At 72.8% G+C, this 57,079-nt stretch carries 47 protein-coding genes and 6 riboswitches (1 of these 53 cut by a window edge); of the genes, 22 read left to right on the top strand and 25 right to left on the bottom strand.

The window, feature by feature from the left end:
* From AB0873_RS17400 to AB0873_RS17360, 9 genes are all read right to left on the bottom strand, one after another.
* Positions 1-545: the 5' portion of a LysE family translocator gene (locus tag AB0873_RS17400; protein ID WP_366600732.1), read on the bottom strand. Its footprint begins 79 nt before the window's first position; 545 of the gene's 624 nt are visible here — the first part of the coding sequence; its start codon is at positions 543-545; its stop codon lies off the left edge, out of view.
* A 3-nt stretch (positions 546-548) separates the two neighbouring features.
* Positions 549-1,061 carry an acyl-CoA thioesterase gene (locus AB0873_RS17395; RefSeq protein WP_366600731.1) on the bottom strand — a complete coding sequence of 171 codons (513 nt, stop codon included), beginning with the start codon at positions 1,059-1,061 and terminating at the stop codon, positions 549-551.
* Positions 1,062-1,198: 137 nt separating this feature from the next.
* A riboswitch (cobalamin riboswitch) is annotated at positions 1,199-1,346 on the bottom strand.
* A gap of 61 nt (positions 1,347-1,407) precedes the next feature.
* A complete protein-coding gene (locus tag AB0873_RS17390) occupies positions 1,408-2,373 on the bottom strand; it encodes an ECF transporter S component (RefSeq protein ID WP_366600730.1) in 966 nt (321 codons plus the stop codon).
* Positions 2,370-4,001, bottom strand: coding sequence for an ATP-binding cassette domain-containing protein (locus AB0873_RS17385; RefSeq protein WP_366600729.1), 1,632 nt, complete (start codon positions 3,999-4,001; stop codon positions 2,370-2,372). Before AB0873_RS17385 ends, AB0873_RS17390 begins: the two co-directional genes overlap by 4 nt.
* Positions 3,998-5,236, bottom strand: a complete 1,239-nt coding sequence (locus AB0873_RS17380) for a CbiQ family ECF transporter T component (RefSeq protein ID WP_366600728.1) — start codon at positions 5,234-5,236, stop codon at positions 3,998-4,000. Before AB0873_RS17380 ends, AB0873_RS17385 begins: the two co-directional genes overlap by 4 nt.
* Complete coding sequence (locus AB0873_RS17375; RefSeq protein ID WP_366600727.1) at positions 5,229-6,140, bottom strand: hypothetical protein; 912 nt, start codon at positions 6,138-6,140, stop codon at positions 5,229-5,231. The genes AB0873_RS17380 and AB0873_RS17375 overlap by 8 nt, the downstream gene beginning before the upstream one ends.
* A complete protein-coding gene (locus tag AB0873_RS17370) occupies positions 6,137-7,591 on the bottom strand; it encodes a cell wall anchor protein (RefSeq protein ID WP_366600726.1) in 1,455 nt (484 codons plus the stop codon). Before AB0873_RS17370 ends, AB0873_RS17375 begins: the two co-directional genes overlap by 4 nt.
* A 137-nt stretch (positions 7,592-7,728) precedes the next feature.
* Positions 7,729-7,867, bottom strand: a riboswitch (cobalamin riboswitch).
* Positions 7,868-7,954: 87 nt separating this feature from the next.
* Complete coding sequence (locus AB0873_RS17365) at positions 7,955-8,440, bottom strand: hypothetical protein (protein WP_366600725.1); 486 nt, start codon at positions 8,438-8,440, stop codon at positions 7,955-7,957.
* A gap of 35 nt (positions 8,441-8,475) precedes the next feature.
* Positions 8,476-9,519 carry a peptidase gene (locus tag AB0873_RS17360; RefSeq protein ID WP_366600724.1) on the bottom strand — a complete coding sequence of 348 codons (1,044 nt, stop codon included), beginning with the start codon at positions 9,517-9,519 and terminating at the stop codon, positions 8,476-8,478.
* Between the two features lie 95 nt (positions 9,520-9,614).
* Positions 9,615-9,753, bottom strand: a riboswitch (cobalamin riboswitch).
* A 122-nt stretch (positions 9,754-9,875) separates the two neighbouring features.
* Between AB0873_RS17360 and AB0873_RS17355 the strand changes: the two genes are divergently transcribed.
* The 3 genes from AB0873_RS17355 to meaB are packed head-to-tail and all read left to right on the top strand — an operon-like array spanning position 9,876 to position 15,012.
* Positions 9,876-11,732 carry a methylmalonyl-CoA mutase family protein gene (locus AB0873_RS17355; protein WP_366600723.1) on the top strand — a complete coding sequence of 619 codons (1,857 nt, stop codon included), beginning with the start codon at positions 9,876-9,878 and terminating at the stop codon, positions 11,730-11,732.
* The gene (gene scpA / locus AB0873_RS17350; RefSeq protein ID WP_366600722.1) at positions 11,732-13,951 is read left to right on the top strand and encodes a methylmalonyl-CoA mutase; all 2,220 of its coding nucleotides are present in this window, start codon (positions 11,732-11,734) and stop codon (positions 13,949-13,951) included. The genes AB0873_RS17355 and scpA overlap by 1 nt, the downstream gene beginning before the upstream one ends.
* A 2-nt stretch (positions 13,952-13,953) precedes the next feature.
* Positions 13,954-15,012: a methylmalonyl Co-A mutase-associated GTPase MeaB gene (gene meaB / locus AB0873_RS17345; RefSeq protein ID WP_366600810.1), complete on the top strand. Its 1,059-nt coding sequence runs from the start codon at positions 13,954-13,956 to the stop codon at positions 15,010-15,012.
* Here the strand turns inward: meaB and AB0873_RS17340 are convergent.
* The 3 genes from AB0873_RS17340 to aceA form a co-directional block, all read right to left on the bottom strand.
* Positions 14,939-15,685, bottom strand: a complete 747-nt coding sequence (locus AB0873_RS17340; RefSeq protein ID WP_366600721.1) for a hypothetical protein — start codon at positions 15,683-15,685, stop codon at positions 14,939-14,941. The two genes, meaB and AB0873_RS17340, sit on opposite strands and share 74 nt — an antisense overlap.
* A 149-nt stretch (positions 15,686-15,834) precedes the next feature.
* Positions 15,835-15,983, bottom strand: a riboswitch (cobalamin riboswitch).
* A gap of 221 nt (positions 15,984-16,204) precedes the next feature.
* Complete coding sequence (gene aceB, locus AB0873_RS17335) at positions 16,205-17,827, bottom strand: malate synthase A (RefSeq protein WP_366600720.1); 1,623 nt, start codon at positions 17,825-17,827, stop codon at positions 16,205-16,207.
* Positions 17,824-19,095: an isocitrate lyase gene (gene aceA / locus AB0873_RS17330; RefSeq protein WP_155333076.1), complete on the bottom strand. Its 1,272-nt coding sequence runs from the start codon at positions 19,093-19,095 to the stop codon at positions 17,824-17,826. The genes aceB and aceA overlap by 4 nt, the downstream gene beginning before the upstream one ends.
* 240 nt (positions 19,096-19,335) lie before the next feature.
* Between aceA and AB0873_RS17325 the strand changes: the two genes are divergently transcribed.
* Positions 19,336-20,721, top strand: a complete 1,386-nt coding sequence (locus AB0873_RS17325) for a short-chain fatty acyl-CoA regulator family protein (RefSeq protein WP_366600719.1) — start codon at positions 19,336-19,338, stop codon at positions 20,719-20,721.
* A 58-nt stretch (positions 20,722-20,779) separates the two neighbouring features.
* Here the strand turns inward: AB0873_RS17325 and metE are convergent, their stop codons facing one another.
* Positions 20,780-23,029, bottom strand: a complete 2,250-nt coding sequence (metE, locus tag AB0873_RS17320; RefSeq protein ID WP_366600718.1) for a 5-methyltetrahydropteroyltriglutamate--homocysteine S-methyltransferase — start codon at positions 23,027-23,029, stop codon at positions 20,780-20,782.
* A gap of 115 nt (positions 23,030-23,144) precedes the next feature.
* A riboswitch (cobalamin riboswitch) is annotated at positions 23,145-23,358 on the bottom strand.
* 95 nt (positions 23,359-23,453) lie between these two features.
* Here metE and AB0873_RS17315 point away from each other — a divergent pair.
* The 5 genes from AB0873_RS17315 (at position 23,454) to AB0873_RS17295 (ending at position 27,611) form a co-directional block, all read left to right on the top strand.
* Positions 23,454-23,750 carry a hypothetical protein gene (locus AB0873_RS17315; protein ID WP_155333073.1) on the top strand — a complete coding sequence of 99 codons (297 nt, stop codon included), beginning with the start codon at positions 23,454-23,456 and terminating at the stop codon, positions 23,748-23,750.
* Between the two features lie 134 nt (positions 23,751-23,884).
* A riboswitch (cobalamin riboswitch) is annotated at positions 23,885-24,068 on the top strand.
* Between the two features lie 28 nt (positions 24,069-24,096).
* Positions 24,097-25,104 carry an ABC transporter substrate-binding protein gene (locus AB0873_RS17310; protein WP_366600717.1) on the top strand — a complete coding sequence of 336 codons (1,008 nt, stop codon included), beginning with the start codon at positions 24,097-24,099 and terminating at the stop codon, positions 25,102-25,104.
* A gap of 5 nt (positions 25,105-25,109) precedes the next feature.
* Positions 25,110-26,210 carry an iron chelate uptake ABC transporter family permease subunit gene (locus AB0873_RS17305; protein WP_366600716.1) on the top strand — a complete coding sequence of 367 codons (1,101 nt, stop codon included), beginning with the start codon at positions 25,110-25,112 and terminating at the stop codon, positions 26,208-26,210.
* The gene (locus AB0873_RS17300; protein WP_155333070.1) at positions 26,210-26,977 is read left to right on the top strand and encodes an ABC transporter ATP-binding protein; all 768 of its coding nucleotides are present in this window, start codon (positions 26,210-26,212) and stop codon (positions 26,975-26,977) included. The genes AB0873_RS17305 and AB0873_RS17300 overlap by 1 nt, the downstream gene beginning before the upstream one ends.
* Positions 26,978-27,260: 283 nt before the next feature.
* Entirely contained in the window at positions 27,261-27,611 is a 351-nt protein-coding gene (locus tag AB0873_RS17295) for a hypothetical protein (RefSeq protein ID WP_366600809.1), read from the top strand.
* A 21-nt stretch (positions 27,612-27,632) separates the two neighbouring features.
* Here the strand turns inward: AB0873_RS17295 and AB0873_RS17290 are convergent, their stop codons facing one another.
* Positions 27,633-28,124 carry a MarR family transcriptional regulator gene (locus tag AB0873_RS17290; protein WP_366600715.1) on the bottom strand — a complete coding sequence of 164 codons (492 nt, stop codon included), beginning with the start codon at positions 28,122-28,124 and terminating at the stop codon, positions 27,633-27,635.
* A 115-nt stretch (positions 28,125-28,239) separates the two neighbouring features.
* On the opposite strand from AB0873_RS17290, the gene AB0873_RS17285 reads away from it, so the two are divergent.
* From AB0873_RS17285 to AB0873_RS17275, 3 genes are read left to right on the top strand one after another with little or no spacing between them, the layout of a single operon-like run.
* Positions 28,240-29,289: an LLM class flavin-dependent oxidoreductase gene (locus AB0873_RS17285; protein WP_366600714.1), complete on the top strand. Its 1,050-nt coding sequence runs from the start codon at positions 28,240-28,242 to the stop codon at positions 29,287-29,289.
* Positions 29,282-30,313, top strand: a complete 1,032-nt coding sequence (locus AB0873_RS17280) for an LLM class flavin-dependent oxidoreductase (protein WP_366600713.1) — start codon at positions 29,282-29,284, stop codon at positions 30,311-30,313. The genes AB0873_RS17285 and AB0873_RS17280 overlap by 8 nt, the downstream gene beginning before the upstream one ends.
* A gap of 40 nt (positions 30,314-30,353) precedes the next feature.
* Complete coding sequence (locus AB0873_RS17275; protein ID WP_366600712.1) at positions 30,354-31,067, top strand: NAD(P)-binding domain-containing protein; 714 nt, start codon at positions 30,354-30,356, stop codon at positions 31,065-31,067.
* A 245-nt stretch (positions 31,068-31,312) separates the two neighbouring features.
* Here the strand turns inward: AB0873_RS17275 and AB0873_RS17270 are convergent, their stop codons facing one another.
* The 3 genes from AB0873_RS17270 to AB0873_RS17260 form a co-directional block, all read right to left on the bottom strand.
* Positions 31,313-31,708, bottom strand: a complete 396-nt coding sequence (locus AB0873_RS17270; protein WP_366600711.1) for a VOC family protein — start codon at positions 31,706-31,708, stop codon at positions 31,313-31,315.
* A gap of 71 nt (positions 31,709-31,779) precedes the next feature.
* The gene (locus tag AB0873_RS17265) at positions 31,780-32,229 is read right to left on the bottom strand and encodes a MerR family transcriptional regulator (RefSeq protein WP_366600710.1); all 450 of its coding nucleotides are present in this window, start codon (positions 32,227-32,229) and stop codon (positions 31,780-31,782) included.
* Entirely contained in the window at positions 32,229-33,728 is a 1,500-nt protein-coding gene (locus AB0873_RS17260; RefSeq protein WP_366600709.1) for a SulP family inorganic anion transporter, read from the bottom strand. The genes AB0873_RS17265 and AB0873_RS17260 overlap by 1 nt, the downstream gene beginning before the upstream one ends.
* Before the next feature lie 273 nt (positions 33,729-34,001).
* Between AB0873_RS17260 and AB0873_RS17255 the strand changes: the two genes are divergently transcribed.
* The 3 genes from AB0873_RS17255 (at position 34,002) to AB0873_RS17245 (ending at position 37,437) form a co-directional block, all read left to right on the top strand.
* A complete protein-coding gene (locus tag AB0873_RS17255) occupies positions 34,002-35,099 on the top strand; it encodes a CapA family protein (protein WP_366600708.1) in 1,098 nt (365 codons plus the stop codon).
* A gap of 52 nt (positions 35,100-35,151) precedes the next feature.
* Positions 35,152-36,240, top strand: a complete 1,089-nt coding sequence (locus AB0873_RS17250; protein WP_366600707.1) for a winged helix DNA-binding domain-containing protein — start codon at positions 35,152-35,154, stop codon at positions 36,238-36,240.
* A 270-nt stretch (positions 36,241-36,510) separates the two neighbouring features.
* The gene (locus AB0873_RS17245) at positions 36,511-37,437 is read left to right on the top strand and encodes an NADP-dependent oxidoreductase (RefSeq protein ID WP_366600706.1); all 927 of its coding nucleotides are present in this window, start codon (positions 36,511-36,513) and stop codon (positions 37,435-37,437) included.
* Here the strand turns inward: AB0873_RS17245 and AB0873_RS17240 are convergent.
* On the bottom strand, positions 37,434-37,940 hold the full coding sequence (locus AB0873_RS17240) for a nitroreductase/quinone reductase family protein (RefSeq protein ID WP_366600705.1): 507 nt from the start codon (positions 37,938-37,940) through the stop codon (positions 37,434-37,436). The two genes, AB0873_RS17245 and AB0873_RS17240, sit on opposite strands and share 4 nt — an antisense overlap.
* Before the next feature lie 131 nt (positions 37,941-38,071).
* Positions 38,072-39,286, bottom strand: a complete 1,215-nt coding sequence (locus AB0873_RS17235) for an epoxide hydrolase (protein WP_366600704.1) — start codon at positions 39,284-39,286, stop codon at positions 38,072-38,074.
* 412 nt (positions 39,287-39,698) lie between these two features.
* Here AB0873_RS17235 and AB0873_RS17230 point away from each other — a divergent pair, with 412 nt between their 5' ends.
* On the top strand, positions 39,699-42,476 hold the full coding sequence (locus tag AB0873_RS17230; RefSeq protein ID WP_366600703.1) for an AAA family ATPase: 2,778 nt from the start codon (positions 39,699-39,701) through the stop codon (positions 42,474-42,476).
* 244 nt (positions 42,477-42,720) lie between these two features.
* On the top strand, positions 42,721-43,704 hold the full coding sequence (locus AB0873_RS17225; RefSeq protein WP_366600702.1) for an IniB N-terminal domain-containing protein: 984 nt from the start codon (positions 42,721-42,723) through the stop codon (positions 43,702-43,704).
* Between the two features lie 136 nt (positions 43,705-43,840).
* Here the strand turns inward: AB0873_RS17225 and AB0873_RS17220 are convergent, their stop codons facing one another.
* Both AB0873_RS17220 and AB0873_RS17215 read right to left on the bottom strand, forming a co-directional pair.
* On the bottom strand, positions 43,841-45,712 hold the full coding sequence (locus tag AB0873_RS17220; protein WP_366600808.1) for a transketolase: 1,872 nt from the start codon (positions 45,710-45,712) through the stop codon (positions 43,841-43,843).
* A gap of 96 nt (positions 45,713-45,808) precedes the next feature.
* Positions 45,809-47,188 carry a low temperature requirement protein A gene (locus AB0873_RS17215; RefSeq protein ID WP_366600701.1) on the bottom strand — a complete coding sequence of 460 codons (1,380 nt, stop codon included), beginning with the start codon at positions 47,186-47,188 and terminating at the stop codon, positions 45,809-45,811.
* Positions 47,189-47,402: 214 nt separating this feature from the next.
* Between AB0873_RS17215 and AB0873_RS17210 the strand changes: the two genes are divergently transcribed.
* Positions 47,403-48,434, top strand: coding sequence for an NBR1-Ig-like domain-containing protein (locus AB0873_RS17210; protein ID WP_366600700.1), 1,032 nt, complete (start codon positions 47,403-47,405; stop codon positions 48,432-48,434).
* Positions 48,435-48,556: 122 nt separating this feature from the next.
* On the opposite strand, the gene AB0873_RS17205 is transcribed toward AB0873_RS17210, so the two are convergent.
* The 3 genes from AB0873_RS17205 to AB0873_RS17195 all read right to left on the bottom strand — a co-directional run bounded on the left by AB0873_RS17205 (position 48,557) and on the right by AB0873_RS17195 (position 49,979).
* Entirely contained in the window at positions 48,557-48,970 is a 414-nt protein-coding gene (locus tag AB0873_RS17205; RefSeq protein ID WP_366600699.1) for a spore-associated protein A, read from the bottom strand.
* 41 nt (positions 48,971-49,011) lie between these two features.
* A complete protein-coding gene (locus AB0873_RS17200; protein WP_230688799.1) occupies positions 49,012-49,422 on the bottom strand; it encodes a hypothetical protein in 411 nt (136 codons plus the stop codon).
* Positions 49,423-49,592: 170 nt separating this feature from the next.
* Complete coding sequence (locus AB0873_RS17195; RefSeq protein WP_366600698.1) at positions 49,593-49,979, bottom strand: hypothetical protein; 387 nt, start codon at positions 49,977-49,979, stop codon at positions 49,593-49,595.
* Positions 49,980-50,125: 146 nt separating this feature from the next.
* On the opposite strand from AB0873_RS17195, the gene AB0873_RS17190 reads away from it, so the two are divergent.
* Positions 50,126-51,781: a family 10 glycosylhydrolase gene (locus AB0873_RS17190; protein ID WP_366600697.1), complete on the top strand. Its 1,656-nt coding sequence runs from the start codon at positions 50,126-50,128 to the stop codon at positions 51,779-51,781.
* Here AB0873_RS17190 and AB0873_RS17185 read toward each other — a convergent pair whose 3' ends face one another.
* Positions 51,782-52,291 carry a helix-turn-helix domain-containing protein gene (locus tag AB0873_RS17185; protein WP_366600696.1) on the bottom strand — a complete coding sequence of 170 codons (510 nt, stop codon included), beginning with the start codon at positions 52,289-52,291 and terminating at the stop codon, positions 51,782-51,784.
* Between the two features lie 113 nt (positions 52,292-52,404).
* Here AB0873_RS17185 and AB0873_RS17180 point away from each other — a divergent pair, with 113 nt between their 5' ends.
* The 3 genes from AB0873_RS17180 (at position 52,405) to AB0873_RS17170 (ending at position 56,876) form a co-directional block, all read left to right on the top strand.
* Positions 52,405-53,103 carry an SDR family oxidoreductase gene (locus tag AB0873_RS17180; protein WP_155333046.1) on the top strand — a complete coding sequence of 233 codons (699 nt, stop codon included), beginning with the start codon at positions 52,405-52,407 and terminating at the stop codon, positions 53,101-53,103.
* Between the two features lie 94 nt (positions 53,104-53,197).
* Positions 53,198-54,757, top strand: a complete 1,560-nt coding sequence (locus AB0873_RS17175; protein ID WP_366600695.1) for an MFS transporter — start codon at positions 53,198-53,200, stop codon at positions 54,755-54,757.
* A 196-nt stretch (positions 54,758-54,953) separates the two neighbouring features.
* Positions 54,954-56,876 (top strand): Na+/H+ antiporter NhaA, encoded by a 1,923-nt coding sequence (locus AB0873_RS17170; protein ID WP_366600694.1) that lies wholly within the window; start codon positions 54,954-54,956, stop codon positions 56,874-56,876.
* Positions 56,877-57,079: the final 203 nt, after the last annotated feature.

Below are 57,079 nucleotides of genomic sequence, written 5' to 3'. Positions count from 1 at the left end.
TCGGTCACCCGGCCGGCGAGCCGTCCGGCACCCGCGCCGAGGGCGATGTCGACGGTGAGCTGCACGGCCACGAAGAGCGCGCCGAGCAGCACCAGCTGGGCGGTGGCACTACCCGCTGACGGGTCGACGAACTGGGGCAGGAACGCCACGCTGAACAGGATCATCTTCGGGTTGAGCAGGTTGGTCACCAGCCCACGCAGGAAGGCCCGCCCGGTCCGGTCTCCCGGCTCCGTATCGGCGGTGACCGCCCCGCCGGCGCTGCGCAGCGCCCGCACCCCGAGGACGACCAGGTAGACCGCACCGATCCAACGGATCGCGGTGAACAACACCGGTGAGGCGGAGACGAGAGCGGCGAGTCCGCCGACGACCGCCGCGACGTGTACCGCCTCGCCCGCCGCCACGCCGAGCGCGGCGACCACCCCGGCTCGGGTGCCGTAGCGGGCGGCGTTGGCCAGGACGAACATCATGTCCGGGCCGGGGGTGACCATGAGCACGACGATCGCGGCGAGGTAGCCGGCGAGGGTCGCTGCGGACAGTCCGAGCACGCGTCAGCCCTCCCCGGTCCCGTCGAGCAGGGCCCGCCGCAGGGCCAGCCGGTGCTCGCGGCGGATCTCCGCCTCGCGGTAGCGGCGCCGGTCGCCGTCGGTCTGCGGCAGCAGTTGCGGCACGGCACGGGGCTGGCCGTCGTCGTCGACGGCGACCATGACCAGGTGGGCGGTGGCGACGTCGGTGGGTGGCACCGCCCGGTCCCACCGGTCGGCGGTCACCTTGACGGCGACCTCCATCGAGCTGCGTCCGGCCCAGGTGATCCGGGCGTCGACGTGGACCACGTCGCCCACCCGTACCGCTCGGAGGAACGCGGTCTCGTCGATGGCCGCGGTGACGGCCGGCCCGTCGGAGTGCCGGGCGGCGACCACTCCGGCGACGGAGTCGATGAGGTTGAGGATCCGGCCGCCGTGGACCGTGCCCATCAGGTTGGTGTGGTGCTGGTCCATGATCTGCGACAGGGCCAGGTGCGACGCCGACGGGGGTCGGCCGGCGAGTGTGGTGGTGTCGTGCACAGGGTCGTCCGTCCTCGGGAAGCACGCCGCTGAACCCGTCGGCGCGCACGTCGAGGAACACGCTGTTGGCGTGTCACCCGCCCGACCCGCCCGCGAGGTCGACGGCAGCGCACACACCTCGTGTGCGCAGCGCGGGCAGGTCTTCGGACTCGCGGGCGCGACCGGGCTCGGCCGGTCTCCTACTGGCCGTCGCTTCCCGGACCTCGTGGTCCAGTGCGTGATGACGGCGGTCGTTCCCACTCACCGCTGCGGGGCAGTCCCGGATTTACACCGGGTTCCCTCTTACGACGCCCGACCGGGCACGGCCGGGCGAACCAGCGCCACCGGTTACCCTACCTGGTCACCGTCACCCGGTCGGCCGTCCCAGCGCCGGCTGTGAGCCACCTCCCTGGCTGCTGGCACCAGCCGTCCCAGCCGCCCCGCCGGGTGACGGTCGAGCGGGGCCGGTCGAATGGACCGACGTGCCTGCCGGGGGCCCCGCCGGCCCTGCTTCCGGCCTGATCGAGGGCCGCTGATCGGGTGCGGCGAACGTTACGGGGGCGTCAAAGGCGGCCCGGCGAGCGGCGCGGCGCAGCGCGGCGAGCACCGCTGGGCCGGCGAGGACGATCGCCACGGCGGTGGTGATCGCCCGTCCGGTGTCCCAGCCGAAGGTTGAGGTCACGGCGGTGAAAACGGCGAAGCGGTGCAGGTTCTCCAGTACCGGGGCGCCAGCCACGTAGGACAGCTGGGTGTCCGCGCCGGTGCTGAACGGCCAGAACCACAGGTTCATCAGCAGCCCGTAGCCGTAGGCGGCGAGCGCGCCGTACCCGGCCAGCACGGCGGTCTCGGCGCGACCCCGCAGCCGGGCCGGGAGCAGGCCGGCGCCGAGGCCGACCCAGGATGCGGCGAGCATCTGAAACGGCAGCCACGGTCCGACCCCGGCGGTGAGCAGGGCGGACGCGAACAGCGACGTCGAGCCGAGCAGAAACCCGAACCCGGGTCCGAAGACCCGGCCGGCGAGAACGAGGAGGAAGAACACGGTCTCGATACCGGCGGTGCCGGCGCCGAGCGGGCGCAGCGCGGCATTGACGGCCGCGAGCACCCCGAGCATCGCCAGGGCCTTGCTGTCGATGCCGCCGGAGGTGAGTTCGGCCAGGACGAGCGCCACGAGCACCGGAAGCATGACGACGAAGACCAGCGGCGCCTCACCGGCGCGGGCGGTGGCCTCCGGATGCGCCGGAATGAACAACGGCCAGGTGAAGGTGGCCAGCGCCGCGGCCGACGCGAGCGCCAGCACCACGGCGGTACGCGGAGCGACCCGGAGTACGCTCATGCCGGCTCCCGTGCCGGTGCCACCGCGGCGGCGACCTGCTCCACCGTCAGCCACGGCGCCGGGGCGAGCACCTTGGCCACCTGCGGGGCGAATGCCGGTGAGGCGAGCATGACCTCCGCCGTGGTTCCGTCGGCCACGATCTCGCCTTCGGCCATCACGATCACCCGGTCGGCCAGCGCCGCGACGAGCTCGACGTCGTGCGTCGCAACCACCACGCTGCGCCCGGCGGCAGCCAACCCTCGCACGATGGCGGTGAACTGCCGCTTGGCGAGATAGTCCAGACCGCGGGTCGGCTCGTCGAGCAGAACCACCGGCGGAGCCGCGGTCAGCTGCACGGCGAGCGCGAGCGCCAACCGCTGCCCCTCGGACAGATCTCGCGGGTGCCGGTCGCCGGGCAGGCCGGGGGTGAGCTGGTCCAGCAGGGCGCGGCAGGTGCCGGCCGGCACCCCGGTCTCCCGGTCGGCCTGGTGGCACTCGGCGTCCACCGTCTCCAGGTAGAGCAGGTCTCCCGGGGTCTGCGGGACCAGTCCGACGTGGCGGCGGGCCCGGTTCGCCGGCAGGGTCTTCGGGTCGACGCTGCCCTGGGGGCTGGGCACGGCGACCGTGCCGCCGTGCCGGGGGCCGCTGCCCTGCACCGCCCACAGCAGGCTCGACTTTCCGGAACCGTTGCGGCCCATCAACGCGGCGACCCGGCCGACGTGCAGGTCGAGGTCGACGCCGGCCACGGCGACCGTGCCCGGATACCGTACGACAATCTTGCGCGCGCTCAGCGCCGCTGCGCTGTCGGGGGCCGGCGCCGGCTCCGCCGGCCCCACCTCGGCGAGCCGCTGGCGCAGTTCGGCCGCCCGGCGACGGGCGTCGCGCACCGACAGCGGCAGCGGCGTCCAGCCGGCCAGCCGGCCCAGCTCGACCAGCGGCGGGGCGAGGTCGACGTCGGCCAGCACCGTCGCCGGTGGACCGTCGACGACTCGGCCGTCGCCGGGCAGGTACAGCAGGCGATCGGCGTACTGTACGACCCGTTCCAGCCGGTGCTCGGCCAGTATCACGGTGACGCCGAGGTCGTGCACCAGCCGGGTGACCGCGGCGAGGACGTCCTCGGCGGCGGTGGGATCCAGGGCGGAGGTGGGTTCGTCGAGCACCAGGACCCGTGGGTGGCTGGTGAGCACGGCACCGATGGCGACCCTCTGCTGCTGCCCGCCGGACAGCGTCCGCAGTGGCCGGTTGCGCAGCTCGGCGATGCCGAGCAGGTCCAGTGTCTCCTCCACCCGCTTGCGCATCACCGTTGGCGGCAGGGCGAGCTGCTCCATGCCGTACGCCAGCTCCTCCTCGACGGTGTCGGTGACGAAACCGGCCAGCGGGTCCTGGCCGACCACGCCGACGACCTCGGCGAGGTCGCGGGGCGGGTGCCGGCGGGTGTCCCGGCCGTCCACGGTGACGGTGCCGTGCAGCGTGCCGCCGGTGAAGTGCGGCACCAGCCCGTTGATCGCCCGCAGCAGCGTCGACTTGCCCGCTCCGGTGCGGCCGGCCACCAGGCACAGCTCGCCCTCCTCGACGCGTATCGTCACGTCGCTCAGCGGCGGCGGGCCGCCGTCGGTGTAGCGGACGGTCACCCGGTCGAACGTGATCATGCGTTGCCTCCCGTCGCAGGTGCCCGGGAATCGGTAAGGCGGGCCGCTTCCGTCCCGGCGGGAACCGGTGGACCGGCCGCCGGCGGGCGGGCGGCGCGGGCCAGCGGTGGTGCGGGTGCCAGCCAGGCCGGGAACGCTGCGACGGCGACGGCGAGCAGCATCAACGGGGTCAGTTCGGGCCAGGTGAGCGGGCTGACCGGAGGGTAGAGCAGCTCCGGGTCGGCCTCGCCGGCGAGCACGGTCAGGATGGCCGTGGCCATCCCGCAGCCGGCCACGAGCAGCTCGGCGGGACGCCAGTGGTCCGGTCGGTAGCGGCTGCGGCGGACCCGGCGGCCGGCCAGCAGCATGCCGGCCACGGCCGCGGTCAGGCCGGTGAGGAGCATCGGCAGGCCCAGATAGCCAGGTCCGGTGGTGTCGAGCAGCCCGTAGGTGCCGGCGCAGACGCCGACCAGTCCGCCGAGCACCAGCGTCCCGGTGGCAGTCCGCTGCCCGGCCGGCACCGCCTCGGTACGGCCGTAGCCGCGCGAGTCCATCGCCGCCGCGAGGGCCAGGGACCGGTCCAACGCATCGGCCAGCACCGGAAGAGCGATCCCCCGCAGCGCCCGCATGCCCCGCCCGGACGCGCCGCGCAGCCGTCGCGCCCGGCGGACCCGCAGCACGCTCTCCACCAGTTGCGGGGCGACCGACAGCGCGACCACCACCGCCGTGCCCACCGCGTACAACGCCCCGGGTACGGCCTTGAGCAGCCGCTTCGGGTTGGCCAGCGCGTTCGCGGCCCCGAGACAGATGAGCATCGTCGCCAGCCGTAGCCCGTCGTAGAGCCCACCGAGGACCTGCTCGGCGGCGACCGGCCCGAACAGGCGGATGCCCGCCGCCCACGCCGGCAGCGGGATCTCCGGCAACCGGACCAGGACGTGCTCGCCCTGCCCGCCGCCGAACACGATCCGGAACACCACCCGCATCGCCACGATCACCACACCGAGCCACACGTACATGCGGAACGCCAGCGCCCACGGGGCGTCGCCGCGCCGGCGGACGACCACCAGCGCGGCGACCGCGACGAGCAGGGCCAGCGGCAGCGGGTTGGTGGTGTGGCTGGCCGCTGTGGCGAGGCCGAGCGACCACAGCCACCATGCGCCCGGGTGCAGCCCCCGAGGCAGCCGTGCCGCCGGCCACCTGGCCGGCTGCCGACCAGCGTCGACAGCCGGCGAACGCTCGACCGGGGCGTCAGGCATCCGGGTCGGCGGCGCGCCGTCGCCGAGCGGCGACCAGGCCACCGGCGGCGAGCACGGCCAGCAGCAGCACCCCGGCCACCGTGCCCAGCGGCAGACCACCGCCGTCGCGGGGCGCGGCGACCTCCGTCACCACGGACTCGTCGGGTGAGCCCGTCGGCGCCGAGCCGGTGGCAGCACTCGGCGTCGCGTCCGGTGCCGCCATGCCCGGCGTGCTGGCGGCCGGTGACGTGTCGGCGGGAGTCGGGGGGCCGGAGGTGTGGTTCGGCTGGCCGGGCTCATCGGGTCGGCCGCCGCCGGCCGGCGGCGGTGCCACGGCCCCTCCTGCCGGTGGTGGCGCCACCGGCCCGCCACCTACGGGTGGTGGTGGAGGGGGCGGGGCCGGTGGCGACGCGGGTGGTGGCGGTGGAGGTGCGGGCCGCTTCGGCGCGATCCCCGGACGCGGCGCGTTGTTGGCGTTGCGGTTGAGGGAGAACGACCAGCCCTCGAAGCTGCCGGCCGGTGGCTTGCGGTTGAGCACCCCTTTGTCGCTGTACGTCCAGCTTCCGCCGTTCGGAGCGTGCCAGTACGACCAGTAGGCGCTGGCCGGCGGTGTGTCGACGCACTTCTCCGACTCGGCCGACGGCTTGCCCTCGATCCGGCAGATGAACCCCTCGCCCCAGCGCAGCGTGCCGGTGATCTGAAAGCCCGCGTTCTTGAGCGCCGCGAGACCGGTCGCCTGGGCGCCCCGCGCGCAGCGCACCACCGTCCCGCCGCCGAGTTCGTTGAAGTCGACCACGACGGTCACCCCGGAGGCGTCCGGGCAGAAGCCCGCGGACCCGGCGGCCGACGCCGGCGTGCCCGGGGCGACCACGGCGCCGGCGGCGACCAGGGCGACGATCAGCCCACGGGCGGCCCGGACATTCATGTCGCCCGCCGCCGGCCGAGCACGAGCAGCACCACACCACCACCGACCAGCAGCAGTGCGATCAGCACGTAGCTGGTGATCGCCGCGCCGGTGGTCGGCAGCCCGCCCAGCCCGGGGGCGGCCGGCGTCGTGCTCGGAGCGGCGGTGGTCGGCGCTGCGGTGGTGGGGGAGGGCGTCTGCGACGGGCTGGTCACGGTGGCGCTCGGCGTCGGGCTGGTGGTGGCAGTGCCGGTCGGCGTCGGCGATCCGGTGGGCGTGGGGGACGCGGTGGCGGTGGGCGAGGCCGTGCCGGTCGGGGTGGGCTCCGGGGACGTGGGCGGCGGGTCGAGGCCGATCCGGCCCAGTGGCACCTGGGCGAGCCCGAGCAGGGCCTGGGCGGTGGCCCGGCGCCACTGGTCCCGGTCGGTGTCGGCGATCCCGGTCGCGACGGCGGTCGTGAGCCCGTCGGTGTTGTAGGCGATGGCGCCCGCGTCGGTGGCGGCTGAGCCGCCGCTCGCCGCGGTCAGTTGCAGCGCGGTCAGCGCCCCTGCGGCCCGGGCGGCCTCGGCGTCGCGTCCGGCGGCGGCGAGGGCCTGCCCGGCCAGGCCGGTGCTGTTCGAGTTCGCGCCGGTCGTCGGTCCCGAGCCACCGAACGACCCGTCGGTGTGCTGCTGGGCCACCAGCCAGTCCGCGCCCTTGCGCGCCGCGTCGGCCGCGCCGGTGGCGCCGTCCTCGGCGGCGGCCAGCAGCGCCTGCACGGCCATCGCGGTCGAGTCGACGTCGAGGGTGGCGTCCGGCTGCTCGTCGCAGGACGGCGAGGGTCCCTCCGCAGTGTCCGGGTAGAGCCGGAAACCGCCCGCCGCGCACTGCTGCCGGATGAGGAAGTCCACGGTGTCCGGTGACACGTCGCCGCTGCGGGCCAGGCCCAGCACGGCGAAGGACTGGTCGAACGTGTTGCTGGCGTCCGGGCCGCTGTCGGCGGTGGTGCGGCTGGTGATCCGTCCCCGCTGGTGTCCGGCGTCCGCTCCGGCGATCAGCGACAGGGTCTCCGCCCGCAGGTCGAATCCGCCGAAATCCGTGGGATCGGCTCCGGCGGCGGAGGCGGCGTAGAGCAGCTTCGCGGTCGCCCCGCCGTCGGTGAAGCCCTCGATGCCCCAGTCGTCGTAGCTGTTGTAGGACCGCACGTGCTTCGCGACCTGCGCGGTCGCCGCCTGCCGGGTCGGCGTGGCCACGCCGGTGGCGGACATCGCGAGGATGCCGTCGATGGTCAGGCCCCAGTCCTGGCCGCCGAACGGGCCGGGCAGCGACCCGTCGGTGAACTCGTCGGCCAGCCAGGACGCGGCGTCGCGGGCGGCGGCTGCGTGGGCCGGGGCGGGTGCCGCCACCACGGTCAGCGGGGCGGCGGCGATCACGGCGAGAGTCGTCGCCGCGGCCGCGCCGAGGCCGGTGGCGAGACGCCGGGACAGGGGCATGAGGGGTGCCTTTCGCAGAGCGGTCGGTGAAGGCTCCGGAAAGCACCCCGAGGAATGACACCCCGCTCCGCGTTGCTGCGGTGAGCGGGGGTGGACGGACCTCGGCGGCCCGGACTTCACCCTGTAGACCTCGACAGTGGAAGCCGCTCGTCCCGGGCGGGGCATTCCGGCTCGCGAAGAGGTTGTTCGCTCACGGTTGCGGGTCAGCGCCGGCTTCTACCGGCTTCCCCCCGCACGGGACGTATGCAGTTGTGTGCCCGGCGTGCACCGGGGTGCCGACACCGTACCGCCCGAGCGCGCGACGACGCCAGAGCGGCGGCCGGCACCCGGTGCGCCGCTGGTCACACCACTGGTGCCGGCGCCTCAGGGAGCGGCGATGCTCGGCGGGGCCCCCGCGCCGAACGACCAGCCCTCGACGCTGCCCGGCGCCGGGTTGTAGCTGGTCGCGCCGGAGGTGCTGTAGGACCAGGCGCCGCCGCTCGGGGCGTGCCAGTACGACCAGTACGCGGTGGCCGGCGGCGTGTTGACGCACGGCTCGGTCGCGGCGGTGGGCTTGCCGTTGATCCGGCAGATGAAGGCCAACCCCCACCGCTTCGTGCCGGTGACGGTGAAGCCGGCGCCCTGCAGGGCGGCCAGGCCGGTGGCCGGGTCCCCCGGGGCGCAGGCGACCTGGACGCCGCCGCCGAGCGCGGCGAAGTCGACGACCACGGTGACCCCTGAGGTGCCGACGCAGGCCGCGGCGTGTGCCGCCCGGGGCGCCGGCTCGACGGCGGTCAGGGCGACGGCGGCGACGGCGGCGGCCAGCAGGCCGGCGAGCCGCGTGCGGACGGTGGATCGGTGACGGAACACGGGTCCTCCTGGAATCGGGTGAGCGGCCGGACGGGTCACGGGCAGGCGGGGACGGGGGCGCCGGGAGCGTCACCGGCGGCGGACAACCGGGCGTAGCCGGTGCCGGTCAGACCGAGGACGGCCTGGGCGGTGGCGCGGGCGGCGGTGTCCGGGTCGAAGGCGCCACCGTCGAAGTCGACCGCGCCCCGGTCGGCCGGCGCGCCGGGGCAGCCGACCTGGAGCCCGGCCAGGAACGCGCGAGCCCGCGCCCAGGCCAGCGGCCGGTGGCCGTCGCGCAGCGCCTGCGCGGCGAGCCCGGTGCTGTTGGCGTTCGGGGTGCCGGCCGCGTTGGCGAAGCTTCCATCGGCGCCCTGCACGGACACCAGCCAGCGCAGCCCGGCGGCGGCGTCGGCCGGCCGATCGGCGGCGCGCAGCGCCTGCGCCGCCATCGCGGTGGCGTCCACGTCGGACGTGCAGACCGGCTGAGCAGGGAGCACCGGGTAACCGCCGTCGGGGCACCGGGTACCGGCCAGCCAGGCGGCCGCCGCCGCGGGCACACCCTGCGCGGTGCGGTGCAGGGCGAGGATCGCGAAGGACTGGCTGAACGCGTTGCTGTAGTCACCGAAGGCGGACCGGTCGGTGAACCGTCCACTGGGCGACTGCAGCGAGCGCAGCCGGGCGATCAGGTCAAGTCCGCCGACGTCGGTCGGGTCACCGCCGCGCACGTCGACGGCGAGGGCGAGCTTGGCGGTCGCCCCGGCGTACGCCTCGGTGGTGCCGTCGCCGAGGTAGCCGTCGCGGATGTACGGCCGGGTGACCCAGGCGAGGGCGCGCGCGCCGGAGTCGTCGGCGACGCCGGCGGCGGCGAAGGCGAACACGGCGTCGAGGGTCAGCCCCTGGTCGGGGTAGGCGACGCCGTCGAAGACCACCTCGAAGCGTTCCCCGTCGACGAGCTGCCGGGCGAGCCAGCCGGCGGCGGCCTCGGGGCGGCTGACCCCGGCCCGCTCGGGTGCGGCGGAGGCCGGTGTGGCGAGGGTGAGAGCGGCGAGCACGCCGCAGAGCAGGGCGAGCAGGCGGTGCCGGCTCAGGCGTACGACCATCGGAAGCGCCTTTCCGGCCCGGTGGTCGTCAGAACCCGGACGACCGCCGTAGCGCGGTCGGCCGGGACTCCGACCCGTGGGCCACGACGGGTGGGAAGCGGATTCGCGCGTACGCCGGGTATTCGGGCTTGCCGCCGGGTGTCTGCACCTCGACGGCCTACCGTTGCGGGCCAGCGCCGGACTTCGACCGGACTTCCCCCGCACACACACGCGTTCGTTGAGTTGTCGCGCCAGTCTGGTCCGACGCGAACGACGATGTCAATCAGCCATCAGGCGGACACGCGACGTGACGGCAGGCGGAGTTGACGTTGTCACATCCCGACGACGTCCCGCCCGTCCGCCCTTACCATCCCGGCATGACGGTGCCGTCAGAGACGCTTCGCCTCGCCGCCGACTTCCCGGCCGCCCCGCACGAGCAGTGGCAGCGGCTGACCCTCGGGGTGCTGCGCAAGGCCGGCCTCGCCGGCGAGGACACCCCGCCCGAGGCGGTCGAGGAGCTGCTGGCTCGCCGGGGGTACGACGACCTGGCACTCGCGCCGCTGTACACGGCCGACGATCCGACTCCGTTCCCGGGCCCACCGGGGCTGTTCCCGTACACCCGGGGCGGGCGGGCGACCGGCGCCGTGGTGGCGGGGTGGGACGTCCGGCAGCGGCACGCCGACCCGGACCCGAAGGCGACCGGCGAGGCGGTCCGCGCCGACCTGGAGAACGGTGCCACGTCGCTGTGGCTGGTGCTCGGCGAGGGCGGCGTGCCGGTGGCCGGGCTGCCGGCGGCGCTGGAAGGTGTCTACCTGGATCTGGCCGGGGTGGTGTTGGACGCCGGTGCCGCCACGGTCGAGGCGGTGCCGGAATGGTTCGCACTGCTGGCGGAGCTTGGCGTGCCGGCCGCGGAGGTGCGGGGCAACCTGGGCGTGGACCCGCTCGGGTGGCGGGCGCGGACCGGGCAGCGATGGGACGGCCCGGCCGGCGAGTGGGCCCGCCGGTGCGCGACCGGATTTCCTGGCCTGCGGGCGATGACGGTCGACGCGACCGGCTACCACGACGCGGGCGGCTCCGACGCGCAGGAACTCGGCTGCGGGCTGGCCACCGGCGTGGCGTACCTGCGCGAGCTGACCGACGCCGGGCTGGCCGTGCCGGCCGCGCTCGGGCAGCTGGAGTTCCGGTACGCGGCCACCGCCGACCAGTTCGCCACCATCGCGAAGCTGCGTGCCGCCCGCCGGCTGTGGGCCCGGGTGGCGCAGGTGTGCGGGGCGCCGGAGGCGGGCGCGCAGCGCCAGCACGCGGTGACCTCCACGGCGATGATGACCGCCCGCGACCCGTGGGTGAACATGCTGCGCACCACCCTGGCCTGCTTCGCCGCCGGGGTCGGTGGCGCTGACGCGGTGACCGTGCAGCCGTTCGACGCCTGCCTCGGCCTGCCGGACGGCTTCGCCCGGCGGATCGCCCGCAACACGCAGTCGCTGCTGCTGGAGGAGGCGAACGTCGGCCGGGTGGTCGACCCGGCCGGCGGCTCGTGGTACGTCGAGCGGTACACCGAGGAACTGGCCCGGGCGGCCTGGGCGTGGTTCACCGAGATCGAGCGGGCCGGCGGGATGGGCGCCGCGCTGGACAACGGCCTGGTCGCCGACCGGCTCGCCGCGACGTGGCAGCGACGGACGGAGAACCTGGCGCACCGCCGGGATCCGCTCACCGGTGTCAGCGAGTTCCCGAACCTGGAGGAGCGGCTGCCGGTCCGCCCGCCCGCGCCAACCGGGCCGGGTGGCGGGCTGCCCCGGCACCGGTACGCGGAGGCGTACGAGACGCTGCGGGACCGGGCCGACGCACAGGCGGCGGCGACCGGCGGCCGGCCCACGGTGTTCCTGGCCACCCTCGGCCCGCCGGCGGTGCACAACGCGCGGGCCGGTTTCGCCGCGAACCTCTTCGCGGCCGGTGGGATCGCCACCGTCCGCCCGCCGGCCGGCGACGACGACCCGGCCCGGCTCGCCGCCGAGTTCGCCGCCAGCGGTGCGACGGTCGCCTGCCTCTGCTCCTCGGACCGCTCGTATGCGGAGTCCGCGGAGCCGGTGGCGCGTGCCCTGGCTGAGGCGGGCGCGGTCCGGGTGTGGTTGGCCGGCCGGCCCGGCGGCCATCCGGGTGTGGACGACTACCTGCACGCGGGCTGCGACGCCGTGGCGGTGCTGGAGACGACGCTGCGTGACCTGGGGGTGGCGTGATGGACGCTCGGATTCCCGACTTCTCCGGCATCGAGCTCGGCGATCCGCTCGCCGGCGCCGACCTCGGTCGGTGGCGTGCCGCCGTGCGCGCCGAGACCGGCGGCGAGCCGGACGCGCTGAGCTGGCAGACGCCGGAGGGCATCGGCGTAGCGCCGCTGTACACCGCGGACGACCGGGCCGGGCTGGACTTCCTCGGCACGTACCCGGGTGTCGCCCCGTACCTGCGCGGCCCCTACCCGACCATGTACACCACCCAGCCATGGACGATCCGCCAGTACGCGGGCTTCTCGACCGCCGAGGAGTCGAACGCCTTCTACCGGCGCAACCTCGCCGCCGGTCAGAAGGGACTGTCGGTCGCCTTCGACCTGCCGACGCACCGGGGCTACGACTCCGACCACCCGCGGGTCGCCGGGGACGTGGGCATGGCCGGGGTGGCGATCGACTCGATCTACGACATGCGGCAGCTCTTCGACGGCATCCCGTTGGACCGGATGAGCGTTTCGATGACGATGAACGGCGCGGTGCTGCCGGTGCTGGCGCTCTACATCGTCGCGGCCGAGGAGCAGGGGGTGGCACCGGAGCAGCTCTCCGGCACCATCCAGAACGACATCCTCAAGGAGTTCATGGTCCGCAACACGTACATCTACCCGCCGCAGCCGTCGATGCGGATCATCTCCGACATCTTCGCCTACACCTCGGCGCGGATGCCGCGGTTCAACTCCATCTCCATCTCCGGCTACCACATCCAGGAGGCCGGCGCGACCGCCGACCTGGAGCTGGCGTACACCCTCGCTGACGGGGTGGAGTACCTGCGCGCGGGACGCGACGCCGGGCTGGACGTGGACGCGTTCGCGCCGAGGCTGTCGTTCTTCTGGGCGATCGGCATGAACTTCTTCATGGAGGTGGCGAAGCTGCGCGCCGCCCGGCTGCTCTGGGCCCGGCTGGTCCGCGACTTCGAACCGAAGAACCCCAAGTCGCTCAGCCTGCGCGCGCACTGCCAGACCTCCGGTTGGTCGCTGACCGCCCAGGACGTGTTCAACAACGTGGTCCGTACCTGTGTGGAGGCGATGGCCGCCACCCAGGGGCACACCCAGTCGCTGCACACCAACGCCCTCGACGAGGCGCTGGCCCTGCCGACCGACTTCTCGGCCCGGATCGCCCGCAACACCCAGCTGGTGCTCCAGCAGGAGTCCGGCACGACCCGGGTGATCGACCCGTGGGGCGGCAGCGCGTACGTCGAGCGGCTCACCCACGACCTGGCCGCCCGCGCCTGGCAGCACATCACCGAGGTGGAGGCGGCCGGCGGGATGGCCCGGGCCATCGACGAGGGCATCCCGAAGCTGCGGGTCGAGGAGGCGGCGGCGCGCACCCAGGCGCGGATCGACTCCGGCCGGCAGCCGGTGATCGGCGTCAACAAGTACCGCCCCGACGCCGACGAGCCGATCGACGTGCTCAAGGTCGACAACCGCGCGGTCCGCGCGCAGCAGGTGGAGAAGCTGCGCCGGCTGCGCGCGGACCGGGACGAGGCGGGGTGTACGGCGGCGCTGGACGCCCTCACCCGGGCGGCCGGGGCCGCGCTCGACGGCACCCGGGGCCCGGGGCTCGACGGCAACCTGCTGGCCCTGGCGGTCGACGCCGCGCGGGCCAAGGCCACCGTCGGGGAGATCTCCGACGCGCTGGAGAAGGTGTACGGCCGGCACGCCGCGCAGATCCGTACCATCTCCGGGGTGTACCGGGACGAGGCGGGTGCGGTGTCGGCCATCGAGCGGGTCCGCGCCGTCACCGCGGAGTTCGCCGCCGCCGAGGGGCGCCAGCCCCGCATCCTGGTGGCCAAGATGGGCCAGGACGGCCACGACCGCGGCCAGAAGGTGATCGCCACCGCCTTCGCCGACCTCGGCTTCGATGTCGACGTGGGCCCGCTGTTCCAGACGCCGGCCGAGGTGGCCCGGCAGGCGGTCGAGGCCGACGTGCACATCGTCGGCGTCTCCAGCCTGGCCGCCGGGCATCTGACCCTGGTGCCGGCGCTGCGCGACGAACTGGCCGCCCTGGACCGCGACGACATCATGATCATCGTGGGGGGTGTGATCCCGCCGCAGGACTTCGACGCGCTGCGCGAGGCGGGCGCGGCGGCGATCTTCCCGCCGGGCACGGTCATCGCCGAGGCCGCGCTGGACCTGCTCGATCAGCTGTCCCGACGGCTCGGCCACCCGGCCGCGTGAGCATGCGCGCTCCCGCCGTCGAGGCGTACGTCGAAGGGGTGCGCGCCGGCTCGCGGGCCTGGATCGCCCGGGCCATCACGCTGGTCGAGTCGACCCGCCCCGACCATCGGGCGGCGGCGCAGCGGCTGCTGGTGGAGCTCACGCCGCACACGGGGGGCGCCCGCCGGGTCGGCATCACCGGGGTACCCGGAGTGGGCAAGTCGACCTTCATCGACGCTCTCGGCAGTCGCCTGACCGCCGACGGGCACCGGGTGGCGGTGCTCGCCGTCGACCCGTCGTCCACCCGAACCGGCGGCAGCATCCTCGGCGACAAGACCCGGATGGCCCGGCTCGCCACCGACCCGGCGGCGTTCGTCCGGCCCTCGCCGACCGCCGGTACCCTCGGCGGCGTCGCCAAGGCCACCCGGGAGGCCATCGTGGTGGTCGAGGCCGCCGGCTACGACGTGGTCCTGGTGGAGACCGTCGGCGTCGGCCAGTCCGAGACCACCGTGGCGGAGATGGTCGACTCGTTCCTGCTGCTGACCCTCGCCCGCACCGGCGACCAACTCCAGGGCATCAAGAAGGGCGTGCTGGAACTCGCCGACGTGATCGCCGTCAACAAGGCCGACGGGCCGCACGCGACCGACGCCCGCCGCGCGGCCCGCGAACTCGCCGGGGCACTGCGCCTGCTGCACCCGCCCGACGGTGGTTGGCAGCCCCCGGTGGTCACCTGCAGCGCCGTGGAGGAGACCGGCCTCGACGAGGTGTGGCGGCAGATCCGCCACCACCAGGACACCCTGGCCGCCTCCGGCGACCTCGCCGAGCGCCGCCGCCGGCAACAGATCGGCTGGGTCTGGGCGATGGTCCGGGCCGAACTGCTCGACCGACTCCGCACCCATCCCACGGTGCGGGCGCTCGCCCCGGAGGTGGAGCGGCAGGTCGTCGACGGCACGCTCACCCCGGCACTCGCCGCCGAGCGGCTGCTGGCCGGCTTCGCCGAACCACCCGTCACACCGGACACACCACCAGACCGGTCGGAGTCGGACAGCGGTAGCGCCACTCGCCGGCCGTCGTCCGGCTGAGCATCGGCGCGAGCAGCCCCAGCAACCGCTCGGCCACCGGCCCGGGCAGCGCCCGCCCGGCCAGCCGCCGGACCAGGTCGGCGTCGTCGGTGCCGGTGACGGTGCGGACACCGGTCACCATCCTTACGTCGGCCGTCAGGCCCAGTTCGGCAAGCACGCCGGCGATGAGCAGGTGCCGCGGCGGCTGCCTGACCACCGGCCCGCCGGTGAGCGCCGCGAGGACCTGCTCGTGCGGGGCCAGCGTGCCGGCGTCGTCGACGCAGAGCAGCAGCCGGTCGGCGTGCACCACCATCGCGCGCAGCGCCGCCAGGAGATCCTGGTGCCGGCGCAGCGCGCCGGCGCTGACCACCACGTCGTGGTGCGCGACCGCCGCCTCCGGCCAGCGGGCCGGCACGCTGTCGACGGTGACGCCGCGCCGGTCGGCTTCGGCCGTGACCCGAGCGAGCCGTTCCGGCGACGGGTCCACCACCGTGACGTACGCACCGGCCGTGGCCGCCTCCACCGCGAACTGGTCCGCAGCGATGCCGAGCACGGTCTCCCCGGGGCCGATGTAGGAGACCAGCTCCCGCATCACGCCCTCGTCATGTGCCGGTCGGGTCCCGTCCGGCTCCGCGCCCGCCACAGCGTGCCACGCGTCGGCGAATCCATAGCCCAAGGTGGTCGAGGGTGTCATCTGCCTGAGGTTCCTTCCTCGAGTCCGGCACTACGGCTGTCGGCTCGGGGAAGGTGCTGGCAGGGCCGGAGGCGCGTCGCCGACCGGCCTCGCCCTGGCCCTCCCGCGAGGCCGACGGCGGCGTGCGCGGCTGCGCACGCGGTGCGGGCAGGTCTTCGGACTCGTGGGCGCGACCGGACGGGCCGGTCTCCTAGTGGCCGTCGCTTCCCGGACACCCCGGGGCGTCCAGTGCGTCTGACGGCGGTCGTTCCCTCTCACCGCTGCGGGGCAGTCCCGGACTCACACCGGGTTCCCTCTTGCGACGCCCGGACCCGTCACGGCCCGCGCGTACCAGCACCGCCTCGCATCCTAGGCCTCCTCACGCGGCGGGCCGATGGCCCGGGCCACCGGCTGGCGTGATCGTGCTCCCGATTCCAGGCCATTACCGGACTTACCTCCGCCCCGATCCGGGTCGAGCAGAGGTAGGAGCCGGGAAGGACCAACAGCTCCTTCCCGGCTCCGGCGCGGCGCCGACCGCGGTTAGGACCCGTCCTGGCCGATGGAGACGTCGGGCTTGCGATTCGGGCCGAGGTGCCGGGCGTACGCCCCGGTGGTGAAGAACGCCGGCAGGTCCTCGCCGAACGCGGTGTCCTCGACGATCCGTGCGGCCTGCTCGGCGCGGTCCCGCTCGGCGCCCTCGCGTCCCGTCGTCAGGGCGGTGAGTTCCTCGGCGAGGATCGACCGGACGAGTTCGTCCGTCACGCAACCGCCGTCGGCCAGGGGAGTGCCGTGGTGCAGCCACTGCCAGGTCTGGCAGCGGGCGATCTCGGCGGTGGCCGCGTCCTCCATCAGGTTCCGGAGCGCTACCGCGCCGGTGCCGCCGAGCCAGGCGTCGATGTAGCGTAGCGCGACCGCGATGTTGGACCGCAGCCCAGCGGCGGTGACCTGGCCCGGGGTCTTGTCGACGGCGAGCAGGTCTGCGGCGGTGACGCTGACGTCGTCGCGGAGTCGGTCGAGCTGGTTCGGGCGGTCGCCCAGCACCGCGTCGAACTCCTCCCGGCACGTGTCGACCAGGCCCGGGTGGGCGACCCACGACCCGTCGAACCCGTCGCCGGCCTCCCGCCGCTTGTCCGACCGCACCCGGGCGAGGGCCACCTCGTTGACCTCCGGGTCCCGGCTCGGGATGAACGCGGCCATCCCGCCGATGGCGTGCGCGCCCCGCCGGTGACAGGTGCTCACCAGCAGTTCGGTGTACGCCCGCATGAACGGCACCGTCATCGTGACCTCGGACCGGTCCGGCAGGACGAAGTCCGGCCACTGCCCGAAGTTCTTGATCACACTGAAGATGTAGTCCCACCGCCCGGCGTTCAGTCCCGCCGAGTGCTCGCGCAGCTCGTACAGGATCTCCTCCATCTCGAACGCGGCGGTGATCGTCTCGATCAGCGTGGTGGCCCGGATGGTGCCCTGCGGAAGGCCCAGGTACTGCTGGGCGAAGACGAAGATGTCGTTCCACAGCCGCGCCTCGCGGTGGCTCTCCAGCTTCGGGAGGTAGAAGTACGGCCCGGCGCCGGCGTCGAGCTGCCGCCGGGCACAGTGGAAGAGGTAGAGCCCGAAGTCGACCAGGCTGGCCGAGATCGGCCGCCCGTCCACCGCGATCCCCTTCTCCACGAGGTGCCAACCGCGCGGCCGGACCACGATCGTGGCCAGCTCGTCGCCGAGGGCGTAACGCTTGCCGCGCGGGTCGGTGAAGTCGATCCGCCGATCCAGGGCGTCGATCAGGTTGAGCTGGCCGTTGATGACGTTGTGCCAGGTCGGGGCAGTGGCGTCCTCGAAGTCGGCGAGCCACACCTTCGCCCCGGAGTTGAGCGCGTTGACGGTCATCTTGCGGTCGGTCGGTCCGGTGATCTCGACCCGGCGGTCGACGAGGCCGGGTGCGGGTGGGGCCACCCGCCAGGTGGGATCGGCGCGGATCGTGGCCGTCTCGGGGAGGAAGTCGGGCAGCTGACCGGTGGCGTACCGGTCCCGGCGCGCCCGCCGGGTGTCCAGCAGCGCCACCCGTCGGGCGGCGAACTCGCTGTCCAGCGCGACCAGGAAGTCCAGCGCCTCGGCGGTGAGGACCTGGTCGAACCGGTCGGCCATCGGGCCGATGACCTCGTACCTCATGCGAACTGCTCCTCCTCGGTGGAGCCGCGCAGGGCGGTGGTCTCGGCGGCCGGGTTGAGCACGGTGCTGATCAGGTCGAAGTAGCCGGTGCCCACCTCGCGCTGGTGCTTGACGGCGGTGTAGCCGGTCGGCTCGGCCGCGAACTCCCGCTCCTGCAGCGCCACGTACGCGGACATGCCGTCGGTGGCGTAGCCGCGGGCGAGGTCGAACATCGAGTAGTTGAGGGCGTGGAAGCCGGCGAGGGTGATGAACTGGAACTTGTATCCCATGTGGCCGAGCTCGCGCTGGAACTTGGCGATGGTCGCGTCGTCGAGGTGCTTGCGCCAGTTGAACGACGGCGAGCAGTTGTAGGCCAGGAGCTGGTCCGGGTACTGGTCCTTGATCGCCTCGGCGAAGCGACGGGCGACCTCCAGGTCCGGGGTGCTGGTCTCCATCCAGAGCAGGTCGGCGTGCGGGGCGTACGCCAGGCCGCGGGCGATGCACGGCTCGACCCCGTTCCGGACCCGGTAGAAGCCCTCGGCGGTCCGCTCGCCGGTGACGAACGGCCGGTCGCGCTCGTCCACGTCGGTGGTGAGCAACGTGGCGGCCTGGGCGTCGGTGCGGGCGATGACCACCGACGGCACCCCGGCGACGTCGGCGGCGAGCCGGGCCGCCTCCAGCGTGCGGATGTGCTGGCCGGTGGGGATGAGCACCTTGCCGCCGAGGTGTCCGCACTTCTTCTCGGAGGCGAGCTGGTCCTCCCAGTGCACGCCGGCGGCGCCGGCCGCGATCATCGCGGTCATCAGCTCGTACGCGTTGAGCGGACCGCCGAAACCGGCCTCGGCGTCGGCCACGATCGGCGCCAGCCAGTCGGCTCCCGTGGTGTCGCCCTCGGCGGTGGTGATCTGGGCGGCGCGCAGGAGGGCGTTGTTGATCCGGCGGACCACCGCCGGCACCGAGTTGGCCGGGTAGAGACTCTGGTCGGGGTAGGTCTGCCCGGCGAGGTTGGCGTCCGCTGCCACCTGCCAGCCGGAGAGGTAGATGGCCTTCAGGCCGGCCCGGACCATCTGCACGGCCTGGTTGCCGGTGAGCGCGCCCAGCGCGTGGATGTAGTCCTCACTGTGCAGCAGTTGCCACAGCCGCTCCGCCCCGTGCCGGGCCAGGGTGTGTTCCTCCTGGATCGCCCCGCGCAGGCGCACCACGTCCTCCGCGCGGTAGCTGCGCCGCACGCCCTGCCAACGGGGATCGGTCTCCCACTCGGTGCGCAACTGCTCAACGGCGTTCTGCATGATGTCATCTCCTCGGAGTTCGATGGCGCCGGCGCTCGGCACCTGCCGTGCGTTGCGGTGGACCTCGATGCCGGCCCCGGGGTGTCGCCAACGCTCACACGCCCTGGACAGCGGGTCGAGGGACGGAACGAGCCAATTTCTGGAAATTTTCCGCCGCATTTTGCGAAGTTGCGAAGCGGTATATTTGCAGCCTGCCAATTGCTGTCGGACCGGCGTACGAGCAGCGGGGAGGTGCGGGCGATGACCAAGACCTTCGCGGGCGCCCGACTGCGCCGGCTGCGCGAGGACCGCGCTCTGAGCCAGTCGCACCTGGCCCGCCTGCTGAACATCTCGCCCAGCTATCTCAACCAGATCGAACACGATGCACGGCCGCTGACCGTCCCGGTGCTCATGCGCATCACCGAGGTGTTCGGCGTCGATCCGACCGTCTTCGCGCCGCGGGACACGCCGAGGCTCGTGGCCGGGCTGCGCGAGGCGCTCCCTGGCCGGGCAGGTGTCGCCGACCTCACCGAACTCGCCACCCGGCTGCCCGAGGTCGCCGAGGCCGTCATCGACCTGCACCGGCGGTACCGGCAGGCGGACGAGCAACTCGCCGAGCTGCTGGGCGACCGCGAGACGATCGGGCGCAGTCCGCACGACCAGGTGACCGAGTTCTTCTACCGGCGGCAGAACTACGTACCGGATCTGGACGAGGCGGCGGAGCGCCTGGCCACGAGCATCGGACTTCGCCGAGGCGAGGTGCGACCCGCGCTTCAGGACCGGCTCGCACAGCGACACGGCGTCCACGTCCGCCGCGACGACGCCGCCTCGCTCGGCGACGAACTGCACCGCTACCGCCCGCAGACCCGCACCCTGCACCTGTCGGCGTCGCTGCGGGCCGGACAGGAGGCCATGCGGATGGCGGCGCAGATCGCGCTGCTGGAGTTCGCCGACGTGATCGACGAGATCGTGGAGGAGGAGCGGTTCGACGACGTCCAGACGCAGATCCTCGCCCGGGTCGGACTGGCGAACTACTTCGCCGCCGCGCTGATCCTGCCCTACGAGCGGTTCCTGGCGGCGGCGGAGCAGCGCCGGTACGACATCGACCTGCTCACCCAGCACTTCGCGATGGGCTGGGAGACGGTGTGCCACCGGCTCAGCACCCTGCAACGCCCCCGCGCACGTGGGGTGCCGTTCTCATTCGTCCGGGTCGACCGGGCCGGCAACATGTCCAAGCGACAGTCCGCCACCGGCTTCCCGTTCTCCCACACCGGCGGCACCTGCCCGCTGTGGAACGTCTACGAGGCGTTCAGCTCGCCCGGGCGGGTGGTCGTTCAGGTCGCCGCGATGCCCGACGGGCAACGCTACCTGTGGATCGCCCGTACCATCACCCGTCACCACGGCGGCTACAACCAGCCGGGAAAGGTCTACGCGATCGGCCTGGGCTGCGAGACGCGGCATGCCGACCGGTTGGTCTACTCCGCCGGGATGGACCTGCACGCGGCGGAGGCGGCCACGCCGATCGGCCCGGGCTGCAAGACCTGCGAGCGGATGACCTGCCCGCAGCGGGCCGCCGCGCCGATCAGCCGCGGGCTCGACCTGGACGAGAACCGGAGCACCTTCGTCCCGTACCCGCTGAAGGACTGAACCGAGACCGGTCGCGGGCGGGCCGGGCGGGACGCGTCGTCCCGCCCGGCCCGGCGGGTCAGGTGCCGCGAAGCTCGGCGGCGGCGGTGACCAGGTGTTCCAGGGATTCCTCGACCTCGGGGTAGCCGCGGGTCTTGAGTCCGCAGTCCGGGTTCACCCACAGCCGCTCGGCTGGTACCACCGCCACGGCCCGGCGTAGCGCGTCGACGACCTCGGCACGTGGCGGCACCCGGGGCGAGTGGATGTCCCAGACGCCGGGCCCGACGCCGCGGCGGTAGCCGATCGCGGCGAGGTCGTCGAGGACCTCCATCCTCGAGCGTGACGCCTCGATGCTGGTGACGTCGGCGTCGAGGGCGTCGATGGCGGTGATGACCTCGCCGAACTCGGAGTAGCACAGGTGGGTGTGGATCTGGGTGTCGTCGGCGACGCCGGAGGTGGCCAGGCGGAACGCGCCGACCGCCCAGTCCAGGTACGCCTTCTGGTCGGATCCGCGCAGGGGCAGCGTCTCGCGCAGCGCCGGCTCGTCAACCTGGATCACCCGGATGCCGGCCGCCTCGAGGTCGCGGCATTCGTCGCGCAGGGCGAGTGCCACCTGGTCGGCGGTGTCGGCGAGCGGCTGGTCGGTGCGGACGAACGACCAGGCCAGAATCGTCACCGGACCGGTGAGCATGCCCTTGACCGGCCGGTCGGTCAGCGACTGCGCGTAGGTGGACCAGCTGACTGTCATCGATGCCCTGCGGGCCACGTCGCCGTAGATGATGGGCGGACGGACGCAGCGGGAGCCGTAGGACTGCACCCAACCGCGCTCGGTGGCGGCGAACCCGTCCAGCTGCTCCCCGAAGTACTGGACCATGTCGTTGCGTTCCGGCTCGCCGTGCACGAGCACGTCCAGGCCCAGCCGCTCCTGGAACCGGATGACGTGCTCCACCTCGGCCCGCATCCGTTCGGTGTAGGCGGCGTCGTCGAGGCGGCCGGCGCGGTGCTCGGCGCGAGCCTTGCGCAGCTCGCCGGTCTGCGGGAACGAGCCGATGGTCGTGGTCGGCAGGGGCGGCAGGTTCAGCCGGGCCTGTTGTGCCGCCGCACGCTCCGGATAGGCACCGCGCTGCCGGTCCGCGGGACGCAGCGCTGCGAGCCGGCCGCGTACGGCGTCGTTGCGCCACGTCGCCGGAGTGGGCGGTAGCCGCTCGGGCAGGGACGTGGTGCCGTTGCGCAGGGCACGACTCAGCAGGACGACCTCGTCGACCTTCTGCCGGGCGAAGGCCAGCCGCTGGCGTAGCGCCGGGTCGAGCGCGGTCTCGGCGGACAGGTCCACCGGCACGTGCAGGAGCGAGCACGACGAGGACACCGCAACGTGGTCGGCGAGCCCGGTGACGACGGCGCCGAAGGCGACCGCCGCGCGCAGATCCGTACGCCAGATGTTGCGGCCGTCGACGAGACCGGCGACGATCGTCTTGCCGTGCAGCGGACCCGCGCCGGCGAGCCGCTGCAGGTTGCCGGGCCCGGCGACCAGGTCCAGACCGACCGCTTCGACAGGTGTGTCGAGCAGGGCCGGCAGGGCGTCCCCCAGATCACCGAAGTAGGTGGCGACGAAGATCGCCGGCCGTTGTTCCACCGCGCACAGCCGGGTGTAGGCCTCCCGCAGCGCCTCGATCTCGGCGGCGCTCCGGTCGGCGACGTAGCCGGGTTCGTCCAGCTGCACCCACTGCACACCGGCGGCGGCGAGGGAACGCAGAAGATCGGCGTACACGTCGACCAGATCGGTCAACCGGTCGAACGGTTCGCCGCCCGGCTCGGTCGGCTTGGCCAGCAGGAGGAAGGTGGCCGGCCCGACCAGCACCGGGCGGGTCAGGACACCCAGGTCGCGCGCCTCCCGGTACTCGTTCAACGCCTTGGCGGGATTCGCGGCGAAGACCGTCTCGGGGCCGACCTCCGGGACCAGGTAGTGGTAGTTCGTGTCGAACCACTTGGTGAGCTCCAGCGCCGGCTCGGTGTCGGCGCCGCGGGCCATGGCGAAGTAGGTGTCCAGGTCGGACAGGCCGAGCCGGGCGAACCGGTGCGGGATCGCCCCGACGGCGACGGCGGTGTCGAGCAGGTGGTCGTAGTAGGAGAACGTGTTGGACGGGATCGCGTCCAGGCGCGCGTCACGCAGCGTGCGCCAAACCTCCACCCGCAGTGCGGCAGCGGTCTTCGCCAACTCCTCGGCGTCGATTCTGCCCGCCCAGTAGGCCTCGACGGCCTTCTTCAGCTCACGGTTGCCGCCAATACGCGGGTAACCGAGCACGGTGCACTGACCGAATGCGGTACTCATGGGATCCTTCCCTCGAAGTGCCCGAGGCCGTGCGGGAGGGCAGGGAGGGAAGGGGTACGGCGACGTACCGGCTTCCGCCCCGGCCGTCCCGAGAGACCGTCGGCGGCACACGCCGGGTGGCGTGCGCGGTGCGGGCAGGTCTTCGGACTCGCGGGCGTGACCGGTACGGTCGCCTACTGGCCGTCGCTTCCCAGACCTCGCGGTCCAGTGCTTGATGACGGCGGTCGTTCCCACTCACCGCTGCGGGGCAGTCCCGGGCTCGCACCGGGTTCCCTCTTACGACGCCGCGCCCATTGTGGACACGGCGAACCAGCACCGTTGTCTATCGTATGGGGCGATGAGCGAATGTGGCCGGCGCGTCCGTCCTGCGGGACGGCGCGCCGTCGCGGCAGCGGGATGTCCGCGCGCGACGAGAAGGTGACGGATGGGCCAGAAGATCGACAGGGTCGCGGTGGTGGTGGACGGCGCCGACTGGGTGGCGGTACGGCCGGAGGACTTCGACCGCTTGGACGCCTCCCGCCGCCAGGTCGGCGCCCGCGCCGCCCGGGCGACCCGGCTGGAGCACGAGTTGCGGGAGGCGCGGGCCCGTCTGGCGCGGATCGAGGAGATCCTCGCCGACGCGAGCCCGGCCGACTGCGTCTGTGAGCGTCTCACCGCAGTGCTGGCCGACGATCCGGCCGCCCACCGCCGACCACTGGTCAGAAGCCGTCGTCGACGTTGACGCCTACCGCCCGTGGCCTTCCTGCCGACGCACGACGCACGGGATGAGGCCCTGATCGGCCTGCGTCCGCGGGACGTCTCCACCCGACGATCGGAGATGGCGTTCGTCACCGTGACGAGGCGACGGCCGACAGGCTAGGGTGACGCTGCCGTGGTGTTCGGGAAGCCGGTGCGATGCCGGCGCGGCCCTCGCCACTGTGATCGGGAAGTCCGCGGCCCTCGTCGCTTGCGAGGTCACTGGGCGCCACGCGCCTGGGAAGGCCGGCCACGGACGTACCTCCCGTCAGCCAGGAGACCGGCCACGGCACAGCGATGACCCGTCCACGAGGTGCTGGAAGGCGGTCCCGATGCGCGTGCGCGCGATGCGGCCCACCCTGTCCCGGCGCGTTGCCGCGCCACTGTCCATCCTGCTCGTCCTGCTCGGCGGTTGCGCCACGGACGACACGCCCACGGCCGGGGCGTCGACCGCGCCGGTCACGGTGACCAACTGCGGCACCCCGGTCGCCGTCGCCGCGCCGCCGAAGCGGGCGGTCACCCTCAACCAGCCCGCCACCGAGATCATGCTGGCGCTCGGTCTGGGCGACCGGTTGGCGGGCACGGCGTACCTGGACGACGCGATCCTGCCCGAGCACGCCGCCACGTACGCCTCGGTTCCGGTGCTGTCGGAGAAGTACCCGTCGAAGGAGGCGCTGCTCGACGCGGAGCCGGACTTCGTCTACGCCTCGTTCCACAGTGCCTTCGGAGACGAGGGCGTCGGCGACCGCGCCGCGCTCGCGGGACTCGGCATCGGTACCTACCTGTCCCCGGCGGGCTGTCCGAAGCAGCACCGACCGGCCACGCTGACCGTCGACGACGTCTTCGCCGAGATCCGGGACGTCGCCGCCGTCTTCGGCGTGCCGGAGCGGGCCGAGAAGCTCATCGCCGACCAACGGGCCCGGATCACCGCGGCCGCCGCCCGGCTCGACGGCGCGGGCCAGGTGTCCGTGCTGTGGTGGGACGCCGGCACGGACGCGCCGAGCGTGGGTGCCTGCTGCGGCAGCCCCAACATGATCATGTCAGCGGCGGGGGTGCGCAACACCTTCGGTGACCTCGCCGGAAGCTGGGCCGACACCAGCTGGGAGACGGCCATCGAGCGGAACCCCGATGTGATCGTGCTGGTCGACGCGAGCTGGGACGCCGCAGCCGCGAAGAAGGCGTTCCTGACCCGGCACCCCACGCTGAAGAACCTGCCCGCGGTGGCCGGACAGCGGTTCGTCGTCATCCCGTTCTCGTCGACCTCTGCCGGCGTGCGCGTGGTGCAGGGGATCGAGACGCTCGCCGAGGGAGTGGTACAGCTTCCCGGAGCGGACCGCTGAGCCCCATGGCGGCGCGCACCGCCGAGACCGGCCACCCCGTCGGAACCGGCCGGGATGCCGGGCCGGCAGCAGCCGCCGCTGCCGTCCGGTACCGGTTCGGCACCGGGACGCTGCTGGTCCTGCTGCTCGCGGGCCTGGTGGGGTCGATCGGTGCCGCCGTCACCGTCGGGCCGGCCGACATCTCGGTGTCGACGGTGTGGGCGGTGGTGGCCGACCGCCTGGGTGTCGTCGACGCCGACGTCCCGCTGCTGCGCGAGCACATCGTCTGGCGGCTACGCCTACCGCGGGTGCTCGGCGCCGCCGCGGTCGGGGCAGGACTGGCCGCGGTCGGCGCGGTGATGCAGACCGTCACCCGCAATCCCCTGGCTGATCCGTACCTGCTCGGGGTCTCCTCCGGGGCGTCCCTCGGCGCGGTGGCGGTCCTCGTCGTCGGCCTCGGCGGCGGGGTCGCCGCCCTCACCGGGGGCGCGTTCGCCGGTGCGCTCGCGGCGTTCGCCGTCGTGGTCGCGGTGTCCGGCCGGCGGGCCGCGCTCGCCCCGACCAGGGTGGTGCTGGCCGGGGTGGCCGTCGCGCAGCTCTGCGCGGCCGCCACCTCGTTCGTGGTCACGTGGGTCGCCGACCCGCACGCCACCCAGAGCCTCACGTTCTGGCTCTCCGGCTCGCTGGCCCGCGTCGACTGGACCGCCGTGGCGTGGGCCGTACCGGTCCTGGCCGTCGTGCTCGTCCTGCTGGCGGCCCACGCCCGCGCGCTCAACGCCTTCGCCTTCGGCGAGGACGCCGCGGCGACCCTCGGCGTCGCGGTCACCCGGGTGCGCTGGCTGCTGCTCGTCGCCACCGCGCTGCTGACCGCGGCGCTGGTCGCCGTCAGCGGCGCGGTCGGCTTCGTCGGGTTGATCCTGCCGCACGCCGTGCGGTTCCTCACCGGCGCCGACCACCGGCGGCTCCTGCCGGCCGTCGTCCTCGCCGGCGCGATCTTCCTGGTCTGGGTGGACACCGCCGCGCGGACCCTGTTCGAACCCCGGGAACTGCCGGTGGGCGTGCTGACCGCGCTGCTCGGCGTACCCGCCTTCGTGGTGCTCCTGCGCGGACGGGAGGTACGCGGCTGATGCTCAGCGTCACCGGCGTCTCCTGGGCGGTCGTCGCCCGACGGATCCTCCACGACGTCACCTGCGCGGTTCCGGCGGGCAGCCTCGTCGGGCTGCTCGGCCCCAACGGCTGCGGCAAGACGACCCTGCTGCGCGTCGCCGCCCGCCTCGCCACACCCCACGCCGGGCAGGTGACGATCGACGGCGACGACGTCGCCACCCTGCCCCGGACCACCCTCGCCCGCCGGGCCGCGCTGCTCGCTCAGCACGCCGACACCGACCTCGACCTGACCGTCATCGAGGTCGTGCTGCTGGGCCGTACCCCGCACCGCCGCTCCCGGTGGTCCGACAGCGCCGCCGACCGCGCCGCCGCCGCCGACGCGCTGGCCCGCGTCGACCTCGACGGGTACGCCGACCGCCGGTGGCACACCCTCTCCGGTGGGGAACGGCAGCGGGCGCAGCTGGCTCGCGCCCTGGCCCAACAACCACGCCTGCTGCTGCTCGACGAACCTACGAACCACCTCGACATCGGCCACCAACTGCACCTGCTGCACCTCGTCCGTCGCGCCGGCATCACCACCCTCGCCGCGCTGCACGACCTCAACCTCGCCGCCATGTTCTGCGACACCGTGGTCGTCCTGGCCGCCGGGCGGGTCGTCGCCGCCGGTCCGCCCGCCGAGGTCCTCACCCCGCACCTGCTCGCCGACGTGTACGGCGTCCACGCCGACGTCGCGCCGCACCCGACCACCGGGCGGCCCGTGATCACCTACCACCCGCCCGCGTCATGACCCGCCACGTCCTGCTGGTCGCCCGCGCCGTCACCCACACCGCGGGCCACGACACCGCCGCCGGTGTCGGTCACCGCGCCCCTGGCCCTGCGGCCGGCGCGACCGGCTGCCTCTTTCCCTGCAATCTCGGCCCTCTCGTCGTCGTGCACCCGGACGACATCTGGTACCCGCACGTCGATACGACACTTGCCCGCCGGATCGCCGACGACCATCTCCGAGCGGGGTGCCCGGTCGACGGAAGACCAGCGAGGAGCGGCACATGACGGAGGAGCAGGGCTGCTTGGTGACGGTGTGCCGGGACTGCTGCTGCGGCAACAGCGGCAAGCTCCCTTCGGTCGACCACGACGCGCAGTTGCGGCGGCTACGCGACACGTTGCGGGCACCGCACCGCGTCCGGGTCAGCACCTGCCTCGACCTGTGCGCACAAGCCAACCTGATCGTCGTTCATCCCGCCCCGGCGGCGCGCCGTGCCGGCGCCCGGCCGGTCTGGTTCGGCCTGGTCATCGACGATGTGGTGGTCGACGAAATCGTCGACTGGATCGACTGCGGCGGGCCGGGTGTGGCGCCGCTGCCCGCCCCGCTGGAACTGTCGGTGGTCAGCCCTGCGCATCCCGGTTCGGGGCGGGTCACCTGACGCGAGACGTCCTCCTGGTGATCACTCCTTGCGCTGCGGGTCCAGGTGTACGCGGAGCGCCGCGGCGATCTCGCCCGCCGCGCGGAGCTGGTCCGGTGTCAGTGCGTCGACGAAGAGTTCGCGGATCGCGCGCAGGTGGGGAACGGTGGACCCGCGGAAGGCCTCGGCCCCGGTCGGCGTGAGGTGGACCTCCGCCCCTCGGGGCTCGGTGGCGCACTCCTGACGGCGGATGAGTCCGCGCCGCTCCATCCGGCCGAGGTGGTGGGAGAGCCTGCTGCGCTCCCAGCCGATGTGCGCGGCCAGTTCGGAGGAGCGCATCTGCTGGTCCTGCGCCTCGGTGAGGGCGAGCAGGACGGCGTAGTCGCCCGGCGAGAGCGAGGACTGGACCTGGAGGCGGGACGCGATCCGGGATCTGAGCGCCTCCGTGGTCTCGATGAACTCTCGCCAGATCCGTAGTTCCTCGGCGGTGGGCAGCTGGCGCCTCCTCCGCCGCTCGGGTGTGTCCTTCGTCATCTTCCTCTCCCAGTTGACATGTCAATTAGCAGGCTAGCATGTTTGACATGTCAATCGTTGAGGGCGGCTTGCCGGCGCGGATCGCCCGCCCGCCAGCGAACGTGAGGAGGAGACGGTGACGGCGAAGGGCATCGAACTGGGGCTCAACTCGTTCGGCGAGGTGGCCACCGACGGCGACCGGATCCTGAGCGACGCCGAGACCGTGCGGCTGCTCGTCGACGAGGCGCGGCTCGCGGAGTCGGCCGGGCTCGACGTGTTCAGCGTGGGTGAGCACTACCGCGAGGGCCACAACGACTCGGCCACGCCGGTGCTGCTCGCGGCGATCGCGACAGCGACCGACCGGATCCGCCTCGGCACCTCGGTCACGGTCCTCAGCACGAACGATCCGGTACGGCTCTACCACGAGTTCGCGACACTGGACGCGGTCTCGAACGGCCGCGCCCAGATCGTCCTCGGCCGCGCGTCGGCGACCGAGTCGTTCCCGCTGTTCGGGTACGACCTGGCGGACTACGAGCGGTTGTTCGAGGAGAAGCTCGACCTCTTCGTCCGGCTGCAGAGGGACGAATCGGTCACCTGGTCGGGCACCGTACGGAGCCCTCTCGTCGCACAGCGGCTGCATCCGAGGATGCGGGCGGGAGGAATCCCGACCTGGATCGGCGTCGGCGGGAGTCCGAACTCGGTGATCCGCGCCGCCCGCTACGGACTCCCGCTCATGCTCGCGATCATCGGCGGGCGCCCGCAGCGGTTCGCCGGCCACGTCGACCTCTACCTCCGGGCGCTCGAACAGGCCGGGCACCCCGTGCAGCCGATCGGGCAGCACTCGCTCGGTCTCGTCGCGGACACCGACGAGGAGGCGGTGGAGACCTGGTGGCGGTACTGGCAGCCGGTCGTGGCCCGGCTCGCCGAGGAACGCGGCTTCTACAAGCCGGACCGCCGGCGCTACGAGGCCGAACTCGACCAGGGAGCGCTGTTCGTCGGATCACCCGAGACGGTCGCGCGGAAGATCGCCACGGTCGCCCGGGATCTGCGGCTGAGCCGCTTCGACCTCAAGTACGACATCATGCACCTGCCCCGCGAGGCACGCGCCCGCACGATCGAGCTGCTGGGCAGCGAGGTCGCGCCGCGTGTCCGGGAGCTGTTGGCGAAGGAGCCCACCCATGTCTGATCTCGTGTTCGGCCTCGACACCTTCGGCGACGTGCCGGAGGACGACTCCGGCAGGCCCGTGTCCCACGCCGCGGCGATCCGGCAGGTCGTCGACGAGGCGGTGCTGGCGGACGATCTCGGCGTCGACGTCATCGCCCTCGGCGAGCACCACCGGCCGGAGTACTCGGTGTCGACGCCCGAGACCGTCCTGGCGGGGATCGCCACCCGTACCTCGCGCATCCGGCTCGCGTCCGGCGTGACGGTGCTGAGCTCGGACGACCCCGTCCGGGTGTTCCAGCGCTTCGCGACGGTGGACGCGCTGTCGAACGGCCGGGCCGAGGTCATCCTCGGCCGCGGCTCGTTCACCGAGTCCTTCCCCCTCTTCGGCTACGACCTGCGCGACTACGACGTGCTGTTCGAGGAGAAGATCGAGCTGTTCGCGAAGCTCCTGGAGGAGAAGCCGGTCACCTGGAGCGGCACGAAACGTGCGCCGCTCGAACACGTCGACGTCTTCCCGAAGACGGAATCGGGACGCCTCACCACCTGGGTGGGTGTCGGCGGCTCACCACAGTCGGTCGTGCGTACCGCCCACTACGGTTTCCCGCTGATGCTCGCCATCATCGGTGGTGCCCCCGCGCGCTTCGCGCCCTACATCGACCTGTACCGGCGGGCCGCCGAGCAGTTCGGCACGACCGCGCACCCGGTGGGGATGCACTCGCCAGGATTCATCGCCGACACCGACGAGGAGGCCAAGGAGGTGTGCTGGCCGCACTACCGCGTCATGCGGGACCGGATCGGTGCGCTGCGGGGCTGGCCACCGATCCGCCGCGAGGAGTTCGACGCCGAGATCGCCCACGGCTCCCTCTACATCGGCTCGCCGGAGACCGTGGCCCGTCGCATGGCCGGCGCGATCCGAACCCTCGGCGTCGGCCGCTTCGACCTCATCTACACGGCGGGCGCTCAGCCGGTGAGCGCCCGGATGCGTGCCGTGGAACTGTACGGCACCCGGGTGATCCCGCTGGTCCGCGACATCCTCGCCAGTTGACCGTGCCCACGGACGCCCCGTCCACACCCGGAGGGAAGACATGAACGACAGCGCCCGGCAAGGGCCACGGACCCTCGGCATCCTCGGCGCCGGCAAGGTGGGCACGGTGCTCGCCCGGCTCGCCGTCGCCGCCGGCTACCGGGTGCTCATCGCCGGTTCCGGTGACCCGGCGAGGATCGCCCTCACCATCGAGGTGCTCACGCCCGGGGCGGTCGCCACCACGGCGACCGACGCCGCGTCCGGCGCCGACGTCGTCATCCTCGCTCTCCCGCTGGGCAGGTACCGCAGCATTCCCGCCGAGGCGTTGCGCGGCAAGCTCGTCGTCGACGCCATGAACTACTGGTGGGAGGTCGACGGCATCCGCGACGACCTCACCGACCCGCGTACCTCGTCGAGCGAGACCGTCCAGGCCTTCCTGGCCGGCTCCCGCGTCGTCAAGGCGTTCAACCACATGGGATACCACGATCTCGAGGACGAGGCTCGGCCGGACGGCGCGGGCGGCCGCAAGGCCATCGCGATCGCCGGTGACGCCGCCGCCGATCTGGCCGTCGTGGCGTCCCTTGTCGACCGGCTCGGCTTCGATCCGGTCATCGCGGGGCCCCTCGCCGAGGGCGTACGGCTCGAACCGGGCAGCGAGCTGTTCGGTGCCAACGTGAGCGCCGACGAGGTGCGTGCCATGCTCGCCCGCTTCCCGGAGTCGGAACGTGGGCGTACCATCGCCCGCGCGCGAGCCGGGAGGCCGGCGGCGGCCTGACTGCCCAGGAAGCCGAGCCGCTGTCGCCGAGCGTGGATGCCGCGGTCAGCGGATCGGGCCACCGCGGTGCCCGAGCACCTCGATGGCGGTGGACGGGGACGGCGCGATCGAGCCCGCGGGTCCGGCTCGGCGATCAGGCGCTCGGGTCGTGGGTCGGCATCCGGCGCACGCCGGTCAGAACCGGCTCCCCATGATTGAGAAGGCAGTTCAGCGCATCCATGGGCAGGGGCGGTCCGGGTATGCCGTCAGGGCCGCCCGCCAGCGATCTCGGCGTCGCTCCGAAGGATGCAGAACTCGTTGCCTTCCGGGTCGGCGAGCACAACCCATCCCGTTCCGTCGGCGTTGCGGCGGTCGAACACGACGGCCGCACCGAACTCGGTCAGCCGCGTCAGCTCCGCGTCGCGCGTGCCTTCGACCGGACGCAGGTCGAGGTGGATTCTGTTCTTGACCTGCTTTGCTTCCGGCACCTCGATGAACAGCAGGCGGTGCCGTCCGTCCCGGGAGGAGATCATGCATTCCTCGTGGCCGGGCTCGTTCGGATCGTCCGGGTCTTCGCGGTAGTCGAGGACGGCTTGCCACCAACGGGACAAGGCGTAGGCGTCGGCACAGTCAACGGTGGTGTGGGACACGTAGGAGGTCACCACTGGATGATCGCAAGGCGAACGCCGACGGGCGAACCCTATACGCGACGCGAGCGACCGGCGGTGGGGAGTCAGGCGCCCGGGTCGCCGTGGTGGTCAAGTTTGGCGCGGAGCGTTCCGGCGAAGCCCTCTGCCATGGCGAGTTGGTCGCGCAGCGCGGCGACCCGAGCGGTCGCGGCGTGGTGGAACATGCCGAGCCGGTCAAGCAGCTCGGCCCGCTCGGTGCCGGTGGCGGTGTCGAGCGCGTCGAGGACGACGAGGAGCCCCCGCATCTCGTCGAGGGTGAACCCGAGCGGCTTCATCCGCTTGACCACGGCCAGGCGGTCCAGGTCGGACCCGGTATAGAGGCGGAAGCCGCCCTCGCTGCGCGCAGCGGGCACGATCAGGCCGACTTCCTCGTAGTGGCGGATGGTTCGGATGCTCAACCCCACCCGCTCGGCGGCCTCCCCGATCTGCATCAACCGACCGGAGGCCGGGTCGGAGGCTTGGTCCGACCCGGCGCCGCGGCTGGCGGCGGCCATCAGTGGCCGACTCCGAGCTGCCCCGCGAGGGTGTTGTGGATGCGGGCGCTGGGCTTGTTCAACTCAACGATCTCGACGGATTTGCCCCGGGCGGCGTACTTCGTGGTGATCGCGTCCAGCGCGGCGACGGAGGAGGCGTCCCAGACATGGGCGTGGGTCATGTCGATCACCACGTTCTCGGGGTCGTTGGCGTAGTCGAACTGGCCGACGAGGTCGTTGCTGGAGGCGAAGAAGAGCTCACCATGAACGGAGTAGATCCGGGTGCTGCCGTCCGGGTCAAGGACGCTGGTGACCTCGACCAGACGGGCGACCCGGCGGGCGAAGATCACCATGGCGGTGAGCACGCCGACGACGACGCCGACGGCCAGGTTGTGGGTGGCCAGGGTGGTCGCGACGGTGGCCAGCATGACGATCGTCTCGCCGTACGGCATCTTCTTCAGCGTCTTCGGTGCGACAGAGTGCCAATCGAAGGTCGACACCGCCACGATGATCATCACGGCGACCAGAGCGGCCATCGGGATGACCGCAACCACGTCACCGAGCGCGACGACCAGGATCAGGAGGAACACGCCAGCCAGGAAGGTCGACAGCCGGGTACGTGCACCGGACGCCTTCACGTTGATCATGGTCTGACCGATCATCGCGCAGCCACCCATGCCGCCGAAGAACCCGGTGACGATGTTGGCGACGCCCTGTCCCCAGGACTCCCGGGTCTTGTTGGAGTGCGTGTCGGTGATGTCGTCGACGAGCTTGGCGGTCATCAGCGACTCCATCAGGCCGACCAGCGCCACGCCCAGGGCGTACGGGGCGATCAGGGTGAGCGTGTCGAGGGTCCAGGGGACCTGCGGCGCACCCAGGGTGGGCAGGCTGTCCGGCAGGGCGCCCTCACCCCCGACCGTCGGCACCGCTACGCCGACGGTCACCGTGGCGACGGTCAGCACAACGATCGCCACCAGCGGCGCGGGGACCGCGCGGGTGAGCCGGGGCAGCCCCACCATGAGCGCCAGCGCCACCGCAACGAGTGGGTAGACCAGCCACGGCACGCCGAGCAGATGGGGGACCTGCGCGGCGAAGATCAGGATGGCCAGGGCGTTGACGAAGCCGACCATGACGCTGCGCGGGATGAATCGCATCAACTTCGCTACGCCGAGCGCCGCGAGCAGGACCTGAATCGCGCCACCGAGGATCACCGCCGCGATCAGGTGGTCCAAGCCGTGCTCCTTGGCCAGCGGCGCCACGACCAGGGCGATGGCGCCGGTCGCGGCGGAGATCATCGCCGGACGACCGCCGCAAACCGCGATCGTGACCGCCATCGTGAACGAGGCGAACAGGCCCACCCGAGGATCGACGCCGGCCAGGATCGAGAAGGAGATCGCCTCGGGAATCAGGGCGAGAGCGACGACCAGACCGGCGAGAACCTCGGTGCGGAGCACCTTCGGTGACAGCCAGGACGGACGGGGCAGGCGCGGCCGGGACACCGCGGACAACACTGAAGACATGAAGCCATTTCCACTCAGGCGCACCCGGCCGGGCGCACGTCAGACCCTGACGACTCTGACGGACCCTACTCTCCCGTGAGGGAAGAGTTGGCTCTGCGTGGTGATCATCACCTCGCCCCGAGGTGGCCTGGCCCGTCCTTGTTCGCCATCGCGGCGGTGGCGGTCCCCGCCGGCGTTGCGCGCTGCCGGGCAGGCAAAGCCCGCGCTGGTACGGCGGTCGGTGGTGGCCGCCGGGGGTCCCGGGCGTCGCCCGGAGAGCGTACCCTCGCCAGGGTGTTCCGCGGGACGGCACGTACCTCGCTGGCGGCGCTGACGGCGGTCGCGGTCGGCGCCGGGCTGGCCGGATGCGCCGCCGGATCGACCGGCCAGACGCCGGTCTGGCGCGCGGCCACGTCGGGTCCGACGCCCTCCGCCACCGCAACCGCGACGCCGGAGCCGAGCGCGCCGGCCGAGGTGCGGCTGGCCTTCGCCGGCGACGTCCACTTCACCGGCCGCACCCTGGGCCTGCTCGACGATCCGGAGACGGCCTTCGGGGCGATCGCGTCGACGCTGCGCGACGCCGACGTCGCGCTGCTCAACCTGGAGACGGCGGTGACCGACCGGGGCACCCCACAGCCGAAGACCTACCATTTCCGGGCCCCGAAGACCGCCTTCGCGGCACTGCGCGCGGCCGGGGTCGACGCGGTGTCGATCGCCAACAATCACATCCTCGACTACGGCCAGCAGGGGCTCTCCGACACCCTCGACGCCGCCGCGGAAGCCCGGTACCCGGTGTTCGGCGCGGGCCGCGACGCCGACGCGGCGTATGCGCCCTGGCTCACCACCGTACGAGGGCTGCGGATCGCGGTGCTCGGCATGTCGCAGGTGCACGACCTGGCCGGGTCGTGGCGGGCCACGGACAGCCGACCGGGGGTGGCAATGGCGTTCGATCCCGCCCGGGCCACGGCCGCGGTGCGTTCGGCCCGGGAGCAGGCCGACCTGGTCATCGTCTTCATGCACTGGGGCGTCGAGGGCAGGTCGTGCCCGAGCGGGGAGATGAAGACGTTCGCCGGAAAGCTCTCCGCGGCCGGCGCCGACATCGTGGTCGGTACGCACGCGCACACGCTGCTGGGCGACGGCTGGCTGGGCGCGACCTACGTGCACTACGGACTGGGCAACTTCCTCTGGTACGGAAAATCGCACAGCACGGACTCCGGTGTACTGAACCTGGTCGTACGCGGCCGGACAGTGGTGGACAGCCGGTTCGTCCCGGCGGTGGTCTCCGGCAGCGGTCAGCCGGTGCCGGCCACCGGCCGTGGCGAGCAGCGCATCCTCGACAAACTCGCCACCGCACAGCGGTGCACCGGCTCGGCGGCGAAGCGCCCCGGATAGCGGGGCGGGCGGCGCCTGGGGAGTGTCCGGGGTGGGCGATAGCGTCAGCCCCATGAGCGTGCTCGACCGCCGCGCCCTCAACCGGGCGCTCCTGTCCCGCCAGCTCCTGCTGCAGCGGCACGACATGCCGGTCGCCGACGCCCTCGAGCACCTGGTGGGGTTGCAGGCGCAGGAGCCGTTGGAGCCGTACGTCGGGTTGTGGAGCCGGCTGGCCGGCTTCCAGCCGTCGGCGCTGGCCGGGTTGCTGCTGAGTCGCGAGGCGGTCCGCACGCTGCTGATGCGCCGCACGCTGCACCTGGTGACCGCACGGGACTGCCTCGCGCTCCGGCCCGTGCACCAGGCGATGCTGGTCAAACGCATGTGGTCGACGTTGCGCCGGGTGCTGCCCGGCGTCGACCTCGACGAGCTGACGAAACTGGGCCGGCCGCTGTTCGAGGAGCGCCCGCGCATGCTGACCGACGCGGCCCGCGTGATCGCCGACCGCTGGCCGGGGGTGGAGCCGCGCTGGCTGGGTGACGCGCTCAGCACCCTCGTGCCGCTCGTGCAGGTGCCACCCCGCGGTGTCTGGGGCGAGCGTGGCGCGGCGCACAACACCACCATCGAGGCGTGGCTGGGCCGCCCGCTGGAGCCGGCCTCGCCGGCCACCGTCGACGCGCTGGTCCTGCGCTACCTCGCCGCCTACGGCCCGGCGGCCAGTGCTGACATCCGCGCCTGGTCGGGGCTGAGCGGGCTGCGCGAGTCGGTCCAACGGTTGCGACCGCGGTTGCGCACGTTCCGCGACGAGCGCGGCCGCGAGCTGCTCGACGTGCCCGACGGCGCGCTGCCCGACCCGGAGACCCCGGCGCCGCCGCGCTTCCTGCCGGCGTTCGACAACGCCGTGCTCGGCTACGACGACCGCAGCCGCGTCATCGACACCGAGCATCGTGGGCTGAGCGTCGCGGGTGCCCGCTTCCTGCTGGTCGACGGCCGGGTCGCGGGCACCTGGGCGGTCACCGTCGACGACGGCGCGGCGACGTTGCGGATCACGTCGCTGCGCACCCTTACGGCGGATCAGCGCGACGCCGTCCTCGCCGAGGGCGAGAGCCTGCTGACCATGGTCCAGCCCGAGCCACGGCGCGCCAATCACGTCATGATCACGTAGGGGTAGCGGCCGCCCTAGGCATGTTCGTCGGCCGGCGGTGGGTCCGGACGACGCTGGCGGCATTGGCGCTTCGGCCGGATATGACACCGGCACCCGGCCGGTCGGTGTCGTGATGTGACAACCGGCCGCGCACGCCGCGTCGATGCCCCACAACCGTTGGGCAGATCGGTGATCCTGCCCCGTCCGGTGCGGACACCGGAGAGGATGTGACGGAGCGGAGCCCATCGGGATGACGGTGCCGCACGGACCTCACCAGAGAGGGGAGCTGTTGTGCAAGCGATCACTGTGCGGGATCGAGAGGCCGGACTGGCCGGGCTGACGCTGACCGAGCTGCCGCACCCGCATCTGGCGGAGAACGAGGTCATGGTGCGCGTGCACGCGGCAGGGTTCACCCCCGGGGAGTTGACCTGGCCGGGGACCTGGACCGACCGGGCCGGGCGGGACCGTACCCCGTCCGTTCCCGGGCACGAGGTGTCCGGTGTCGTGACCGAGCTGGGCTACGGCACCACGGGGCTGAGCGTGGGACAGCGGGTGTTCGGCCTGACCGACTGGACGCGTAACGGTTCGCTGGCCGAGTACGTGGCCGTCGAGGCACGCAACCTCGCCCCGCTGCCCGCGGACGTCGACCACGCGGTGGCCACGGCCGGGGTGATCTCCGGACTGACCGCCTGGCAGGCCCTCTTCGTCCACGCCCGCGTCGAACCGGGTCAGACCGTCCTGATCCACGGCGCCGCGGGCGGTGTCGGCTCGCTCGCGGTCCAGCTCGCCCGCGAGGTGGGCGTACGAGTAATCGGCACCGGCCGTGCGCGCGACCGGGACACCGCGCTGAAGCTCGGCGTCGCCGCGTTCGTGGATCTCGAGAACGAGAGTCTGGAGCACGTCGGACAGGTCGATGTGGTCTTCGACGTGATCGGCGGCGACATCCGGGACCGCTCGACCGCACTCGTGCGTCCCGGCGGCACGCTCGTCACCATCGCCGGCCCGCCGGAGGTCCAGCCCCAGAACGGTCGCGCGGTCTTCTTCGTCGTCGAAGCCGACCGCTCTCAACTCACCGAACTGGCCGCGCGACTGCGCGACGGACGACTCACCCCGAACATCGGAGCGATCCGGCCCCTGTCGGAGGCGGTGGCCGCATTCGGGCCCGACGCCCCCCGAGCGCCCGGGAAGGTCATCATCCGCGTCACGGACGAGGACTAGGGACGCTCCCGCGCCGCACTCCCCGCGTCCGACGTGCCGAATCCCGGCTCCAGGACCACCACCGCGGTCTCGGACGGCCGCCGCGCCGCGAAGCCGTCGAGATTCGTGTCGATCTCGCACCAGCGGGCCCACAGCCTCGACCGCTCGTCACCGGTCGCGGCGCGACCGCGTACCGGTCGCTGCCCGTCGACCAGGTCGACGGTCACGTCCGGGTGCGCCTGCAGGTTGAGCCACCAGGCGGGCTCGGCCGCGCCCCACCCGTTCATCGCCAACGTGACCAGGTTCGGCCCGTCCTCGACGTACCCGAGGATGACGCTGTGCTGCTGACCGGTGCGGCGCCCGGTGGTGGTCAGCCGTAGCGTGCCCCAGCGGTTCGCGCGTGGCCGCCACAGGCCGACCCGGCCGTGGCAGACCCGGTACAGGCCCCGGTGCACCGACCAGGCCAGACGGATGAACCAGCGCGGCGGGAGCCACGGCGTGTTCGCTCGGTTCCGGACCGACATGACGACCTCCCACACCCGGGGGCGCCATGGTACGAACAGGATGCCAGCCGAGAGGGCGGCCGAGGGGCTCGACGCTGAGCCACTCGGCCGCCCGCTGAGCCGGAGCGTGCTCCGCCGGGCAGGCGAGGTGCCTAGCGAAGCGACCGGAGGCCGGAGCGCACCTCCTCCACGAGGATTCGCGGCTGCTCCCACGCCGCGAAGTGACCGCCCTTGTCGACCCGGTTGTAGTGGATCAGATCCGGGTACGCCCGCTCCGTCCAGCTCTTCGGGGCCCGGTAGAGCTCGTCCGGGAAGACGCTCACGGCGACGGGGATCGTGACACCCTTGACGCCGAAGAACGAGAACCTGTTCTCCGCGTAGAGTCGCGCCGCGGAGACCCCCGAGTTCGTCAGCCAGAAGTGGGTGATGTTGTCGAGGACGTCGTCGCGCGTCAGGCCCTCGGGCACCCCGGCGAAGGACCGGGAGATCAGAGCCAGGCTGGCCGCGTCATGGTCGAGCATCCAGGCGGCCAGGAAGACGGGCGAGTCCGCCAACCCGGTCAGCGTCTGCGGGCGAGCAGCCATCTGAAGCGCGTACGTGACGTGCTTCCACACGAAGTCGAGCTGCTCGCACGCCTGCCTCTCGTCCGGTGCGAGATCGGACGGCAGCGACTCGAGGGCGTTGGCCGCTCCGATGATGTTCCGGTGGAACAGGTTGTCGATCTCGGCCGGGACCACGCCGGGCATGTTGGTGTGGATGCCGATCAGCCCGTCCGGCGCTGCCGCGGCCATCAGGTCCACGACGATCGCACCCCAGTCGCCGCCCTGCGCCGCGAACCGGTCGTAGCCGAGGCGCTTCATCAGCTCGACCCAGGCGCGGGCGACGCGGTCCGGGCCCCACCCGGTCGTCGTGGGCTTGCCCGAGTACCCGTAGCCGGGCATCGACGGAATCACCACGTGGAATGCGTCCTCCGCGGTGCCGCCGTGTGCGGTGGGATCGGTCAGTGGCTCGATGATCTTGAGCTGTTCGATGATCGAGCCCGGCCAGCCGTGCGCGACGATGAGCGGCAGGGCGTTCTCGTGCTTCGACCGCACGTGGACGAAGTGGATGTCGAGGCCGTCGATCTCGGTGATGAACTGCGGCAGGGAGTTCAGCCTGGCCTCGACCTTGCGCCAGTCGTACTCCGAGGCCCAGTAGCGCGCGAGTTCCTTCATCGTGGCGAGCTGCGGGCCCTGCGACTGGTCGTCGACAGTCTCCTTCTCGGGCCAGCGCGTGGCCAGGATGCGCTTTCGCAGCTCCTTGAGCTCCGCCTCCGGGACCTCGACCCGGAACGGCCGGATCGCGGGCACGTCCTGTGTGGCAGACATGCAGGGTGTCCTTTCTGTGCTGATGGGTAATTGAACGGGCGTTCTGCCCTTTGCCGCTGACAAACGGCATGTGCCGGCCTTCTTTCGCACGAGGGCGTCCGGGTGGGGCCGTTGTCCTGGCGGGGCGCCCCTCGTGCACCGGCCCGTCCACGATCGCCGAGGCGGGCGCGCGTCGCCCCAGGGAAACCCCCGGGTCCGGCCCCGTGGCCGAACCCCGGGGTGGCGCTCTTCGCGCCTCGGATCGGCGACCTTTGGGCAGGTCACGTCCGGTCTGGGGTGACTCGCCACGTCCGCCCCGAACCCGCGAGGTCACGTCCGGGTCGGCATTGACCCGGAGAGCGCCGACCCGATTTGACTAAAATGACCGCATTGGTCGCGCGGCCTGGCGCGCCGCGACCAGGAAGATCGACGCATGGGGGTGCCCGCCATCGACACGCGCGTCGAACTGCGAGGCCGAGGCCGGGAGCTGGCCGCGTTGGAGCGGGTGCTCGCCCGGGTACGGGCCGGGGGCAGTGCGGTCCTGGTCCTTCGCGGGGAGGCCGGGATCGGCAAGACCGCGTTGCTGGATCACGCAGCCGGCCGGGCGGCCGGGTTCCGCACCGTGGCCATCGCGGGCATCGAGTCGGAGATGGAGCTGCCATTCGCCGTCCTCCATCAGCTCTGCGCGCCGCTGCTGGGTCGGCTCCACGAGTTGCCCGGACCGCAGCGCGATGCGTTGTCCATCGCGTTCGGGCTGCGGGAGGGCGAGGCACCCAGCCCGTTTCTCGTCGGACTGGCGGTGCTCGGACTGCTGGCCGGCGCCGCCGAGGACCAGCCGTTGGCCTGCCTCGTCGATGACACGCAGTGGCTCGATGCCGAGTCCATGCGGGTGCTGGCGTTTGTCGCCAGGCGGTTGATGGCCGAACCGATCGCCCTGATCTTCGCCCTGCGGGAGCCGGCTCGCGAGCTGGCCGGTCTGCCGGAGCTGGTCGTGGATGGCCTCAGCGAGGCCGACGCGCGTGCCCTCCTGGCGTCGGCCTGCCCCGCCCCGCTCGACCCGCTGGTGCGGGACCGGATCGTCGCCGAGGCTCACGGCAATCCGATGGCCCTGCTGCATCTGCCACATGCGCTCGGACCCGCCGAGCTGGCGGGCGGGTTCTGGCTCGCCGGCCGGGACCCCCTGGCGAACCACCTGGAGGATGCCTTCCACCAGCAGTTCCTGTCCCTACCGCCGGACAGTCAGCGGCTGTTGGTGATCGCCGCGGCTGAGCCGACCGGAGACGCAAGCCTGCTGTGGCGCGCAGCCGATCTGCAGGCGATCCCGGCGGACGCCGCATGCCCGGCCGAGAGCAGAGGACTGGTCGAGTTCGGTGCCAGGGTGCGCTTCCGCCACCCGCTGGTGCGCTCCGCCGTCTACCAACGGACGCCCCCGGCGGATCGTCGGACGGCGCACCGAGCCTTGGCGCAGGCCACCGATCCCCACCTGGATCCCGACCGCAGGGCGTGGCACCGCGCTCAGGCCGCCCCCGGGCCCGACGAGAGCGTCGCCGCCGACTTGGAGCGCTCGGCCGACCGCGCGCAGGGCAGGGGCGGAGCCGCTGCCGCCGCCTCCTTCCTGCGGCGGGCGGCGGAGCTGACGCCCGATCCCGCGCGACGCGTCGCCCGAGCGCTGGCAGCCGCGCAGCTCGACATCGAGGCCGGTGGCGCGGAACAGGCCGACAACCTGCTGGCGGTCGCGGAGGCGGGCCCACTGGACGACCTGCGGCGGGCCCGGCTCGAGCGGTTGCGAGCCCGGTTGGTGTTCTCCCGGCTCCGCTGCGGTACCGCACCGCGGCTTCTGCTCGACGCCGCGGACCGACTCGCGCCCCTCGACGCCGCCCTCGCCCGTGACACGCTGCTGGAAGCGTTCGGCGCGGCGATCTTCGCCGGCCGTCTCAGTGAGGGGCCCGAGCAGCGGGCGGTGGCCGAGGCGGTCCGCGCCGGACCCTCGCCGCCGACGCCGGCACGGGAGCTCGACGTCCTCCTGGACAGCATGGCGGGGCTGATCATCGATGGCCACGCCGCTGGTGTCGACGCCCTGAAGCGTGCGCTGCACATCGTCCGGCAGGAGCAGAGATCCGGTGCGACGGCCGCGGACAGCCGCTGGCTGTGGCTGGCGTTCCGGGTGATACCCGAGCCGCTCGTTCCGGAGTTGTGGGACGACGACGCTTGGCACGAGATGGCGAACGCCGCCGTCCGCATCGCTCGCGAAACGGGGGCCCTCTCCGTCCTCCCGATGGCTCTGACCTACAAGGCGGGCTACCACGTCTTCGCGGGAGAGTTCGGTACCGCCTCGGCTCTGATCGACGAAGCGACCGCCATCTCGGCGGCCACCGGCGGCGCGCCGATGATGTACACGTCGCTGGTCCTCAACGCCTGGCGTGCAGAGGAAACCGAGGCGATGGACCTCATCGAGACGACCATCGAGGAGGTGAGCGCCCGGGGTGAGGGACGGACGGTCAGCCTCGCCCATTACGCGACCGCAGCGCTGTACAACAGCCTCGGCCACTACGAGACGGCGCTGGCCGCGGCGATCCGGGCATGCCAGTACGAGGACCTGGGCTTCTTCGGGTGGGCGCTGGCGGAACTGATCGAGGCTGCCGCCCGCAGCGGGCAGCCGGAGTCCGCCGCGGCGGCGCTGGACAAGCTCACCGTACGCACTCGCGCGAGCGGAACGCCGTGGGCCCTGGGCGTGGAGGCCTGCTCCCGGGCGCTCCTCAGCGACGACCAGGTTGCCGATGCGCTCTACCGGGAGGCGATCGAGCACCTCGGACGGTGTCGGATCGTCGTCCACCTGGCCCGCGCCCGCCTGCTGTACGGCGAGTGGCTGCGTCGCCGGAACCGCCGGCAGGAGAGCCGCACCCAGCTACGTTCCGCCTACGACGCCTTCAGCCGGATGGGAGCCGAGGGCCTCGCCGAGCGCGCCCGCAGGGAGCTTCTGGCCACCGGGGAGACCGTACGCAAGCGGCGGACCGGAACGGCCACCGAACTCACCAGTCAGGAGGCACAGATCGCCAGGCTGGCCAGGGACGGACATACCAACAGCGAGATCGCGGCCCAGATGTTCATCAGCCCCCGCACCGTGGAGTGGCACCTCGGCAACGTGTTCGGCAAGCTCGGAGTCAGCTCACGCCGGCAGCTCCGCACGGCGCTCTCCCCGCCGAAGGCATGACCGGCAGCCGACGCCCCTCGCACCGATGAGGGGCACCCCCTAGAGCCCCTATCGTCCGCGGAACGCCCCCGGGCATCACGGGCCCACCCCCGGCGCACGGATCCCCGTCCCCCCTGGCTTCGCGAGCGGTGCCGGCCCGGATCGGGCCGGCAAGCTTGCGGGCGCATCCCCGATGTGCCGTCCCGGCGTCGGCCATAGCGTCGCTGTCGACGCTCGATGGCCCTCTTCCGAGGAGTACCCGTACATGGACTCGTACCAGACCCTGCACGCGGATTCGTACCAGAGTGCGCAGGCGGACACCCAGCAGCCCGCGCACGTGGAATCGCACCAGACGGTGCACGCGGAGGGGCACCAGACCCTGCACGACTTCGTGCTCAACCTGGTCACCGATTCGGCCGCGCTGTCGGCCTTCGAGCTCGACCCGCAGGGCGAGCTCCTGGCGGCGGGGCTGACCGACATCACCGTCGCGGACGTGCAGGAGGTCGTCCCGCTGGTGGTCGACCACGTCCCGGCGTACGGCGTTTCGGCGGTCACCTCGGTGACCGGCCAGCTCGGCTTCGGGCCGCTGGTGACCGACGCCACCGACGTGGTCGGCCAGCTGCAGAACGTCACGCAGCAGATCACCGTCAGCAGTTCGGCCGGTGGGGTGAACGTGGCGGCCGGCGCCCTGGGCGCGATCGCCGTGGACCCGAGCAGCGTGACGGCAGGGGCGTACGTGCTGCCGGGGATCGGCGTGGGCGTCGGGCCGGACGGCCTGGCCACGGACCTGACCGGGGTGCACGACGTGGCCCACACGCTCGACGCGGACGTGGTGGGCGCGGTGGAGGTCGCGACCGCCCCGGCGGTCGGGGACGTCACCACCACGGTCGCCAGCCCGGACGCGCTGCTGGCGACCACCGACTCGGGCCTGCTCGGCGTCGCCGACGGCCTGCTCGGCGGCCCCCTCGCCGGCACGCACGGCCAGGTGGAGGGCGTCGTCGGTTCGCTCGGAGTCGACGACACCCTGGGTGGGCTGGGCCTGGGCGACGGCTCCGGCGGCGTGCTCCTGCCGGTGGACGTGCCGTCCACCGTGGGCGGCGTGACGGGTCAGGTGGACGGAGTTCTCTCCGGGGTGACTGGCGGCGTCGACGCGGGCGTGAGCGGTCACGTCCACGGTGACGCCGGCGCGCACGGTGAGGTTTCGGCGTCGACGACCGGGCCGCTGGGCATCGCCGACGGCCTTCTCTGACCGTCGGCGGGAAACGTCGGCGGGACGGGGGAGAGGGCCGGACCGTCGCGCGGGACCGGTCCTCTCTTCTCCGACACAGGACACGACGGCCACGACGGCCACGTTGACCGCCGGGGACCCCGACCGGGGCCGGCGGTCAGCGCGTGCGGGCCAGCAGGGCGCGGGTCGCCTCGACGATGGCGGTCACGCCGATGCCCGCCTGGTCCATCAGCTCGGTGGGCGTTCCCGAGGTGGGCAGCCCCCGTACCGCCAGCCGGGTCACCCGGGCGGGCACGGCGAGGTCCGCCAGCGACTCGAGGACGGCGGAACCGAGCCCGCCCTGCGGGTAGTGGTCCTCGACGACCACCAGCCGGCCGCCCGTGTCCCGGACGGCGCCCAGCAGCCGGTCGGAGTCCAGGGGCTTGACCGAGTACAGGTCGATGACCCGGGCGTTGATGCCCTCGCCCGCCAGTTCGTCGGCGGCGGCGAGGCAGTTGTGCACCGTCACCCCGGCGCCGATGAGCGCGACGTGGTCGTCGCCGCCGCCGCGCACCTGCTTGCTACCGCCGATCGGGAAGGTCTCGTCGTTGTCGTAGAGGACGGGGTACCCGCCCCGGGTGGTGCGCACGTAGGTGATGCCGGTGCAGTCGACCATCTGGGCGACCAGCGCGACGCAGGACACGGCGTCACTGGGGTAGAGGACGGTGGAGCCGTGGATGGCGCGCATGGCGGCCAGGTCCTCCAGCCCCATCTGCGACGGGCCGTCCGCCCCGATCTCCACGCCGGCGTGGGACCCGGACAGGGCGATGTCGGCGCGGGAGATGGCGGCCATCCGGATGAAGTCGTAGGCGCGGGAGAGGAAGGCGGCGAAGGTCGAGGCGAAGGGCCGGTAGGCGCGCACCTGCAGGCCGACCGCCGCGGCGACCATCTGCTGTTCGGAGATGAACATCTCGAAGAACCGGTCGGGGTACGCCTCGGCGAACCGGTCGGCGCGGGTGGAGTCGCTGACCTCGCCATCGAGGGCGACCACGTCCGGCCGTGAGCCGAGCGCGCGCAGCGCGTCGCCGTACGCGTTCCGGGTGGCCACCTTCGCGCCCCGGTCGTAGCGCGGCAGCTCCGGTGGCCCGCCGGTCTGGGTGGCGGCGGGCGGGGCCGGTTCGGGCCGCGGCCCGGTGACGCGGATCTGGCGTACGCCGCCGAGGGCCTCGACGGCCCGCTCGGCCTGCTCCGGTTTCATCGGCTTGCCGTGCCAGCCCGGCTGGTTCTCGACGTCGGGCACCCCTCTGCCCTTGACTGTCCGCGCGAGCACGACGGTGGGGCCGGTCGCCTGCCGGGCTCGGCCGAGCGCGTCGTCGACGGCCACCAGGTCGTGGCCGTCGACGACGATCGCCTGGCAGCCGAACGCCTCGACCCGTCGCCGGTAGGTGTCCAGATCCCAGGCCAGCTCGGTCTCCCCGCGCTGCCCGAACCGGTTCACGTCGACGATCGTGGTGAGGTTGTGCAGGCCGTAGTGGCCGGCCTTGTCCAGGGCCTCCCAGACGGAGCCCTCGGCCGTCTCGCTGTCCCCGCAGAGCACCCACACGTGGAACGGCAGCCGGTCGAGGTACCGACCAGCCAGCGCGATCCCGACGCCGACGGGCAGCCCCTGACCGAGCGAACCGGTGGCGACGTCGACCCAGGGCAGCGCCGGCGTCGGGTGTCCCTGCAGGCGCGACCCGAACTGACGGTACGTGTCGACCAGCTCCTGGTCGGTGATCGCCCCGACGGCTTTGAAGACCGCGTACAGCAGCGGCGAGGCGTGGCCCTTGGAGAAGATCAGATGGTCGTTGGCGCGACCGCCCGGGTCCGCCCAGTCGTACCGCAGGTGCCGGGAGATCAGCACGGCGAGCAGGTCGGCGGCGGACAGGCTCGACGTCGGGTGACCGGAGCCGGCCTTCGTGCTGCACCTGATCGAGTCCACCCGCAACTGGGCGGCGAGCTCCGCCAGGTGGCTGACGTCCTCCGCCCGCAGGGTGCGCTCCGCTTCCATCGTCACCGGCATCACCTCCCGCTGACCGGCTCCGCACCCACGCTAGTCAAGAAGGCGCGGCGTCGTCCGGTAACGCCGATTTGGCGCCGGTGTGAATCAGGTGGCGGGCCGACGCGACGGTGGTGCGGGCGCCTCGCCCGGGTGTCTCCGCTCGCGGATCGCGTCCCACACCGCCACTGCGGCCAGGACGACGACCTGGGCGATGGCGGCGGTCGCCGGTGTCCGGGCGACCGTCAGCGGCACCAGGGCGGCAAGCGCGAGCAGCCCGACGACCCGGGACGCGGAGACCCGGGCGAACACCTGGTACTCCAGGAGGGAACGTCCGGCCAGGAACAGCGCGGGCCCGCCCAGGATGACCGCGAGCCACAACGGGTCCTCGTGCCCGACCGGATTGTCGATGACCAGTGCGTGGGAGACGCCGGTCGCGAGGATGCCGGCCACGATGATCAGGTGGGTCTGGACCGCTGACCAACCGAGGCGGGCCGGGTCGGGGACGGTCTCAATGGCCGCGGGAAACAGCGCCCCGGCACGGTGAAAGTAGCTTCGCCAGATGAGCACCGTGCTGGCAAAGGACACCACGGTGGGTGCCACCCGGTCGGGGGTGAACCTTTCGGCGAACGTCAGTCCGGTGAGCAGGATCGTCTCTCCGAGCGTGATGATGACGAACTGCTGAAAGCGTTCGGCGAGATGCTCGCCGGCGATTCTCCAGTCGTGCAATCGGGTGCGGCCGAACCGTGGTACCGGCCAGCCGAGGAAGAGCCCCGTGTAGTCCAGTGCCAGCGCCAGCGTCCACAGGATCCCGCGTGTGGGACTCTGTGCGAAGAGGGCGGCCCCGGCGAGCCAGGGGACGGCGGACAGCGCCGCCCAGCAGAGCGCCCGCGCGGGGGCGTGGCCCTCGCGGTCGTACCGTCCGAGCATCAGGACGACGGGCTTGCCGAGTTGGATGGCGACGTACGTGATTGCGAAGACCACCGCCCGGTCGCCGAACGCGTGGGGCAACGTGACCGCGATGATCATGCTGCCGAACATGATCCAGACGATCACCGGTTGGACCGCCCGTTCCCGCGGCCCGAGGACGCTGGTCACGAACGCCGCGTGGATCCAGACCAGCCAGAGCGCGAGCAGCAGCAGCACCGTCTGGCCGAGTTCCGGCAGGACGATCCGCCGCTCCGTCGTGAAGTCCTCGATCAGACGCTCGGAGAACCGGGTGAGCGCGAAGACGAAGACCAGGTCGAGAAGCAGCTCGCCCTCGCGGGCCTGAAGCAGTCCCGCCAGCCACCGATCGTCATGTCCCGCCCACTCCGTGCGCGTCGGGCCAGTGCTGGTGCAGTCGTACCACGCTGGTCGTGGCCCCCGGCGCGGATGAGCGGAAGCCCGGTCCGCCGCATGGGCACCCGGGCGCTTCCGGGTCGCCGTGCGGCCGAGTGTGGGGTGGCCGGCGCGAACGTCGAGCCGATCGAGTGGTGAAAATCTCAATGACGTCGTTCCGGGCGACAGGAATGCATTTGGCCGCAGCTCACGACTGTTTCGCGTCGCGCGTCGACGGTCACCGGCGCGAGCCGGAATCGCCGCGCGTCCAGCACCGACGGAATCGGCGAGAAATGGCGTGACCTGTGCTTCTACCCGCTGCCGCTGCCGTACGCCTTCGGGGGCCGGAATCACGGCACGGATATGGTGGCGCACGCGCCGGATGCGCGGCCGCCATTGCCTGCTCGGTGGTGACGAGGTGGGGGACGTGGAGAAGGAAACGCAGGGGCAGCATCGGGGACCGCGACGGCGGGGGCGACGGCCGACGCCTCCTGATCCCGGTTCCGGCCCGGTGGGCGCCTTCGCCGACCGCCTGTGGCGGTTGAAGCAGGACGCGGGCGATCCCTCGTACGAGGAGATGTCGGTGCGCCTGGGCGCCGCGGCCTCGAAGTCGTCCCTGGCCGCCGCGGCGCAGGGCCGGAGTCTTCCCAGTTGGGAGACGACCTGGGAATTCGTCCGGGTTCTCGCCGTCGACCGGCTCGGCCACGACCCGCGGGCCACCGAGAAGGAGTGGCGGGACCGCTGGATACGGACCAGGGCCGCCGGGCAGCCGACGGACACCACGTCGGCGGCCGACGTGGCACCGGAACCGGCGGCGGAGACGGCCACGGCGGCCGGCGTCATGCCTGAACCGGCCGGGGTGGCGGCGACGTCCACGGCGTCCGAGGCGACGCCACGGTCCGCGACCGGCGAGGTCGAGGAGCCCGGCCGGGCGCGCCGTCGACGCGTCGGCGTCGGCGTCGGTGCGGCCGTGGCCGCCCTCGCCGGCGCCGTGCTCGCCGTCGTCATGGTCGACCGGCAGACGGGCGGAAGCGATGCCGGCGTGACACCACCGGTCGCCGCCTCGCCCGACCATGACGACTCCCGGTTCGAAGGCGACATCACCTATCCCGACGGGTCGCTGGTGCCGCCCGACTCCTCGTTCACGAAGGTCTGGAGGATCCGCAACACGGGCACCGTGCCGTGGGCGAACCGCTACCTGGCGCGGGTGAACGACGCGCCCTGCCAGGCGCCGACAGCCGTCGCCATCCCGCAGACGAGCCCGGGAGAGGCCGTGGACATCGCGGTGACCGTCCGCACGCCGAGCAAGCCGGGCCACTGCAAGATCTACTGGAAGATGGCCGACGAGCAGGGACGAACGCACTTCCCGCTCAAGCGTCCGGTGTTCCTGGACGTACGGGTCGGTGGCTCGTGACCCGGTGGTGAGGCGGCGAAGCCCTGCCGGATCCCATCGGCAGGGCTTCGCCCCCGTTCCTGCTCCGCGCCCGCACACCGGATCGGTCGCCCGGCGGCGGAGGAGAGAGCTGCCCGAACGGGTCAGCCGCAGTTGGTGCCGCGCTTGCCCCCCTCGGTGCCGCTGATGCGGCCCATCCAGTCCACGCACCTGTCCGCCGCGGACAGGTAGATCGGACCGGCGTAGGACCGGTAGTAGCCGCCGTCGTAGGCCGTCCAGTGGTTTCCGACCGGGTGAATTGCGAGGCCCGCCTCGACGAGCACCGCCGAGCCGGCGGTGTTCCGCTTGGCGACCACGCAGTTCTTGCCCGTGGCCGAGTTGTAGGTGAGGAACACGGTCCCCTTGGAGCCGATCGGGGCGGAGTTCACCACGCCGTAGCCGGACCCGCACTCGCCCCCGTAGGTGGCCGCGTACGCCGGGGTCGCCGCTGCCAACGCTCCGGCCATCACGGCGGCGGTGACGGTGGCGGTTGCGGCGGTGGTCCTGACGAGCTTCATGTGTCGTCCTCCGTGCTTGCTGGTCGGGTCTGTCGGTCGGGTCAGCCGCAGTTGGTGCCGTAGCGGGTCTTGGAGGCGGTTCCAATGGTGCCGCCCCAGTCGACGCACGAGCCCGCCGCCGACACGTAGACCGGCCCGGCGTAGGTGGTGAAGTTGCCGCTGTCCTTGGCCCAGGAGGAGGTGCCGGAACGGCGCAGGTAGGCCTCCATCAGCGTGGCGGTGCCGGGCCTCTCCCGCAGGGTGACGACGCAGTTCTTGCCCGAGGACGAGTTGTAGGTCAGGTAGACCGTGCCCCGCAGGTCGGGAAGGTCGATCAGGTTGACGACGCCGTAACCGGAGCCGCACTGCCCGCCGTAGAGCGCGGCCTGTGCCGGTGCGGCATGAACCACGGTCCCCGCCGTCACGGCGGCGGCCGTGAGTCCCAGCGCGGCGATCCTCTGCGAAATACGCACGACGAAGTTCCCTTTCTGCTGTGGGTGATTGCGCATCGACGCTGGCACCCGGCGCCGGCCGACACCAAGCCATCTGCGTCCAGTGATCGTCCACTGGACAATGTGGAAAAAGGTCACCCAGTTCAGCGGGGAGGAGTGCCGCCTCGACCGACCGGACGGCTCCGCGCGGATCAGCCGTCGACGGGCCGGGTGCCGTCGTCGAGGTCACCGACGAGCGAGTCCGGGGCACGCATGCGCCAGGCGTTGGTGACGAGTTCTTCCAGGCGGTCGACACCGACCTGCGTCAGCCGCAGCATGACCAGGGGAAGGCCGTCGTATGCGGGCGTGGTGAAGAAGAGGTCGGGCTCGCCGAGGAGCAGTGCCTGCTTCTCCGCCTCGTCGCCGACGTACAGCACGGCGATGTCGGTGCGGATCAGCCGCGGCGCACCGGGTCGGCGTTCCGGGTAGGACCAGACGAACCCCTTGTCGGCGACCCGGAAGTCGAAGCCCGCACTGTCGATCTCGACCACGTGCGGCAGCGCCAGCGCCAACCGGCGCACGTCGTCGGCGTCAGCCATCGAGGTCGCTCCCGCACACCGGGTCCAGCATGGCGACAGCCTAACCACGCGGTGGTGCGCGGGTGGATCAGCAAGCCAGCCTTAGCTGCCCGTTAAGTAACGGCCCGTCTGGTGCACGCGGTGGGCGTACTCGGCAGACTGGGGCGATGCCCGCCCGCGACCAGCCCCGTGCCCGCCGCCGTCGTGCCCAGGCGATCGTCGCGGCGGTCGTCGTACTCGCCGTGGCGGTCGCGGTCGGCGTCTGGTCGTTTCGGGACCGGGCCGGCGGCGGTGCACCGGCGCCCGGCGGCGCGGCGGCCCTCGGTGCCGGCCCGGCGGGCGGCACCTCCGTCTGCGCCGGCCGGGCGGTCCGGGCGGCGCGCGAGCTGCGGGGCATGTGGATCACGACGGTGAACAACATCGACTGGCCGAGCCGACGCGGTCTCCCGGCCGAGACGGTGCGGGCGGAGTTCCGGAGCTGGCTGGACCTGGCCGTGCGGCACAACCACAACGCGGTCTTCGTGCACGTGCGGCCGAGCGGGGACGCGCTCTGGCCGTCGAGGTACGCGCCGTGGTCGGAGTGGTTGACCGGGCGACGCGACGGCCGCGACCCCGGCTGGGACCCGATGGAGTTCATGGTCGCCGAGGCGCACGCGCGCAACCTGGAGTTCCACGCCTGGTTCAACCCGTACCGGGGCGGGCAGCCGGCGACGGTGGGCGGGCCCGGCCCCAGGCTGGACCGGCTCGCGCCGACCCACCCATTGCGGCAGCACCCCGACTGGGCGGTGACCTATCCCAGCGCCGACCAGCCCGGAAGCCGGCTGTACTTCAATCCGGGCATCCCGGCGGCGCGCACGTTCGTCGAGGACTCGATGCTGGAGGCGGTCCAGCGGTACGACGTCGACGGGGTGCACTTCGACGACTTCTTCTACCCGTATCCGGAGGCCGGACAGGACTTCCCGGACGACGCGGCGTTCGCCCGGTACGGCCGCGGGTTCACCGACAAGCACGCCTGGCGCCGGGACAACGTGAACACGCTGGTCCGCGAGATGAGCGAGCGGATCAAGGCGATCAAGCCGTGGGTGAAGTTCGGCATCAGCCCGTTCGGCATCTGGCGCAACAAGCGCACCGACCCGGCCGGCTCGGCCACCGCCGGTCTGCAGAGCTACGACGACATCTACGCGGACACGCGGCTGTGGGTACGCGAGGAGTGGCTGGACTACGTGGTGCCGCAGCTCTACTGGCACATCGGGTTCGGCAGGGCCGACTACGCCAAGCTGCTGCCGTGGTGGACGGCCACGGTTCGGGGCACCCGGGTGCAGCTCTACATCGGCCAGGCCGACTACCGGGTCGGCGAGCGCGGCGCCTGGCGCGACCCGGCAGAGCTGGACCGTCAGCTCGCCCTCAACCGCCGCTACGGCGTCAGCGGGAGCGTCCATTTCAGCGCCCGGCAGGTGCGCGCCGACAAGCTCGGCGCGGTCAGCCGGTACCGCGGGGCGCACTACGCCGACCCGGCGCTGGTGCCCACGATGGCGCAGCTGCCGGCGGCGCCTCCGGTGGCACCCGCGGTCACCGGCGCGCGGCGGGCGGACACCGGGGGAGTGGGGTTGAGCTGGCGCGGGGACGGCGCCCCGAGTTACGCCGTCTACCGCGTGGACGGCGGCGCGGCGCGGCTCGTCGGCGTCACCCGTGGCACCGACTGGGTCGACCGCGCCGCTCCGCCCGGCCGCCCCCTGTCCTACTGCGTGTCGGGGCTGGATCGCAGCGGCAACGAGGGGCGGCTCAGCCCGCCGGTCTCCGTCGCCGGACCTGCCGTTCCTTGATCAAAGCTCGGGTCCGTCCTGCCGATCCTCGGCGGTGTTCCTGATCAGGCCGGGGCCGGCGACGAGTTCGATGTCCCCCCCGGTGACGTCGTGGCCCTGGGCGCAGCGCAGCGCGACCCGAACGGGGTGGCCGCAGCCGCGGTGGGTGGCGAGGACGGGCGGGCCGGCGTCGTCGGCGGCCCAGGTGTCGCCCCAGCTGCGCAGTGCGGTGAGGACGGGGAGCAGTTCGCGGCCCTTGCGGGTGAGCTGGTACTCGTGGCGGGTGCGCTGTCCCGGCTCCCGGTAGGGGATCCGTTCGAGGAGACCGGCGGCGACCAGGTCCTTGAGCCGGGCCGCCATGGCGGGCTCGCCGATGCCGACCCGGCGGACGAAGTCGTCGAAGCGGCGCGTGCCGAGCAGGGCGTCGCGCATGATCAGCATCGCCGACCTGCTGCCGACGACGTCCATCGCCCGGGCGATCGAGCAGTTCGCCGAGGACCAGGCGGCGAGGTTCTCCCGCAGATCCGTCATGCCACCAGCGTACGGGCTGGCTTGCGTAAACGCTAGTCAGGTGGTTCACTGGGCGACACCTGGCTTGCCTCTGCCTAAGCCAGGGGCGAGTATCCCTCCACAGACAGGACGACATGGACATCTCGGCTGCAACCGCCCTCGTCACCGGGGCCAACCGTGGCTTCGGGCGGGCCATCGCCAGCGAGCTCATCGCCCGCGGCGCCACGGTCTGGGCCGCCGCGCGGAACATCGGACACCTCGACCTTCCCGGCGCTCGCCCGCTCCAACTGGACATCACCGACCCCGCGTCGGTGGCCTCCGCCGCGGCGGAAGCCGGCGACGTCACCCTGCTGATCAACAACGCCGGCACGGCCACCGGAGCTGACCTGCTCACCGGCGACCTGGAGCAGATCCGGCTGGAGATGGAGACCCACTACTTCGGCACGCTCTCCGTCGTCCGGGCGTTCGCCCCGGTGATCGAGGGCAACGGGGGCGGCACCATCCTCAACGTGCTCTCCGTGCTCTCCTGGCTGGCCCTGCCCGGCGGAGGCGCGTACAGCGGCGCGAAGAGCGCCGAGTGGGGGCTGACCAACAGCCTGCGGGTCACGCTCGCCCCGGCGGGAATCCGCGTCGCCGGTCTGCACGTCGGCTACATGGACACCGACATGACCCGGACGGTCACCGCCGCCAAGCACGCCCCGGCCGACATCGCCCGGTACGCCGTCGACCAGCTCGCGGCCGGTGCGTACGAGATCGTCGCCGACGACGTGAGCCGCGACGTGCGCAGCCGGCTCTCCGGCGGGGTGGCCGCGCTCTACCCGCAGCTGCCCTGACCGCCGGCGACCTCTTCTCCGCGGCGCGTCGCCGGCCCGGCGGGCAACGCCTCCCCGGCCGGCGTCACCGCCACCGACCCCTCCAGGAGCCCTCGTGACCGACCAGCGAACCCTGGCCCCGACCGGGCCGGCCGTGACGCCGCCCGGGCGGCCGCCGCAGTCACCCTCCCGCCGTTCGCAGATCGTGACCCTCGTCGCGATGTGTCTGGGTGCGGCGATCACCTTCCTGCAGATCACCGCGACCGTCTCCGCGCTGACCACCATCCAGCGGGACCTGCGCGTCGAGCCCACCACCCTGATCTGGATCCCGAGCGCCTACACCCTGGCGGTGGCGAGCCTGGTCCTCTCCGCCGCGACGCTCGGCAACCGGTACGGACGCAAGCGGCTCTTCCTCGCCGGCGTCGTCGCGATGATCCTCGGCGGCACCGTGACGGCACAGGCCGGAACTCCGGCCTGGGTAATCGCCGGACAGTTGCTGGCCGGCGTCGGCGGCGCGCTGATCCTGCCGAACAGCCTGGCCATCCTCGGTGTGACCTTCACCGACCCGCATCGGCGCACCGAGGTCATCACCGCCTGGTCGGCCGCCTCCGGCATCGGCCTGGCGGTGGGCCCGCTCATCGCCGGAGCGCTGCTGCGACAGCACCACTGGCACACCGTCTACCTCTCGACCATCGTGCTGGGTGTCGTCACGCTCCTCGTCGCCGCGGTCGGGGTTGCCGAGTCGCGGCAGGGCGCCGGCCGGCTGGACCTGCCCGGACTGCTGCTGGGCACCGTCACCATCGCCACGTTCGTCTACGCCGTGATCCGGGGCGGACGCGACGGCTGGACCAGCCCACCGGTGGTTGCCGCGTGGCTCGGCTCCGGGGCGGCGCTGGCCGGGTTCCTCCTGGTCGAGCTGCGCACCGCCGCGCCGATGCTCGACGTCCGACTGTTCCGATCCGCGTCGTTCAGCGCCGTCATAGCCGTCGCCGGCGTGTCGCTGTTCGGCTTCACCGGCGTGGCGATCCTGCTCGTCCTGTTCCACGAACGCGCCCAGGGCCTCGACCCGCTGGACACCGGCTGGCGGATGCTGGTGCTGTTCGGTGTCTACGCGCTCGCCGCGTTCGGCGCCGGACGCACCATCCGCCGCACCGGCTTCAAGGCGCCGCTCACCGCCGGTCTCCTCCTCGGCGGTCTGGCCAGCCTCGGTCTGGCCGCGCAGGGCCCGGCCACCAGCTTCGGTGACCGCTGGCCGCTGCTGGCACTCTTCGGTGCCGCCAGCGGTCTGGTGGTCGCCCCGGCGACCGCTGCCGCACTCGCCAGCGTCGCTCCCGCCCAGGCCGGCATGGCCTCCGGAGCGGTGAACGCAGCCCGCCAGGTGGGTTCGGTGCTCGGCGCGTCCCTGCTGGGCACCCTCTTCACCACCCGGCTGCTCGCCGAACTGCCGGAGCGGCTCGCCGCGCACCAGGTCGCGGAGCCGGCCCGCAGCGCGGTCCAGTCGTCGGTGGCGGCCGGCAGCGGCGGCAGCGACCCGCTGCCCGAACCGGTCCGGGCAGCGCTCGCCGAGGCGCTGACGGCGGGCGTGCAGGCGGGATTGCGGGTCAACGCCGTCGTCTTCCTCGCCGCCGCCCTGGTCGCCCTCGTACTCGTGCGCAACCGGCCGCACCAGCACTAGGCAGGAGCTTCGACGCAGGCCCTGGGCGACGGTTCGTCCCGGACCCGACACCGGTGTCCGGGATGAACCCCGTCGTGCCGGAGCGCCCGTCCGGGCCGGGCCGCGACCCGCGCCCGACGTGGAGACCCCGGCCGGCCGTCCCCGGTCGCTGCTCAAATCGGAGCCCGGCGGCGTGCCGGTGGGGGAGGATTTCTGCGTGACGGGCGAGACTCCGCGCGGCGGGTGGTCCGGCCGGACCGACTGGGTCGGCCGGCTCAACGACCCGTTGCGCCGGTTCCTGCAGACCGAGACCGGCAGCGCGCGGGCGTTGCTGGTCGCGGCGGTGGCCGCGCTCGCCTGGGCCAATCTCCACGTCTCGTCGTACGAGACGGTGTGGGGCACGTCGTTCTCGGTCCAACTCGGCGACTGGCGGGTGTCACACGATGCGCGTACCTGGGTCAACAGCGGCCTGATGACGTTCTTCTTCCTGGTGATCGGCCTGGAGCTGCGTCGGGACTTCGACCTGGGGGAGCTGCGGGAGCGGCGTCGGGTGACGTTGCCGCTGCTGGCCGGGATCGGCGGCATCGTCCTGCCGATCGCGATGTACCTCATCGTCAACGCCGGGGAGACCACCGCCGCGGGCTGGGGCGTCGTGATGGCCACCGACACCGCGCTCGCGCTGGGCATGCTCGCCGTCCTCGGGCCGCGATTCTCGGACCGCCTGCGGGGCTTCCTGTTGACGGTCTCCGTCGTCGACGACCTGATCGTGATCGCGGTGCTGGCGATCGCCTACCCGGAACATCCGTCGCCGCCGGCGTTGCTCGTCGCGGCGGCCATCTTCGGTGTCGTCCTGCTCGTCCGGGCACTGGGCGTGCGGTGGGGACCGGTGTACGCGCTGCTGGGTCTGGCCGCCTGGCTCGCGGTCTCCGAATCCGGTGTCGACCCGGTCGTGGTGGGCCTGGTGATGGGCCTGCTCACCTACGCCTACGCTCCGGGGCGAGAGGAACTGCAACGAGCGAGCGAGATGTTCCGCCTCTTCCGGGAACAGCCCACCCCGCAGCTCGCCCGCTCGGCCCGGACCGGGCTCGCCTCGGCGCTGTCGCCGAACGAGCGGTTGCAGCACCTCTACCACCCGTGGGCGAGCTACTTCGTGGTGCCGCTCTTCGCCCTGGCGAACGTCGGGATCGCGATCGACGGCGAGCTGGTGGCCCGCGCGGTCACCTCGCCGGTCACGGTGGGCGTCGTCGTGGCGTACCTCGTCGGCAAGCCGGCCGGGATCGCGGCCACCTCGTACCTGGTCGCCCGGTTCAGCCGCGACCGGTTCCGCCCACCCGTCGGCTGGGCCGCCGTCATCGGTGTGGGCACGGTCTCCGGCATCGGGTTCACCATCGCCCTGCTGATCGCCACGCACGCGCTGGACGGCCCCGAGCTTGAGGACGCGAAGCTCGGCATCCTCGTCGCGACCGTCGGCGCGTCCGCCCTCACCTGGCTGGTGTTCCGCCTCGCCGCCCGGCTCTCCCCGGCGCGGCGGGCCCGCGCGCTGCTGGGCGCCGCCGAGGGGATCGTCGACCTGATGAAACCGGTCGACCTGGAACGCGACCACGTGCGTGGGCCGGGCGAGGCGCCGGTGACGGTAGTGGAGTACGGCGACTTCGAGTGTCCGTACTGCGGGCAGGCCGAGCCGGTGGTCCGGGAACTGCTGGCCGACTTCCGCAACATCCGGTACGTCTGGCGGCACCTGCCCCTCACCGACGTGCACCCGCATGCCCAACTCGCCGCCGAGGCCGCCGAGGCAGCGGGGGAGCAGGGCGCGTTCTGGGAGATGCACGACCTTCTCCTGGCACACCAGGACGCGCTCGACCCCGCCGACATGATGCGCTACGCCGAGCAGATCGGGCTGGACCTCGACCGGTTCCGGGAACACCTCGCCGAGCGGAAGGGCAAGGACCGGATCGCCGAGGACGTCGACTCCGCCGACCTCAGCAGCGTCTCCGGAACGCCGACCTTCTTCATCAACGGCAGCCGCCACCACGGCGCGTACGACATCGAAGCGCTCTCGGCGGCGGTGAAGTCCGCCTTCGCCAAGGCCCGGCTTCGTCCCGAGTACCGCCGGGACCCCGGCCACCGCCACCCGGACTGAACCGCGCTCCCGGCCCGCCGTTCGGGAGGTCCGCGTCGCCGATCCGCCGGCCTCGTGGTAGCCGCTGCTCGTCGTGCGGCACGTCCGCCGGGGTGGGGGGGGGGGGGGGGGCGGCCCGGCCCGGGGGGGGGGGGGCGGGGGGGGGGGCGCGGGGCGGGGGGGGGGGGCGGGGGGGCGGGGGGGGGGGGCGGGCGGCCGGGGCC

This window comes from Micromonospora sp. NPDC047707 (assembly GCF_040704235.1).
In the GTDB taxonomy this organism is placed as follows: domain Bacteria; phylum Actinomycetota; class Actinomycetes; order Mycobacteriales; family Micromonosporaceae; genus Micromonospora.
This window is presented reverse-complemented; position numbering and strand designations above follow the sequence as displayed.

Coding starts and splice junctions, on each gene's coding strand:
- AB0873_RS17370 (WP_366600726.1), bottom strand. CDS start 7,591: ATGCCCCTGTCCCGGCGTCTCGCCACCGGCCTCGGCGCGGCCGCGGCG.
- AB0873_RS17315 (WP_155333073.1), top strand. CDS start 23,454: ATGGGCCAGAAGATCGACAGGGTCGCGGTGGTGGTGGACGGCGCCGAC.
- AB0873_RS17325 (WP_366600719.1), top strand. CDS start 19,336: ATGACCAAGACCTTCGCGGGCGCCCGACTGCGCCGGCTGCGCGAGGAC.
- AB0873_RS17180 (WP_155333046.1), top strand. CDS start 52,405: ATGGACATCTCGGCTGCAACCGCCCTCGTCACCGGGGCCAACCGTGGC.
- AB0873_RS17390 (WP_366600730.1), bottom strand. CDS start 2,373: ATGAGCGTACTCCGGGTCGCTCCGCGTACCGCCGTGGTGCTGGCGCTC.
- AB0873_RS17220 (WP_366600808.1), bottom strand. CDS start 45,712: ATGGAAGCGGAGCGCACCCTGCGGGCGGAGGACGTCAGCCACCTGGCG.
- AB0873_RS17290 (WP_366600715.1), bottom strand. CDS start 28,124: ATGACGAAGGACACACCCGAGCGGCGGAGGAGGCGCCAGCTGCCCACC.
- AB0873_RS17340 (WP_366600721.1), bottom strand. CDS start 15,685: ATGACACCCTCGACCACCTTGGGCTATGGATTCGCCGACGCGTGGCAC.
- aceB (WP_366600720.1), bottom strand. CDS start 17,827: ATGAGGTACGAGGTCATCGGCCCGATGGCCGACCGGTTCGACCAGGTC.
- meaB (WP_366600810.1), top strand. CDS start 13,954: ATGCGCGCTCCCGCCGTCGAGGCGTACGTCGAAGGGGTGCGCGCCGGC.
- AB0873_RS17360 (WP_366600724.1), bottom strand. CDS start 9,519: ATGGTCGTACGCCTGAGCCGGCACCGCCTGCTCGCCCTGCTCTGCGGC.
- AB0873_RS17210 (WP_366600700.1), top strand. CDS start 47,403: ATGCGCGGCCGCCATTGCCTGCTCGGTGGTGACGAGGTGGGGGACGTG.
- AB0873_RS17280 (WP_366600713.1), top strand. CDS start 29,282: ATGTCTGATCTCGTGTTCGGCCTCGACACCTTCGGCGACGTGCCGGAG.
- AB0873_RS17355 (WP_366600723.1), top strand. CDS start 9,876: ATGACGGTGCCGTCAGAGACGCTTCGCCTCGCCGCCGACTTCCCGGCC.
- AB0873_RS17375 (WP_366600727.1), bottom strand. CDS start 6,140: ATGAATGTCCGGGCCGCCCGTGGGCTGATCGTCGCCCTGGTCGCCGCC.
- AB0873_RS17185 (WP_366600696.1), bottom strand. CDS start 52,291: ATGACGGATCTGCGGGAGAACCTCGCCGCCTGGTCCTCGGCGAACTGC.
- metE (WP_366600718.1), bottom strand. CDS start 23,029: ATGAGTACCGCATTCGGTCAGTGCACCGTGCTCGGTTACCCGCGTATT.
- AB0873_RS17305 (WP_366600716.1), top strand. CDS start 25,110: ATGGCGGCGCGCACCGCCGAGACCGGCCACCCCGTCGGAACCGGCCGG.
- AB0873_RS17300 (WP_155333070.1), top strand. CDS start 26,210: ATGCTCAGCGTCACCGGCGTCTCCTGGGCGGTCGTCGCCCGACGGATC.
- AB0873_RS17240 (WP_366600705.1), bottom strand. CDS start 37,940: ATGTCGGTCCGGAACCGAGCGAACACGCCGTGGCTCCCGCCGCGCTGG.
- AB0873_RS17195 (WP_366600698.1), bottom strand. CDS start 49,979: ATGGCTGACGCCGACGACGTGCGCCGGTTGGCGCTGGCGCTGCCGCAC.
- AB0873_RS17275 (WP_366600712.1), top strand. CDS start 30,354: ATGAACGACAGCGCCCGGCAAGGGCCACGGACCCTCGGCATCCTCGGC.
- AB0873_RS17230 (WP_366600703.1), top strand. CDS start 39,699: ATGGGGGTGCCCGCCATCGACACGCGCGTCGAACTGCGAGGCCGAGGC.
- aceA (WP_155333076.1), bottom strand. CDS start 19,095: ATGCAGAACGCCGTTGAGCAGTTGCGCACCGAGTGGGAGACCGATCCC.
- AB0873_RS17310 (WP_366600717.1), top strand. CDS start 24,097: ATGCGCGTGCGCGCGATGCGGCCCACCCTGTCCCGGCGCGTTGCCGCG.
- AB0873_RS17385 (WP_366600729.1), bottom strand. CDS start 4,001: ATGATCACGTTCGACCGGGTGACCGTCCGCTACACCGACGGCGGCCCG.
- AB0873_RS17265 (WP_366600710.1), bottom strand. CDS start 32,229: ATGGCCGCCGCCAGCCGCGGCGCCGGGTCGGACCAAGCCTCCGACCCG.
- AB0873_RS17260 (WP_366600709.1), bottom strand. CDS start 33,728: ATGTCTTCAGTGTTGTCCGCGGTGTCCCGGCCGCGCCTGCCCCGTCCG.
- scpA (WP_366600722.1), top strand. CDS start 11,732: ATGGACGCTCGGATTCCCGACTTCTCCGGCATCGAGCTCGGCGATCCG.
- AB0873_RS17250 (WP_366600707.1), top strand. CDS start 35,152: ATGAGCGTGCTCGACCGCCGCGCCCTCAACCGGGCGCTCCTGTCCCGC.
- AB0873_RS17205 (WP_366600699.1), bottom strand. CDS start 48,970: ATGAAGCTCGTCAGGACCACCGCCGCAACCGCCACCGTCACCGCCGCC.
- AB0873_RS17225 (WP_366600702.1), top strand. CDS start 42,721: ATGGACTCGTACCAGACCCTGCACGCGGATTCGTACCAGAGTGCGCAG.
- AB0873_RS17380 (WP_366600728.1), bottom strand. CDS start 5,236: ATGCCTGACGCCCCGGTCGAGCGTTCGCCGGCTGTCGACGCTGGTCGG.
- AB0873_RS17190 (WP_366600697.1), top strand. CDS start 50,126: ATGCCCGCCCGCGACCAGCCCCGTGCCCGCCGCCGTCGTGCCCAGGCG.
- AB0873_RS17235 (WP_366600704.1), bottom strand. CDS start 39,286: ATGTCTGCCACACAGGACGTGCCCGCGATCCGGCCGTTCCGGGTCGAG.